Annotated in this window: 56 protein-coding genes (1 of these 56 running past the window's edge); 19 read left to right on the top strand and 37 right to left on the bottom strand. The window is 39.0% G+C overall.

All coding sequences use genetic code 11. From position 1 onward, the window contains the following. From ileS to porZ, 3 genes are all read right to left on the bottom strand, one after another. Window positions 1-1323 carry the 5' end (the start) of an isoleucine--tRNA ligase gene (gene ileS / locus FEDK69T_RS05100; protein ID WP_023573086.1) on the bottom strand. The gene continues 2136 nt to the left of window position 1, outside the view, so 1323 of the gene's 3459 nt are visible here — the first part of the coding sequence; its start codon is at window positions 1321-1323; its stop codon lies beyond the left edge, outside the window. A gap of 125 nt (window positions 1324-1448) precedes the next feature. Beyond that, window positions 1449-2162: a DNA repair protein RecO gene (recO, locus tag FEDK69T_RS05095; RefSeq protein WP_023573085.1), complete on the bottom strand. Its 714-nt coding sequence runs from the start codon at window positions 2160-2162 to the stop codon at window positions 1449-1451. Window positions 2163-2229: 67 nt separating this feature from the next. After that, the gene (porZ, locus tag FEDK69T_RS05090; protein ID WP_023573084.1) at window positions 2230-4530 is read right to left on the bottom strand and encodes a type IX secretion system anionic LPS delivery protein PorZ; all 2301 of its coding nucleotides are present in this window, start codon (window positions 4528-4530) and stop codon (window positions 2230-2232) included. Window positions 4531-4742: 212 nt separating this feature from the next. Here porZ and FEDK69T_RS05085 point away from each other — a divergent pair, with 212 nt between their 5' ends. Then, a complete protein-coding gene (locus FEDK69T_RS05085; protein ID WP_023573083.1) occupies window positions 4743-5525 on the top strand; it encodes a THC0290_0291 family protein in 783 nt (260 codons plus the stop codon). 47 nt (window positions 5526-5572) lie between these two features. On the opposite strand, the gene FEDK69T_RS05080 is transcribed toward FEDK69T_RS05085, so the two are convergent. Further along, the gene (locus FEDK69T_RS05080; RefSeq protein ID WP_023573082.1) at window positions 5573-6718 is read right to left on the bottom strand and encodes a cystathionine gamma-synthase; all 1146 of its coding nucleotides are present in this window, start codon (window positions 6716-6718) and stop codon (window positions 5573-5575) included. A gap of 85 nt (window positions 6719-6803) precedes the next feature. Between FEDK69T_RS05080 and FEDK69T_RS05075 the strand changes: the two genes are divergently transcribed. Next, on the top strand, window positions 6804-7541 hold the full coding sequence (locus tag FEDK69T_RS05075) for a DUF3298 and DUF4163 domain-containing protein (protein WP_023573081.1): 738 nt from the start codon (window positions 6804-6806) through the stop codon (window positions 7539-7541). On the opposite strand, the gene FEDK69T_RS05070 is transcribed toward FEDK69T_RS05075, so the two are convergent. Then, window positions 7534-7989, bottom strand: coding sequence for a DinB family protein (locus FEDK69T_RS05070; RefSeq protein ID WP_023573080.1), 456 nt, complete (start codon window positions 7987-7989; stop codon window positions 7534-7536). The two genes, FEDK69T_RS05075 and FEDK69T_RS05070, sit on opposite strands and share 8 nt — an antisense overlap. 11 nt (window positions 7990-8000) lie before the next feature. Then, complete coding sequence (locus FEDK69T_RS05065; protein ID WP_023573079.1) at window positions 8001-8438, bottom strand: acyl-CoA thioesterase; 438 nt, start codon at window positions 8436-8438, stop codon at window positions 8001-8003. Window positions 8439-8548: 110 nt separating this feature from the next. On the opposite strand from FEDK69T_RS05065, the gene FEDK69T_RS05060 reads away from it, so the two are divergent. From FEDK69T_RS05060 to FEDK69T_RS05030, 7 genes are all read left to right on the top strand, one after another. Further along, the gene (locus tag FEDK69T_RS05060) at window positions 8549-8899 is read left to right on the top strand and encodes an arsenate reductase family protein (RefSeq protein ID WP_023573078.1); all 351 of its coding nucleotides are present in this window, start codon (window positions 8549-8551) and stop codon (window positions 8897-8899) included. Then, window positions 8900-9826 carry a DMT family transporter gene (locus FEDK69T_RS05055; RefSeq protein WP_023573077.1) on the top strand — a complete coding sequence of 309 codons (927 nt, stop codon included), beginning with the start codon at window positions 8900-8902 and terminating at the stop codon, window positions 9824-9826. Window positions 9827-9877: 51 nt separating this feature from the next. Further along, window positions 9878-10738, top strand: coding sequence for a YicC/YloC family endoribonuclease (locus FEDK69T_RS05050; RefSeq protein WP_023573076.1), 861 nt, complete (start codon window positions 9878-9880; stop codon window positions 10736-10738). A 70-nt stretch (window positions 10739-10808) separates the two neighbouring features. Further along, a complete protein-coding gene (gene gmk, locus FEDK69T_RS05045; RefSeq protein ID WP_023573075.1) occupies window positions 10809-11381 on the top strand; it encodes a guanylate kinase in 573 nt (190 codons plus the stop codon). A gap of 32 nt (window positions 11382-11413) precedes the next feature. After that, window positions 11414-11995 (top strand): nicotinate (nicotinamide) nucleotide adenylyltransferase, encoded by a 582-nt coding sequence (gene nadD, locus FEDK69T_RS05040; RefSeq protein ID WP_023573074.1) that lies wholly within the window; start codon window positions 11414-11416, stop codon window positions 11993-11995. 21 nt (window positions 11996-12016) lie between these two features. Further along, window positions 12017-12514, top strand: coding sequence for a DUF1648 domain-containing protein (locus FEDK69T_RS05035; protein ID WP_023573073.1), 498 nt, complete (start codon window positions 12017-12019; stop codon window positions 12512-12514). Window positions 12515-12589: 75 nt separating this feature from the next. Continuing rightward, window positions 12590-13756 carry an iron-containing alcohol dehydrogenase gene (locus tag FEDK69T_RS05030; RefSeq protein ID WP_023573072.1) on the top strand — a complete coding sequence of 389 codons (1167 nt, stop codon included), beginning with the start codon at window positions 12590-12592 and terminating at the stop codon, window positions 13754-13756. 31 nt (window positions 13757-13787) lie between these two features. Here the strand turns inward: FEDK69T_RS05030 and FEDK69T_RS05025 are convergent, their stop codons facing one another. Then, window positions 13788-15335 carry a putative Ig domain-containing protein gene (locus FEDK69T_RS05025; protein ID WP_023573071.1) on the bottom strand — a complete coding sequence of 516 codons (1548 nt, stop codon included), beginning with the start codon at window positions 15333-15335 and terminating at the stop codon, window positions 13788-13790. Window positions 15336-15691: 356 nt separating this feature from the next. On the opposite strand from FEDK69T_RS05025, the gene FEDK69T_RS05020 reads away from it, so the two are divergent. Together FEDK69T_RS05020 and FEDK69T_RS05015 are read left to right on the top strand one after the other, a co-directional pair. Further along, window positions 15692-16687: an NAD(P)H-dependent glycerol-3-phosphate dehydrogenase gene (locus FEDK69T_RS05020; RefSeq protein ID WP_023573069.1), complete on the top strand. Its 996-nt coding sequence runs from the start codon at window positions 15692-15694 to the stop codon at window positions 16685-16687. Window positions 16688-16813: 126 nt separating this feature from the next. After that, the gene (locus FEDK69T_RS05015; RefSeq protein ID WP_035630366.1) at window positions 16814-17788 is read left to right on the top strand and encodes a TerC/Alx family metal homeostasis membrane protein; all 975 of its coding nucleotides are present in this window, start codon (window positions 16814-16816) and stop codon (window positions 17786-17788) included. Between the two features lie 61 nt (window positions 17789-17849). Here FEDK69T_RS05015 and FEDK69T_RS05010 read toward each other — a convergent pair whose 3' ends face one another. Both FEDK69T_RS05010 and FEDK69T_RS05005 read right to left on the bottom strand, forming a co-directional pair. Then, on the bottom strand, window positions 17850-20645 hold the full coding sequence (locus tag FEDK69T_RS05010; protein WP_023573067.1) for a GH92 family glycosyl hydrolase: 2796 nt from the start codon (window positions 20643-20645) through the stop codon (window positions 17850-17852). Window positions 20646-20810: 165 nt separating this feature from the next. Continuing rightward, window positions 20811-21218 carry a hypothetical protein gene (locus tag FEDK69T_RS05005; protein WP_023573066.1) on the bottom strand — a complete coding sequence of 136 codons (408 nt, stop codon included), beginning with the start codon at window positions 21216-21218 and terminating at the stop codon, window positions 20811-20813. A 93-nt stretch (window positions 21219-21311) separates the two neighbouring features. On the opposite strand from FEDK69T_RS05005, the gene FEDK69T_RS05000 reads away from it, so the two are divergent. Next, window positions 21312-21767, top strand: coding sequence for a copper resistance protein NlpE (locus tag FEDK69T_RS05000; RefSeq protein ID WP_023573065.1), 456 nt, complete (start codon window positions 21312-21314; stop codon window positions 21765-21767). Window positions 21768-21850: 83 nt separating this feature from the next. Here FEDK69T_RS05000 and FEDK69T_RS04995 read toward each other — a convergent pair whose 3' ends face one another. The 3 genes from FEDK69T_RS04995 to FEDK69T_RS04985 all read right to left on the bottom strand — a co-directional run bounded on the left by FEDK69T_RS04995 (window position 21851) and on the right by FEDK69T_RS04985 (window position 24279). Beyond that, complete coding sequence (locus tag FEDK69T_RS04995) at window positions 21851-22588, bottom strand: LamG domain-containing protein (protein WP_023573064.1); 738 nt, start codon at window positions 22586-22588, stop codon at window positions 21851-21853. Between the two features lie 214 nt (window positions 22589-22802). Beyond that, on the bottom strand, window positions 22803-23822 hold the full coding sequence (pheS, locus tag FEDK69T_RS04990; protein WP_023573063.1) for a phenylalanine--tRNA ligase subunit alpha: 1020 nt from the start codon (window positions 23820-23822) through the stop codon (window positions 22803-22805). A 100-nt stretch (window positions 23823-23922) separates the two neighbouring features. Further along, the gene (locus FEDK69T_RS04985; RefSeq protein WP_023573062.1) at window positions 23923-24279 is read right to left on the bottom strand and encodes a hypothetical protein; all 357 of its coding nucleotides are present in this window, start codon (window positions 24277-24279) and stop codon (window positions 23923-23925) included. A gap of 11 nt (window positions 24280-24290) precedes the next feature. Here FEDK69T_RS04985 and FEDK69T_RS04980 point away from each other — a divergent pair, with 11 nt between their 5' ends. Further along, complete coding sequence (locus FEDK69T_RS04980; protein WP_316949014.1) at window positions 24291-24983, top strand: CvpA family protein; 693 nt, start codon at window positions 24291-24293, stop codon at window positions 24981-24983. Between the two features lie 21 nt (window positions 24984-25004). Here FEDK69T_RS04980 and FEDK69T_RS04975 read toward each other — a convergent pair whose 3' ends face one another. From FEDK69T_RS04975 to FEDK69T_RS04935, 9 genes are all read right to left on the bottom strand, one after another. After that, a complete protein-coding gene (locus FEDK69T_RS04975) occupies window positions 25005-25760 on the bottom strand; it encodes an SH3 domain-containing protein (protein WP_035630310.1) in 756 nt (251 codons plus the stop codon). 11 nt (window positions 25761-25771) lie between these two features. Beyond that, window positions 25772-27598, bottom strand: coding sequence for a BatD family protein (locus FEDK69T_RS04970; protein WP_035630369.1), 1827 nt, complete (start codon window positions 27596-27598; stop codon window positions 25772-25774). 47 nt (window positions 27599-27645) lie between these two features. After that, a complete protein-coding gene (locus tag FEDK69T_RS04965; RefSeq protein ID WP_023573059.1) occupies window positions 27646-28401 on the bottom strand; it encodes a tetratricopeptide repeat protein in 756 nt (251 codons plus the stop codon). 7 nt (window positions 28402-28408) lie between these two features. Next, window positions 28409-29452 carry a VWA domain-containing protein gene (locus FEDK69T_RS04960; protein WP_023573058.1) on the bottom strand — a complete coding sequence of 348 codons (1044 nt, stop codon included), beginning with the start codon at window positions 29450-29452 and terminating at the stop codon, window positions 28409-28411. 6 nt (window positions 29453-29458) lie between these two features. Beyond that, window positions 29459-30460 carry a vWA domain-containing protein gene (locus FEDK69T_RS04955; protein ID WP_023573057.1) on the bottom strand — a complete coding sequence of 334 codons (1002 nt, stop codon included), beginning with the start codon at window positions 30458-30460 and terminating at the stop codon, window positions 29459-29461. Further along, window positions 30460-32082, bottom strand: a complete 1623-nt coding sequence (locus FEDK69T_RS04950; protein ID WP_035630312.1) for a hypothetical protein — start codon at window positions 32080-32082, stop codon at window positions 30460-30462. Before FEDK69T_RS04950 ends, FEDK69T_RS04955 begins: the two co-directional genes overlap by 1 nt. Window positions 32083-32121: 39 nt before the next feature. Continuing rightward, entirely contained in the window at window positions 32122-32985 is an 864-nt protein-coding gene (locus FEDK69T_RS04945; protein WP_023573056.1) for a DUF58 domain-containing protein, read from the bottom strand. A gap of 85 nt (window positions 32986-33070) precedes the next feature. Continuing rightward, window positions 33071-34075 (bottom strand): AAA family ATPase, encoded by a 1005-nt coding sequence (locus FEDK69T_RS04940; protein ID WP_023573055.1) that lies wholly within the window; start codon window positions 34073-34075, stop codon window positions 33071-33073. A gap of 153 nt (window positions 34076-34228) precedes the next feature. Further along, window positions 34229-35023 carry a DUF4382 domain-containing protein gene (locus FEDK69T_RS04935; protein ID WP_023573054.1) on the bottom strand — a complete coding sequence of 265 codons (795 nt, stop codon included), beginning with the start codon at window positions 35021-35023 and terminating at the stop codon, window positions 34229-34231. A 132-nt stretch (window positions 35024-35155) separates the two neighbouring features. Here FEDK69T_RS04935 and FEDK69T_RS04930 point away from each other — a divergent pair, with 132 nt between their 5' ends. After that, window positions 35156-36313 carry an ATP-binding protein gene (locus FEDK69T_RS04930; RefSeq protein ID WP_035630314.1) on the top strand — a complete coding sequence of 386 codons (1158 nt, stop codon included), beginning with the start codon at window positions 35156-35158 and terminating at the stop codon, window positions 36311-36313. Window positions 36314-36378: 65 nt separating this feature from the next. On the opposite strand, the gene FEDK69T_RS04925 is transcribed toward FEDK69T_RS04930, so the two are convergent. The 9 genes from FEDK69T_RS04925 to FEDK69T_RS04885 form a co-directional block, all read right to left on the bottom strand. Then, the gene (locus FEDK69T_RS04925; RefSeq protein WP_023573052.1) at window positions 36379-37524 is read right to left on the bottom strand and encodes a hypothetical protein; all 1146 of its coding nucleotides are present in this window, start codon (window positions 37522-37524) and stop codon (window positions 36379-36381) included. A 17-nt stretch (window positions 37525-37541) separates the two neighbouring features. Continuing rightward, complete coding sequence (locus tag FEDK69T_RS04920) at window positions 37542-37985, bottom strand: hypothetical protein (protein ID WP_035630316.1); 444 nt, start codon at window positions 37983-37985, stop codon at window positions 37542-37544. Window positions 37986-37992: 7 nt separating this feature from the next. Then, a complete protein-coding gene (locus FEDK69T_RS04915; protein WP_023573049.1) occupies window positions 37993-38601 on the bottom strand; it encodes a hypothetical protein in 609 nt (202 codons plus the stop codon). A 54-nt stretch (window positions 38602-38655) separates the two neighbouring features. Then, window positions 38656-39828 (bottom strand): carboxypeptidase-like regulatory domain-containing protein, encoded by a 1173-nt coding sequence (locus FEDK69T_RS04910; RefSeq protein WP_023573048.1) that lies wholly within the window; start codon window positions 39826-39828, stop codon window positions 38656-38658. Window positions 39829-39979: 151 nt separating this feature from the next. Continuing rightward, a complete protein-coding gene (locus FEDK69T_RS04905) occupies window positions 39980-40702 on the bottom strand; it encodes a hypothetical protein (protein WP_035630322.1) in 723 nt (240 codons plus the stop codon). A 126-nt stretch (window positions 40703-40828) separates the two neighbouring features. Continuing rightward, the gene (locus FEDK69T_RS04900; protein ID WP_023573046.1) at window positions 40829-41287 is read right to left on the bottom strand and encodes a hypothetical protein; all 459 of its coding nucleotides are present in this window, start codon (window positions 41285-41287) and stop codon (window positions 40829-40831) included. A 141-nt stretch (window positions 41288-41428) separates the two neighbouring features. Further along, window positions 41429-42091 carry a response regulator gene (locus FEDK69T_RS04895; protein WP_023573045.1) on the bottom strand — a complete coding sequence of 221 codons (663 nt, stop codon included), beginning with the start codon at window positions 42089-42091 and terminating at the stop codon, window positions 41429-41431. A gap of 31 nt (window positions 42092-42122) precedes the next feature. Next, complete coding sequence (locus FEDK69T_RS04890; protein ID WP_023573044.1) at window positions 42123-44063, bottom strand: tetratricopeptide repeat-containing sensor histidine kinase; 1941 nt, start codon at window positions 44061-44063, stop codon at window positions 42123-42125. Window positions 44064-44200: 137 nt separating this feature from the next. Further along, entirely contained in the window at window positions 44201-44407 is a 207-nt protein-coding gene (locus FEDK69T_RS04885; protein ID WP_023573043.1) for a hypothetical protein, read from the bottom strand. Between the two features lie 165 nt (window positions 44408-44572). Between FEDK69T_RS04885 and FEDK69T_RS04880 the strand changes: the two genes are divergently transcribed. Together FEDK69T_RS04880 and FEDK69T_RS04875 are read left to right on the top strand one after the other, a co-directional pair. Continuing rightward, on the top strand, window positions 44573-45301 hold the full coding sequence (locus FEDK69T_RS04880) for a metallophosphoesterase (RefSeq protein ID WP_023573042.1): 729 nt from the start codon (window positions 44573-44575) through the stop codon (window positions 45299-45301). 53 nt (window positions 45302-45354) lie between these two features. Beyond that, window positions 45355-45927: a PhnA domain-containing protein gene (locus tag FEDK69T_RS04875; RefSeq protein WP_023573041.1), complete on the top strand. Its 573-nt coding sequence runs from the start codon at window positions 45355-45357 to the stop codon at window positions 45925-45927. A gap of 66 nt (window positions 45928-45993) precedes the next feature. On the opposite strand, the gene FEDK69T_RS15385 is transcribed toward FEDK69T_RS04875, so the two are convergent. The 7 genes from FEDK69T_RS15385 to FEDK69T_RS04840 form a co-directional block, all read right to left on the bottom strand. Further along, a complete protein-coding gene (locus FEDK69T_RS15385) occupies window positions 45994-46563 on the bottom strand; it encodes a hypothetical protein (RefSeq protein WP_023573040.1) in 570 nt (189 codons plus the stop codon). A gap of 4 nt (window positions 46564-46567) precedes the next feature. Beyond that, the gene (locus tag FEDK69T_RS04865) at window positions 46568-47134 is read right to left on the bottom strand and encodes a hypothetical protein (protein WP_023573039.1); all 567 of its coding nucleotides are present in this window, start codon (window positions 47132-47134) and stop codon (window positions 46568-46570) included. A 374-nt stretch (window positions 47135-47508) separates the two neighbouring features. Further along, on the bottom strand, window positions 47509-48399 hold the full coding sequence (locus tag FEDK69T_RS04860) for a CPBP family intramembrane glutamic endopeptidase (protein ID WP_023573038.1): 891 nt from the start codon (window positions 48397-48399) through the stop codon (window positions 47509-47511). A gap of 86 nt (window positions 48400-48485) precedes the next feature. Beyond that, window positions 48486-48860: a hypothetical protein gene (locus FEDK69T_RS04855; protein WP_035630325.1), complete on the bottom strand. Its 375-nt coding sequence runs from the start codon at window positions 48858-48860 to the stop codon at window positions 48486-48488. An 84-nt stretch (window positions 48861-48944) separates the two neighbouring features. Next, window positions 48945-50492: an L-piperidine-6-carboxylate dehydrogenase gene (gene amaB, locus FEDK69T_RS04850; protein WP_035630372.1), complete on the bottom strand. Its 1548-nt coding sequence runs from the start codon at window positions 50490-50492 to the stop codon at window positions 48945-48947. A 118-nt stretch (window positions 50493-50610) separates the two neighbouring features. Beyond that, window positions 50611-51147, bottom strand: coding sequence for a 3-hydroxyanthranilate 3,4-dioxygenase (locus FEDK69T_RS04845; RefSeq protein WP_023573035.1), 537 nt, complete (start codon window positions 51145-51147; stop codon window positions 50611-50613). A 66-nt stretch (window positions 51148-51213) separates the two neighbouring features. Next, window positions 51214-52314: an endonuclease/exonuclease/phosphatase family protein gene (locus FEDK69T_RS04840; RefSeq protein WP_023573034.1), complete on the bottom strand. Its 1101-nt coding sequence runs from the start codon at window positions 52312-52314 to the stop codon at window positions 51214-51216. 413 nt (window positions 52315-52727) lie between these two features. Here FEDK69T_RS04840 and FEDK69T_RS04835 point away from each other — a divergent pair, with 413 nt between their 5' ends. From FEDK69T_RS04835 to FEDK69T_RS04825, 3 genes are read left to right on the top strand one after another with little or no spacing between them, the layout of a single operon-like run. Beyond that, a complete protein-coding gene (locus FEDK69T_RS04835; RefSeq protein ID WP_035630326.1) occupies window positions 52728-55598 on the top strand; it encodes a TonB-dependent receptor in 2871 nt (956 codons plus the stop codon). Window positions 55599-55608: 10 nt separating this feature from the next. Further along, window positions 55609-56964, top strand: coding sequence for a DUF5689 domain-containing protein (locus FEDK69T_RS04830; protein ID WP_023573032.1), 1356 nt, complete (start codon window positions 55609-55611; stop codon window positions 56962-56964). 5 nt (window positions 56965-56969) lie between these two features. After that, complete coding sequence (locus FEDK69T_RS04825; RefSeq protein ID WP_023573031.1) at window positions 56970-57434, top strand: hypothetical protein; 465 nt, start codon at window positions 56970-56972, stop codon at window positions 57432-57434. The last annotated feature ends 237 nt before the right edge of the window (window positions 57435-57671 follow it).

Genomic DNA, 57671 nt, shown 5'->3' with positions numbered 1-57671 from the left:
ACCTTCGTTATAATATTCATTTTTAACAAATTTACCGGCAAGATCACCCATCTGACGAACAAATCGCCCTTGAAGATCTACCAATGGCACAGGATTTCCGTTTTCATCCAATACTAACATCGGAGGCACTTCCGGAGACGCTTCTTTAGCCACTTTCGCGTCATCCGCACCAAATGTAGGTGCCGTGTGCACAATACCGGTACCGTCTTCCGTAGTAACGAAATCACCCGAAATTACGCGGAATGCATTTTCCGGGTTTTGATACGGTAACGTATAAGGCAACAATTGTTCGTACTGTATTCCTACTAAGTCAGCACCTTTACATTCTGCCAATATTTCGAATGGGATTTTTTTATCACCTTCTTTGAAATTATCAAAATCAGCTGCTTCACTTGTCTCGAAATAATTTTTAGACAGTTGTTTACCAACAAGATTTTTAGCCAAGATGATATTGATTGGAAGGAACGTATATTGGTTGAAAGTTTTCACCAACACATAATCGATCTTCGGCCCAACAGTCAACGCTGTATTACTTGGCAATGTCCATGGGGTTGTCGTCCAAGCCAGGAAATGAATTTCATCCAACTCCAGCCTTTCAAACTTATACTGCTTTAAATTATTATGAGTGATGTAATCGTAAAATTTAGCGAAGGTCAGTTTTCTTTGGTTATCCAAAACCCTGAACTGCGCCACGATTGTTGTATCGGTCACATCACGGTATGAACCAGGCTGATTTACTTCATGCGAAGACAAACCGGTTCCCGCTTTAGGCGAGTATGGTTGTATTGTGTAGCCTTTGTATAATAAATCTTTGCTGTAAATCTGTTTCAGCAACCACCAAACCGTTTCCATGTATTTGGACTTGTAGGTCACATATGGATCTTCCATATCTACCCAATACCCCATTTTTTCAGTTAAGTCATTCCATACGTCAGTATAACGCATTACGGTTTTTTTACACGCTTCGTTGTATTCGGCAATGGAAATGGTTTTTCCGATATCTTCTTTTGTGATACCCAATTCTTTTTCCGTACCCAATTCAACCGGCAAACCGTGCGTATCCCAGCCCGCTTTACGTTTTACCTGGAATCCTTTTTGAGTTTTATAGCGACAGAAAATATCCTTGATCGCACGCGCCATCACGTGGTGAATACCCGGCAATCCATTAGCTGAAGGCGGCCCTTCAAAAAACACATACGGGCTTGCTCCTTCACGGGAAGTGACACTTTGTTCAAAGATGTTTTGCTTTTTCCAGAAATCAAGCACTTCAGATGCCACGGTTGGCAAATCAAGTCCTTTGTATTCAGTGAATTTCGTACTCATTTTGTCGTTTTCTAAAATCAATGTGCGAAAGTAAGGAATTTTAAAGAAAATAGAGAAACGAAGCAAGAAAAAAGACGATTAAATGCTACAGTTTTAATAGTTTGCCAAAACAATTACCTAATGTGCTATGAAAAAACCTCTTTAAGCACCTCCAGGGATTTCGGTTTTTTAAATCCGTCAAGATGAACGGCATAGTAATCCAGTAAGATTTTGAGTAGCAATTGGCGTTCTGTTCCCGCAAATATTTTCTGGTCGGAATCCAGTTTTAAGCCAATCAGTTTTTTGAACAGAAACGTTTCATGATCGGAAAGACAACTGATGCCGTGATAAGAAGAAAACATTCCTTCGTTAAGGTCAAAAAAGGGTAAATCGATTTCGGAAGTATCGGGATAAAACCCAAGATACTTGGTCACTTCCAACAACAGAATGAGGTGAAAATTAGCCATTTCCTCGTGAGTATCCAGCCAAATCAATGCCGTTTCCAGAAAAGAAAACAAGTTTTCATTTTTCTCTTCTTCGCGAATACTGTGATGCATCATTTCGGATAAAAAGATCACGATCGTGCTTTTAAAAATATCGGTATTTATGGAATAATAAGGCACCGCCAATCGGATTTCCTTAAAATGTTCTAACGTACCTTTATTTTTGTGATTGGCTTCTATTTCGAGTATAGTCAACGGTTGAAAATAGGCTATTTTCTGATTCGATTTTTTACCCGAAAAAGCACTGGGTACAAAATAGGATTTTAATCCGTCGGATTCTGTAAAACATTTCACAATCAGGCTTTTCTCCTGATACTTTATAGCACTTAAAACGATGGCCTTGGTCTTAACCAGCATATATTCAATTACGAATTTAAGATTACGAATTACAAAAAACCAAATCCGCAAATAACCAAAACGCCATTTACCTGATAATCATTACTTTTTTGACTTTCGTTTCCGTTCCGTCTTCTGAGGCAATTAAAATCATATACACCCCGGAAGCTACTTTATGCTTACCAAAAGCCTTGGTATCCCATTCTATTGTCCCGCCTTCGGATGTAGTTTCATACACCAGATTCCCTCCGATGTCGGTTATTTTCACATTAGCATTATCAATCAAACCGCTTATCTTAACCGTACCGTTGAACTCCGGACGCACGGGATTTGGATAAACGTAAACCTGACTCAAATCTTCGGCCGGTTTGGTGGCTATACCCTTAAAGGAAACAAGTCCTTTATCGGTGGCAAAAAACACTTCGCCCGTAGCGCCGTCGATTTCAATATCCAGGACATTATTACTAGGAAGCGGTGAATTTTCTTTTGTAAAATGATGCAGCGTTTCCTGTCCGTTTGATGAAACCAAAAATGCGCCGGCACCATCAATAGACACCCATTTATTGTTAGCTCCATCCACCACGATATCCATAATACTTTGCTGATAAAATAATTCCTGAGCCAAGTTATCATCGAGTATAATAATCGGATTGGTTTCAAGGCTGTCATCATACAAAAAACGATCAACACTTGGCAAAACTCGCAATCCGGAAAAAGTACCAATCCACAATTGGTTCCGGTTATCGATTGCTACACAGCGCACGTCTCTATTAGGGAGATTGCCGCTATCGGCTCCATTTTTTATCAGGATAAATTTATTTCCGTAATTTTCATTAAAAGCAATAACTCCGTTTCGGTAGGAAGGAATCCATTTCGTATTGTTCTTATCGATTACTATACCAGCATAACTGTCTTCTTTTGGGGCTGTAGTTATGTTGTTAAGAGAATAGGACTGCCATTGACCATCTGGTTTCATCACTTTAATAGCTCTATCAACCCGACTATTTGTCATCCAAAGATTTCCTTTTTTATCGAAAACCGGTCCGTTAACCCTGACATCAATACAGGTAGGGCAAGCTGGGTCATGCAATGACTCCAAACCGTTCTGCCCTGTATTGGTTTGATTGAACAATGTTATCTGATTGTCATTTTCTATTTTTAGCAGTCCGGAATAAAACGAACTCACAAAAACCTGGTTTGGGTTGTACGGATTCAGCACAGTTCGGGTAAGCGACTTTGCCCCCTGCAAATCAGCATAAGGAATAAAATCCCAACCCTGTTCATCCGAAAATCTACTGATTTCATAGGAATCCAAAGGATAGGGATCGTATTGTTTCGTATAATCGCCATAAACTGCCCACAAATAATTAGGTGCTTTTTTTACATTAAAAATACTGTTGCGAGCCGGACCGCTTGGGGTACAATCCTCAAACATTGTCGGATTGCCTATTGCCGTCTGATACAATCCTTTATCAAGCGTTCCGACAAATATTTTATCACTGATTGCAGTAGCGCAGGTAAACGAAGTCACTACGTCCGGAATCTGAGTAATGTGAGACAGTTGAATCAACTGGTTATCGTAAATATAAACATGATTGGCCGAAGTAAAAATCAAACGATCTTTATAGGACCTCAAATCAACTATAGGCTGACCTACAGCGATTATTTGCTGAAAACTGCTGCCGTTATGACGATAAACGCTAGTATTTGTATTGGAAGCTATCAGTTGGTTCTGAAATGTAACGATACCGCTCCAGAATCCCGTATCAAATGCGCTCCACTGACTGAAATCCACTAAATTCGGATTCGAATAATCCGCCCTACGAATACCGTTTGATTGAGTTACAGCATAAATAAAACCGTCAAAAACCGTTGTCTGATAAACCTGAATCTCTTCACCCGCAGGACCAATAAAATAGGTGTCTCCAAATTGCAAAGTGGCCAGATCGAAAACACAGATACCAAAATCGCATGACAAATACGCTTTACCATTATATTCGTAAATATGATTTATCTTTTTCTTATTCGGCGGAATGGAAGGCTTGTTGAGGATATCAATTACATTTAAAATACTGCCATCATTTTCATTAACCACCAAAAGCAGCCCGTTTTGATTTCCGATTATTATTCTGTGAAATGACTCACTATAATGAACCGCGGTAATAACATCAGCTTTTAACCCATCAATAGAATTTATGGTCTTTAACTCATTAGTTACGGTATTTTTTGAAAATACGGTGTTTTCCGGAGCAGCATACACTTTATCGACAGCCTGTGAAATATCCTTAATTGCAGAATAGGAAAAAAAACCTCTCCACGATTGGTTTTGTTGTGAAAAGCAATTAATACATATGAAAGCCAGCAGTACGAAACAGTTTAATTTTCTCATTAATGTCGGTTTGTTTTACAAATATAGTCTAAAACGGCCTATTAATGTTTTATTGTATATTTTGTATTAAATATAAATTGCCAATACAAAGCAAAATATATCACACAATCGGAAATAATTTTTACATTTTTTTAAAAGTCTTTTCTTTACTTTTTTTTTGAGGAGAAATATGTTTTTATATATTTGTCAGATATTGACTAAAATAGAGTAAAATGCCCAGAAAAATTTTATTTATCCTACTAGTGGTTTTAGGGAGTAATAACGCTATAAGAGCCCAGTTTGGTTTTTCCCATGAAATTGGAGCAATTGCGGGTCCCGTAATGTTCATGTCGGATTATGGTGAAAGATATGATTGGAAAACAAACACAGGAAATACCGGTTTTGGGATAGGCCTTATACACTACTTAAATTTTTCATACAAAGCAGAATGTAACTGTTACGCTCCTGAAACCTATTTTAACGACCATTTCAAACTAAGAACGGAGCTTTCTTATAACAGATCAGAACTTCAGCATTACGGAGAATGGGTTGCCCCTGAAAAAACCTCTATAACAGCACAACAGTTAAGAGGAATGAGAGGGGTCGCATCCAACACAGACATCGGGATGCAATTGGAATATTTCCCTCTGAGCATCAGGGATTTCACAGCTACTAATGGATCTTTAGGACCTTTTGTGAGCTTGGGAGCTCATTATACTTTTTACAGTCCGGAATCCAGCTCTACCAGAGGGCGTTTGAACCAGCCAGGAGTATTGCCTCCAAAATACATTGGGGCTACTTCTAATGACGACGGAAGCACTTGGTCAGTTGTAGCGAGTGCAGGTTGTCGATACAAATTAACAGAACTTTCAGACTTGATGCTTGATTTACGTTGGCAGTATTACTTCTCCAACTGGGTTGACGGTGTAAATCCAGATCCGAATCTTTACCCTGAAAACAAAGCCAACGAATGGTTGGTTTGGTTAAACTTCGGATACATATACTATCTGGAATAACAAAAAAACGACATAAAAAAACCACGCTTCACGCGTGGTTTTTTGTTTTATCCTAATGCCTGTTTTAAATCTTCAATTAAATCAGCTGCGTCTTCTACACCTACGCTCAGGCGAACCAAATCGTCTGTGATTCCGACTTCTTTTCGCTTATCTTCCGGTATGGAAGCATGTGTCATCAAAGCCGGGTGATTTGCCAGCGATTCCACACCACCTAACGATTCTGCCAGAGTAAACACTTTAAGTTTTTCCAGGAAACTGATAGCATCTTGCTTCGCTCCCGATTTAAAAGTAAACGTCACCATTCCTCCAAAACCACCAATCATCTGTTTTTTGGCGATTTCATGAAACGGATGATTTTCTAGTCCCGGATAATATACACGTTCCACTTTAGGGTGATTCATTAAAAATTCTGCTACTTTCACACCATTTTCACAGTGTCTTTGCACACGTAAATGCAACGTTTTGATACCTCTTAAAACAAGGAAACTATCCATCGGACCCAACGTCCCACCTGTAGCAAATTGTTTGAAGTGTAACTCGTCGCCCAATTCTTTATCTTTAATTACCAAGGCACCGGCAATTACATCACTGTGTCCTCCTAAATATTTAGTCGCTGAATGCATTACGATATCCGCCCCTAAATCCAATGGCTTTTGAAGATACGGTGTAGCAAAAGTATTGTCAACAGCAAATAGAACATTATGCTTTTTAGTGATTTTGGCAATCTCAGCAATATCTGCTAATTTCATTAACGGATTGGTTGGTGTTTCTACCCAAACCAACTTCGTGTTGGAGTTGATTAGCTTCTCGAACCCTTCCAAATCATTCATATCCACGAAATGAAACCTAATGCCGCTGTCTTTGTATAAACGGGTGAACAAACGGTAGGTTCCTCCGTATAAATCGTCCATTGCAATGATTTCATCACCAGCTTTGAACAAACGCAGCAAACAATCGGTTGCTGCTAATCCCGAAGCAAACGCTAATCCGCGGGCACCGTTTTCAATAGAAGCCAAAGCATCTTCCAAAGCTTGGCGTGTCGGATTCGCTGCACGGCTGTATTCGTATTCTCCAACAGGCTGTCCTGGAGAAACCTGAGCAAAAGTAGAAGTCTGAAATACCGGCGGCATTACCGCTCCGGTCACTTTTTCATGATGTTGCCCACCATGTATTACTTTAGTATTGAATTTCATATTGCTATTCTGTTTAAATTTTCAATAAAAGAACAAATTTATCGTTTAATTTTGTGAAATGAGTCATGAACAAACAATTTCTGCCATGAGAAACGTATTAATAGTAACTGTTGCCGCACTAAGCTTATTAAGCTGTAAGAAAGAGGAATTAACCTTTAAAACGAAGAAATTCCACAAAGAAATCGTTCAAAAGAATGACACTACCGAGATTGAAATTGATGTGGCTGTCGCTCAAAACAAATCGGCAGCAGCAGACAGCATTAATGCCTTGTTTTTAAAAGAAATCACCTTCTTATTCTCTTTTGACTCAGCAGCAACAGTCAAAAACTACCCCGCTGTTTGTTCTGATTTCATTAAAGAATATGTTAGTTTTCAGAAAGAGATGCCTGACTACAGTACACCTTGGGAAGCAACTGCTTCCGGAAAAATAGGCCACCAATCAGACAAAGTTATCAATCTGACCTTAGACTATTATTCATTTACTGGAGGCGCGCATGGTAATGGCCGATCTTTATCCTATTTTGCAGATCCCGAAACCGGAAAGCAAATCAAAAAAGAAGATTTATTTACCGATGTAAAAGGTTTTACCAAACTCGCCGAACAAAAATTCAGGGCGCAACAAGAGATACCTTCCAAATCAAACATAAACGAAACTGGGTATTGGTTCGAAAAAGACAGCTTTCATCTGCCGGAAAACATTTTTTACACCGATAAAGGAATCCTCCTTCTGTACAACCAATATGAAATTGCTTCTTATGCCGACGGCCCTATTGAGCTGACAATTCCTTACAGTGAAGCTGATAAGTTTCTGAAAATCAAATAAACTTGCGAATCTGCATCATAAATCCTAAATGCAGCCCTTCGTGATAATTATTGAATTCCATTGCATCTTTAAAACTTCCCAAATGGAAACCGGTCTGCGTTTGGTATTCGTTGAAATGCTGAAATTTCCCTGCTTCATAATCCACCTTTGTCTGCTCTGGCAAGAAAGTTAACAGTGCTCGGATTTCATCCACTTCTTCCTGAGTTGTTTTACCGTCGGGTCTGGAACCGTTTTTATATTTTTCGGTCATCTCCGCGGAAACATTCATTGGCAATCCCGAAAGACGATACACAAGGCCTTGTTGTGCGACCACTATATGCCCTATATTCCAAATCAGGTTGTTGCTGAACCCAGTCGGAATAGTATTAAGCTGCTCCAACGAATAATCATCCAAAAACCTCAAATAGAGGTTGCGGTTGGTTACTAAAATTTTAAAAGTTGCTTCCATAATTTCTATGTTTATAAGGCAATAAAATCGTCGGTTTTCGGGAAGGCGCCCATTACCTTGCTCACGATTGCTGGCGTTGGCACTGCCAGTTTTCGCAATTTGGTATTGATCCATGCACCGTCCAGAGTAATTTTTGCACAAAGTTCATCTTTCTCATTTTTTAATTCATGTACAATAGTCCAACGGGAAGCGTCCGCTTTCATTTTACCCATTTTGGTGCTGATAAAAATCTTGTCGCCCAAATGCATTTCTTTTCGGAATACACATTCTTCCCTGAAAATAATTGGTCCGAAATGCTGCTCCTGCATGATTTTCATGGTCAGTCCTTCGCGTTCAAGAATCTCGATACGGTGTTGGGCTCCATAATCATAATAAGCACTGTGGCGTACGTGAAAATTTGGATCTAAATCCGCCCAGCGAATAGAAATTTCCCTAGTAAAATCATTCATCTTTTGTAAAATTTACTCAAAAATAACAAGAAAAACCCGCTTCTCTGTTTTCGCGGGATTTAAATTAAATCTTTTTTAACGAAAAGCCTATTTTTGCAAAAAAGAATTCCATGGATAAAATATACTACCTCGCTTCGTGCGACACCTGTCGCAAAATCATCAAATCCTTACCCAACACCAACCGTTTGGTATTTCAGGATATTCGTCAGGATCCGATTACTCCAGAGCAATTGGAGGAAATGTACCGACTTTCGGGCAGTTATGAAGCGCTTTTCAGTAGAAAAGCACAGTTATACAAGTCGATGGATCTGAAAAACAAAAACCTGACCGAAGCCGATTTCAAGAAATATATTTTGGAACACTATACCTTTCTCAGCCGTCCGGTTTTCATTATCGCCGGAAAAATATACATCGGCAACAGCCAGAAAAATGTTAACGAAGTAATTGCCGTTTTAAGTTAAATGAAAGCGCGCACCTATGCCCTGATTGCTGCGTGGATGGTAGCCATCATTTACGGAGTAACCTTTACGATTGCCAAAGACGTTATGCCCAAATACATCGATGCGTTCGGGTTTATTTTCCTTCGTGTAGGCGGTTCCACTATTTTGTTTTGGCTTGCCTCATTTTTTGTAAAAACCGAAAAAATTGACAGAAAGGATTTTCCACGCATCTTGGCGGCCGCCTTTTTTGGCGTTGCTTTCAACATGCTGACTTTCTTTAAAGGACTGAGTTATACTTCACCGATTATGGGCGCAGTTCTGATGGTGACTACCCCGATGATTGTATTGGTATTGTCGGCAATCATCATGAAAGAGCGCATGCAAAAAAACAAGGTAATCGGAATTCTTCTGGGACTAACCGGAACCATAACCCTGATTTTATACGGGAAATCGATGGTAAACGCGCCCAATGCCACTTTAGGAAACTTTCTGGTGTTTGTCAATGCCGTTTCATATGGTTTCTATCTGATTCTGGTAAAAAAACTGATGGATAAATACAACGCTTTTTCGTTTGTAAAATGGATCTACCTTTTCGGATTCCTGATGGTAATTCCTTTCGGGTGGAGCGAATTCCAGGCTGTTGACTGGGCTTTGGTTCCTATGAACATCTACTGGAAAATAATATTTGTAGTTATAGTTTCCACTTTTTTGACCTATTTACTGAACCTGCTCTCAATGAGGGAACTGAAACCGACAACGGTAGCCGTATTCATATATCTACAGCCATTTTTCGCTACAGTTTTTGCCATCGGATTAGGGAAAGACGAATTGAGTTGGGTTAAAATTGGTTCGGCGGCCCTGATTTTTACCGGAGTGTATCTGGTAATCAAGAAAAAACCGAAAACCTTTAGTGAAACAATGGCTGTTACTGATCCAAGCCAACACTAAGCACCAAACACTGAATACTTTTATTTATCTTTGAAGTCTATTTAGAAAAATATGATACAATCGATGACCGGATTTGGGAAGTCAACCCTACAGTTGGCTACCAAAAAAATCACAGTGGAAGTAAAATCGTTAAACAGCAAAGGAATGGACCTTAATGTCCGAATGCCTTCTGTGTACCGCGAAATGGAATTGAGTCTGCGCAATCAGATTTCCCAACGCCTGGAACGCGGTAAAGTCGATTTTGCCCTTTATATTGAAGTAACCGGAGAGGAAACTTCCACAAAAGTAAACGCACCGATTGTAAAGGCTTACATGTCGCAAATGCGGGATATTTTAGCCGATGCAGATGAAACGGAACTGATGAAAATGGCCGTTCGCATGCCTGACGCTTTAAAGACCGAACGCGATGAACTTGACGAAAACGAGTGGAAACAAATCCTGACAGTTATTAACGAAGCGCTTGCCAACATTAATAATTTCAGGGCTGACGAAGGCTTATCACTGGAAAAAGAATTCCAATTACGCATAGCCAATATTCGTTTGTACATGGAACAGGCTTTGGAACTGGATCCGGAACGCGTTCAGAACATCAAAAACAAACTGCAGACAGCTATTGACGAGTTAAAAGTGACCGTTGATGAAAACCGCTTCGAACAGGAACTGATTTATTATCTGGAGAAATTGGACATTACCGAAGAAAAGGTACGTTTAACGAACCATTTGGACTATTTCATCGAAACGCTGAACGGAAACGAAGCCAACGGCAGAAAACTAGGCTTTATCACTCAGGAAATGGGACGTGAAATCAACACCATGGGTTCCAAATCTAACCACGCCGGAATGCAGAAACTAGTTGTCCAAATGAAAGACGAACTGGAAAAAATAAAAGAGCAGGTGTTAAACGTCCTATAACTTTAAGATAAAATAACAACACAATCACAAAAGCTCAAGACTAACCTCTGAAAGCTAAAAGTTAACAATAATGAACAAAGGAAAATTGATCGTATTCTCGGCTCCATCCGGATCGGGAAAAACTACCATAGTACGTCATTTATTGGGGTCGGAAGATCTGAACCTGGAATTTTCCATTTCGGCGGCAACACGTGATCCGCGCGGGGAAGAAGTAAATGGGAAAGACTACTACTTCATGTCGACCGAAGAATTCAAACAACATATTAAACACGAGGATTTCGTGGAATGGGAAGAAGTGTACCGCGATAATTTCTACGGGACCCTGAAAAGCGAGGTAGAACGCATTTGGTCTCAAGGCAAAAATGTGATTTTCGATATCGATGTGGCCGGCGGATTACGCATCAAATCCAAATTCCCGGAAGAAACGTTGGCAGTTTTCGTGAAACCACCAAGCGTGGATGAACTTAAACGCCGTTTGAAAGAACGCTCTACAGAAAGCGAAGACAAAATCAACATGCGCATCGCTAAAGCTCACGTAGAATTGGCTACCGCACCGCAATTCGACACCATTATCAAGAATTACGATTTGGATACGGCGAAGCAGGAAGCTTATGATTTGGTAAAGAATTTTGTAACTAAATAAGCGAAAAGCCATCAGCTTACAGCTAGAAAAAAATGAAAATCGGACTCTATTTCGGAACCTTCAACCCTATTCACATCGGACACTTGATTATCGCCAACCATATGGCGGAACATTCCGGTTTGGATCAGATCTGGATGGTGGTGACACCGCACAATCCACACAAACAAAAAACTTCGTTGTTAGATGATTATCACCGTTTACATATGGTGCATCTGACTACGGAAGACTATCCGAAAATCAAGCCGTCCGACATTGAATTCAAACTGCCACAACCTAATTACACCGTAAACACCTTGGCTCATTTGCAGGAAAAATATCCTGGCCATGAATTTTGCCTGATTATGGGTGAAGACAATCTGAACTCGTTGCATAAATGGAAAAACCACGAAGTGATTTTGCAAAATCATGACATTTATGTGTATCCGAGAGCGGCTTCAGGGGTAATTGATCCGACATTCATCAATCATCCTAAAATCCATAACGTTGATGCGCCGATTATTGAATTGTCGTCGACTTTCATCCGCGAAAGCATAAAAAAAGGAAAAGACATCCGGCCAATGCTGCCTAACAAAGTTTGGGCATATATTGATCACAACCTGTTTTATAAAAAGTAATTTATAGTTCTACATTTTAAAATGGAACAAAAACCAAAAATCAGCATAAAACTTCTGTTCACTGACAAAATCATCGAACTGTTGGCCCTGATAGTTTTTTTGTCCATTTGGTTTTTAGCACTTTCCGGATATTCACAATTACCTGAAACAATCCCCACACATTACAACGGTTTTGGAAAAGCAGATGCTTTTGGGAATAAAGCAAATATCCTTGTGCTTCCGATAGTAGCTTCAGTTTTAGCTATCGCGCTTACAGCAATTAATTTTTACCCGCATCTTTTAAACTATACCGTTGCGATAACTCAAGAAAATGCAGAAAAACAATACCGCTTAGCCACTCGCATGTTGCGCTGCCTTAAACTCATCGTTTTGATCATCTTTACTTTTATCGTATATATGACCCAACAAACTTCAAAGGGAATCGCAGATGGCTTGGGCGAATGGATTTTACCAACTATTTTAGGGCTAATCTTTATTCCGATTTTCTATTTTCTGACACAAATGTCCAAAAACAGTTAACACTATTTTATATTTTTACAACTCGACAATTAGTACCTTTAAGCTTTCAAATTTTGAACCTTAAAAGTGTTACTTATGTTAAACTTCGAATTATACAATCCAACTAATTATGTGTTTGGAAAAGAACAGATAACCAAACTCACTGATTTAGTACCCAAAAACACCAAAATCTTATTGGCTTACGGAGGCGGAAGCATTTTTAAAAACGGAATCTACGACCAGGTAAAAACGGCGCTTTCCGGTTTTGAGATAGTCGAATTCGGGGGAATCGAACCCAATCCACGCTATGAAACCCTGATGAACGCGGTGGAAATCATCCGTGCGCAAAACATAGGCTTCATTTTGGCCGTGGGTGGCGGAAGCGTGATTGATGGGGTAAAATTCATTTCGGCAGCCGTAAAATTTGAGGGCAATCCAATGGAAATCCTTAAAAAAAGAATGTCGATAAAAGACATATCGCAGGTTATTCCGTTCGGAACGGTTTTGACTTTACCGGCCACCGGAAGCGAAATGAATTCGGGTTCCGTAATCACCATCAACGAAACGCAGGAGAAACTGGCTTTTGGCGGAAGTGCCTTGTTTCCGAAATTCTCCATTTGTGATCCTACGGTAATTGAATCGTTGCCAAAAAGACAAATCCAAAACGGAGTCGTGGATGCTTTTACCCATGTGATGGAACAATATTTAACCTATACACATGATGCTTTATTACAAGACAGAATCGCCGAAAGCATTTTGCAAACATTGGTGGAAATCGGGCCAAGTGTGGTAGAAAACCCAACCGATTACAAATTGGCATCGAATTATATGTGGTGTGCAACGATGGCTTTAAACGGATTACTGAATAAAGGTGTTCCAACAGATTGGGCGACACACATGATAGGCCACGAACTGACGGCTTTATATGAAATCGATCACGCCAGATCGTTGGCCATCATAGGTCCGAATTTATACCGCGTGATGTTCGATACCAAAAAAGACAAACTCGCTCAGTACGGTGAACGCGTTTTTGGAATTCAAGGAAATTCCGTAGAAGAGAAAGCCGAAAAAGCAATTGAAAAAACAGTTGATTTTTTACATAAAATGGGAATGCTCACAAAACTTTCCGAAAACACGGCCAATTATGAAAACACGGCCGATTTTATTGTTGCCCGATTTGAAGAACGCGGTTGGAAAGGCTTAGGAGAACAACAAAACGTTACTCCTGAAAAAGTCAGGGAAATAGTGGAAATGAGTTATTAACATCTGAAAAACGCTCCATGTGGAGCGTTTTTTATTGTTTAACGATTCGAACTTCCTTTGCCCCGAAAACAGTTTTTATCTTCAACAGATAAGCTCCCTTTATAAAGGAATTAAAATCCAACGGTAAAGCAATTTTGTCATAACCAAATGTTTTAATTTTCTGCCCCAGTAAATCAAAAACGGCGATAGAAATGATGAATTCGTTGTTAGAAACGTATAACATATCGGTTACAGGATTCGGATAGAGCTTTATCGTATCCAGTCCAAAATCTTCTTTACTTAGGCTTCCAACTTCTATACTTACCACAAAGGAACTACTTCCGAATGCATTAGTGGCAGTAATAGTGTAATTAGTCATCGGGGAACTTATGGTTGGACTTCCGCTAATTACTCCGGTAACCGGATTTAGGACTAAACCATAAGGCAATTCAGGAACAACGGTATAACCATAAGTGCATATTTTTCTGATTTTATGATTGGAATAATCGGCTACATAAACTGTTCCCAAATTAGCTATGCAAACACCTGTAGGACCCTTAAAAGTTGCTGAACTTGCAGCAGCATCGCTATTTCCGGCAACTCCTGTTCCCGCAAACGTAATAACGTTCCCAAGAGAACTTATCTTTCGGATTTTATTATTGCCTGAATCGGTTACAAAGAGATTGTTTTGATCATCTGTTGCAACAATTGCCGGATGATTAAAACTGGCAGAGGCACCTAAACCATCATCAGCACCCGCAACTCCTGTACCAGCCACAGTCGTAACTTCACCCGAAACCGAAATTTTCCTTATTTTATGATTCCCGTAATCGGCAACAAAAACATTTCCGGAAGCATCTACACCTACACCAGTAGGACCGTTGAATTTTGCAACACTCACGTTTCCGTCATTTGAACCTGCGGTTGCTAATCCCGCATAGGTCGTAACCACACCTCCAGGGGTAATTTTTCGAATTCGGTGGTTGCTGTAATCAGCCACATATAAATTATCATTTGAATCGATTGCCATCCCGGCAGGGTAATAAAATTTGGCAGCAATCCCTGTGTCATCCAAAAAACCAGCAGTCCCTGAGCCCGCAAAAGTAGATATCTGGCCATCTGTGCCGATCTTTCTTATTTTATGGTTGCTTTGGTCTGAAATAAAGATGTTTCCCTGAGAATCCACTACGGCACCATCCGGGTATTTAAAAGTGGCCGAAGCAGCTGGACCGTCCACTGATCCAATTGCACCTGTTCCAGCGATTGTGGTAACGGTTCCGTCTATAGCAATTTTTCGTATTTTATGACTGCTTCGATCTACAACGATGATATTACCCATGCGATCCGGTGTAACTACGGTTGGGAGATTAAAACGTGCGGCCGTTCCCATTGCATCGGTAGCTCCGGCAATTCCGCTGCCTGCAAAAGTAGTCACCACCGGCTCAACCGGAATAGTTCCGCCCGAACTATTTGGAATTAACGGGGTTATCAGTTCATTGTTTGCAAAAACATTCGGAGTAGCATACGAAATAACGGGAGCTTGTCCGAAAACTGAAAAAACCACACCTAAACAAAAATAAATTTTAAATAAAACTTTCACCTCTTACCAATTTGTCAGGTAAAAATATAACAAAAAACGAAAGGCGCCCTGAAATTAATTCCAAGAGCGCCTTCCTCACCAAAAACAAAAAATATTAACTATTTCTAACTTTCGACAATGTATCACTACATTATCATTCTTAACCGGAGATAATAACGGGAGTCAAGTCAATTCATTGCTATCGGAAATCATAATCTAATGTTAAATTTTTAGATTGACATTCATTAGGTTAACAGCATCACAATAACACTGCAGTAAAAGCTGGTTACGGCAAAAAGCGCTAAAATTGCAAAAATCAAAGTTTTTCACTTTCATCAAATTTGAGTACTTTTGGAGATTCAAATCATGAAAAGAAAATGACTGACAACCCGAAATTTGCGGTAATTGGCGGCGGAAGCTGGGCGACAGCGATTGCAAAGATGCTATGCGTTAATCTTCCTGAAATCGCCTGGTACATGCGAAACACTTACGCTATCGAACATATTAAAATGAACAAACACAATCCGAATTATTTGAGTTCGGTGGAGTTTGACACCAATAAACTTAAGCTTACCAACGACATCAATGAGGCGGTAGCCTATGCGGATTATGTCATTTTTGCGATCCCTTCTGCTTTCTTAAAAGGAGAATTGGAAAAACTGACCGTGAGTTTGAAAGACAAAGTGATCTTTTCAGCCATCAAAGGTATTGTTCCGGAAACAAGTTTAATCGTTGGCGAACATTTTCATAAAATTTATGATATCCCGTATGACAATATCGGAGTTATTACCGGTCCGTGTCACGCCGAAGAGGTTGCCCTGGAACGCCTTTCCTACCTTACCATTGCCTGCGGTGATGATGAAAAAGCGAAGGTGATGGCAACAAATCTTAACAGTCATTACATCAAAACCAAAACTTCTGACGACATCATCGGTACGGAATATGCCGCCATGCTGAAAAACATCTATTCCATTGCTGCAGGTATTGCCCATGGATTGGGATATGGGGATAATTTCCAGGCTTTGCTAATGAGTAACGCCATCCGTGAGATGAAAAAATACATTAAGAAAGTCCACAAAATGAAACGAAACATCAATGATTCGGCATATTTAGGGGACTTACTTGTAACCGGTTATTCTATTTTTTCGCGTAATCGTATGTTCGGAAATATGATTGGAAAAGGCTATACCGTTAAATCGGCGCAAATGGAAATGAGCATGGTTGCCGAAGGATATTACGCCACTAAAAGCGCTTACAAACTTAATGAAGAGTACAAAGCCAAAACGCCTATTATTAATGCCGTTTACGACATCTTGTATGAAGGAAAAGAGCCTAAAAAGGTTTTCAAGAAATTAACCGAGAAACTGGATTAATTTTCAGATTTCTGTTTTATAAAAGTTTCAGGAAACACCGGCCCAACATTTTGATAAAAGCTTAGAAAAACATTTCTGTTTACGCAGAACCTTATTTTACTCCCGATGGAAAACAATGCCCATAAAATAGACAATTTAATTGATCATCCGGTAATTCTCACCGTATTCGCCGTGGTAATTCTAGCTATGTTATTGTTGGATTTGGGCGTTTTCAAAAAAGACCCGCATACCATCAGCAATCGGGAGGCGCTTATAGCATCGATAGTTTGGATTTCACTTGCCATGGGCTTCAGTGCAGTGATTTATCATTATATGGGAGTGGAAAAGTTTGCGCAGTTCCAATCGGCCTATTGGATTGAAAAAGCACTTTCGGTAGACAACCTTTTCGTTTTCATCATGGTTTTCGGGTTCTTCAACGTACAACGGGAACTCCACCACAAAGTACTTTTTTGGGGGATTCTCGGCGCCTTAGTCTTTCGTGCTATTTTTATTTTTACAGGCGTCGAACTTATTAACATGACCTATCTGCCGGAAATGCACATTTTCGGATATTTGGTAAAAATCAACGTTATTCTCTCCATTTTTGGGTTCTTTCTTATTTATGCCGGAATAAAATCCTGGTTTTCAGAACATGATGAGGGTGACAAGGATTTTACCAAAAGCCCGGGAGCACGTTTGGTTCACCGTTTTTTCCCTGTGAGCGAAAACTACGACGGCGGAAAATTCTTTACTGTAGAAAATGGCGTAAAAATGGCTACGCCCTTATTGGTTGTGGTGGCGGTAATCGAGTTTACCGATTTAATTTTTGCCGTCGACAGTATCCCAGCCATTTTTGCGATTGCCCCGAACGATCCTTTCATCCTTTATACTTCAAACATTTTCGCAATTTTAGGGCTTAGAGCACTTTATTTCCTATTAGCCAACTTCATGCATATGTTCAGCCGTTTGAAGTACGGATTAGCCCTTATTTTGGCTTTTATCGGAGTAAAAATGATTATTGCACCTTTCTACCATATTTCATCACCGGTTTCCCTACTGATCGTGGGTACGGTTTTGGCACTTTCGGTTCTTACTTCGCTGTTTTTCCCTGTTAAAGACTAAAATTATAAACCATAAAAGAAATTATAAAGGCGTTAGAAATTCTAACGCCTTTATAATTTAACTATCTCACGGTTATCTCATCCACAAAAATATAAGCATCTCCGCCTGCTCCTTGATGCCATTCCGGTAACTTCCCGAAGTTATATGCCTTCACTTTTACATAACGGGCCTTGGTTGCTTTGATTTTTCCGTCGAAAGCCATGACTTTTGCCTCATAGTCTTTCGCATCCAATGTATTGTTTACCGTTGCCACCAATTCGAACTTTTTGTTGTCTTTCGAAACATAATATTCCACCTTGGTCGGCATCAGAATCCAGGCACGCGTATCCTGAAGAAAACGTGCAGTAACCTCGGAAACCTCCGTTGTTTTCTTCAAATCAATCGTTGCTTCAAAATTCTGCGCCTGATAACCTTGCCAATCACCTTTGCGCCAGTTTTCGGTACCCATAACACCATCAACTAATCCCTGTGGGCCTCCTGCGTGATACTGTGCTGAATACTTCGACTTGATATCGATAGTATAATCGTTTGGTTTTTTAAAGAAAGTGGCATTTACGGTACTGCTTTTCTCTCCTCTATAATCAAGACAATACGCAAAAATGGATGTTGTTTTATCAATTTCGAAGGGCTGTGTATATTCTTTGAAATCACCATTATCAGTAAACGAATAATAAATCTTATTCCCCAAATTTGATTCCATATTTATTTTCAGCTTGTCTTTGAATGCTTTGCTTTCCGATTGAATAGTGGGAACAGTTGTAAAAGGAAAGCCATCAGGATAGTGATTTATACCACGAAAACGTTCTCTTAAATCAAACGACACATAATTTCCCTCCCCAATTTTATTATTGACAGAAACAGTTGTGAAATCATCTGTTTTAATCATAGCGTTTTTAAAAAGTGGTTCAACCGCTGTAAAAGCCTCCAGCCCCGGTGTAACAGAGTAAATCCCAAGCGAACTCAGCACATACCAGGCACTCATCTGGCCGCAATCTTCATTACCTATTAATCCGTCAGGCGTATTTTTATAGAATTCGTTTAAAATGTAATGTACTTTTTCTTTCGTTTTTTCGGGTTTATCAACATAATTATACAAATACGCCATATGATGACTCGGTTCATTACCGTGTGCATACTGCCCGATTAAACCGGTAATGTCTGCCTGTTGACGTCCGGTGGTGGCTGTCGGAGCCGAAAACAGCTCGTCCAGTTTTGCTTCAAATTTTTCCTTTCCTCCGTGAGCTGCAATCAGACCAGGGATATCCTGCGGTACAAAAAACGAATACTGCCACGAATTTCCTTCCGTAAAATTATTATTTACTTCACGGGCTTCAAACGGTTTATCCCATCCTCCATTCTTCTTGGGGCGCATAAAACCGGTTTCTTTGTCGTAAAGGTTTTTCCAGTTTTGTGAACGTTGCATGAAATACTCGAAGTCTTCATTCTTTTTCAACAGCTGCGCCATTTGGGCTATACACCAGTCGTCATAAGCATACTCCAATGTTTTGGAAACACTTTCATGTTCATCATCAATGGAAATAAACCCGTTTTTCTTATAGGCATCCAATCCCAAATGATCCAGCATGGCAGAATGTTTAGCCGCTTCAAAAGCTTTCTCATAATCAAACCCTTTGATACCTTTAACCATGGCATCGGCAATTACGGAAACAGAATGATACCCAATCATGCAATCGGTTTCGTTGGAAGCCAATTCCCATACCGGAAGCCTACCCCCTTGCTCGTATTGTTTAATAAACGTATTGATGTAATCGGAAGTACGTTTTTTATCAATCAAAGTATACAACGGATGTGCTCCACGGAAGGTATCCCAAAGCGAGAAAACCGTATAATAATCGAAGTTATCCGCGACATGAATTTTGTTGTCACGCCCACGATATTTTCCGTCTAAATCTTCGGCAATGTTAGGCTGCATCATGGTGTGATACAAAGCCGTGTAGAAAATGGCCAGCTTGTCTTTATTATCGGATGTTACTTCAATTTTAGAAAGTTCTTTATTCCAAAGTGACTCAGCATTTTTCCTTGCTTTTTCAAAATCCCAGTGCTTGATTTCGGTCATGTTCAGTTTGGCGCCTTCATAACCTGTTGGCGACAACGCCACTTTCACCAAAATAATTTCGCCTTTTTTTACGGGTTTGGAAAAACTTAATGCCAAATATTTAACAGCCTCATTATCCGAAATAAGTTTACTGTTTTTTGAATTGGTAACCTTCATCGGAACATTGAACTCGATCCGGGCAAAAACGTACTGGTCACGAGCCCAGGCTTCGCTTCTACGCAAAATTTCGATAGTTCTGTTGTCGATGATCTTTACTTCGCCCTGAAGTAATTTATCGCGGTGATTTAAATCGAGAATGATATTGGCCTGGCCATCCTTATTAAAAGTATACTTATGAAAACCAACCCTTGTCGAAGCGGTCAGGTCCACATCAATATTATGCTTGTCCAGTTTTACGGAATAGAATCCCGCAGCAGCTTTTTCGTTTTGGTGTGAGAAAGAAGAAGAATAGGCTTTAGCGTTCAAAGACGGTTTTCCCATGGTAGGCATCAGCATAATATCCCCATAATCGGAAACCCCCACGCCATTAAGATGCGTATGGGAAAAACCATAAATCACATCGTCAGAATAATGATAACCGCCGCAACCGTCCCAGCTACCGTCAATCCGGGTATCGGGTGATAATTGCACCATCCCAAAAGGCAAAGTAGCGCCGGGAAACGTGTGTCCGTGACCACCCGTACCGACAAACGGATTTACGTATTCTGCATAATTTTTATTTTGCGAAAAAGCGCTTACAGACAGTAAGGCTGTAATAAATAGAAAAGCTGTTTTTCTCATTTGGGTATTTGCTGAAAAATTTCCCTAAAGTAGGAAATATTCCAACATCCTTTCAATCCTGTTTTCAAATTTATATCCCTGAATTCAATTGTTTCAGATTCTTAAAAAACAGACTAAAATACTCTGAGAAGCTTATATTTTCTTAATGAATTGATTTGCCAGACGCTATTTTACCAACACGCCGCGTTTGTTCATAACCGGAATATCGGTCATGGCACGATCGTTAATGGTATTAGCTCTGAAAACATAACTTTTGTCGTAAAGCTTGTCGCCAATAAAGAACGTTACTAAAAACTCGTTGTTCAATTGAAGAACGTTGTTTTCCAGCAATTCGATTTTTACTGCCGAATTAGGTTCCACTTCTTTAAAAGCGTGACGGAAAGTCCCTGTTTTGCGTTCTTCCCCATTAAGCTGACCGTAAGCTCTTGTAACCACAATGGCCATTTCCAGTTTTTCATCGCCATCATTAACGAGATACGCATACCAGGAGTTTTCCATAAAATCATCATTCCATTCCTGAATGGCGGCCACATACACATTTTCCACTTTTGGTATAATAATATCTTTTTGCATAGCGTTGAAAATTAAAAGTTCGCAAATTTACTATAATATTCCGTAATTTTATTCTACAACTTTTATCGCAATCCAATTGCAAATAAAAAAGATATGAAACTACTTATTGTAACGCTGTTTTTCCTCAACATAACTGTTTTTGGCTGTGAATTCGGCAAGAAAGACGAATCGGAAGCAACTGAAAGAGAACCGGACACCACAACTGCAGTTCCGGATATGCATACTTCGGAAATTTCGTTGGATTGGGACGGAACCTATAAAGGTGTTATTCCCTGTGCGGATTGCCCGGGAATTGAAACCGAATTGACATTACACAAAGACAAAACCTATAAATTATCGGTTCTATATCAAGACAGGGAACAAAAACCGACGGTTACAAAAGGAACTTTTACCTGGGATGACACCGGAAGTATTATCAGACTGGACAAAGCCAGAACGGAAACACAGTACAAGGTCGGGGAAGGCCGATTGCTGATGCTGGATCGCAACGGAAAAGAAATTGAAAGCGCTTTAAAATCCAATTACATATTACATAAGGTCGTGAAATAAAACTGTCCCATTCTGAAAAGGAAGCCTAAGAAAGACTCAATTTCAAAATGGGACAGTTGCTTTTTTTTATGAGCGTTTCAAAATTAATAGCTCAAATACTGTACCGAATCAAACAAGGCATAATTTTGGCTTAACGGAATGTGATCCCCTATGAACGTAAGGTTTTCCATACTGCAGAAGACATTAAATTTGACTTTAGTACCATAATTCAATTGTTTTGAAGCTACGGTAGTTCCGTCAATTTTCCACTTAGCAAAATACCTGTTATTTGAAGTCAGACTCAATTCAATCGTCAAAGTATACCATTGGTTTCTTTTGATTGTTGTTTGTACAAATTGTGAAGGATTAGCCTGCGAACTCATGTATGCAATTAAATCATCGGCTTGGGCATTTAAACTTTGCCTGGTACTTTCACTACCATAGCCGATTTCGAAATCCAACTCATGCGTATCATCTTTGTAAAGGAATGCCCCAATGCTGGACATATCTCCAACTCCCATTTCCGGAACATAGACTCTCCAGGTATAAGTACCAGCACCAAAAGTCGATGTCGTTTTGACTTTAGTGCGTTCCCAGGTGTTAGGATTTGTAAACATTTTTAAATTGCCGTTCTCCAAATAATAGTTTGCCGAGCTATTCTGAGAAGCATCCTGCCACTCGTTCAGATCGTTAAATTCCCAGTTTTTAGTTATAGGGTTATTCCCTGACGGTCTCTCAAAATTTGAATTTTCATTATTCTCATTAGTATATTGTTCTTCCGTAGAACAGGAGAAGAGCGTTAACCCCATAAATAAGACGGCTATTTTTGTAAATTTTTTCATTCTTAAGATTTGATTATTAGTTTTTTGGTCTCCAAATATAAAAATTGCCAACAAATAACAAATCTTTTAAATAGGGTAACCGATTAAAATCACCCTTTATACGGCAAAAACCTGATTTTCAAAACAAATAAATAAAAAATCCGTTCTTTTCAAACTTTTGAGCATTACTAAAAATAAAAAACAAAAAAAGGCTGTCTTCTGACAGCCTTAAATTTTATATACTTGATTTGAATTGTTCCAAAAAGCGAACATCGTTTTCGTAGAACATTCGGATATCTCCAATTTGGTACAACAACATCGCAATACGCTCGATTCCCATACCAAAAGCGAAACCGTTATATTTGTTAGCATCAATACCACAATTATTCAAAACGTTAGGATCTACCATTCCGCAACCCATGATTTCCAACCAACCTGTTCCTTTAGTGATTCGGTAATCGGTTTCAGTTTTCAATCCCCAGTAAATATCCACTTCGGCACTTGGCTCGGTGAACGGGAAGTAACTCGGACGTAAACGAATTTTCGATTTTCCGAACATCTCTTTTGTGAAATACAACAAGGTTTGCTTTAAATCGGCAAACGAAACATTCTGGTCGATATACAAACCTTCAACCTGATGAAAAATACAGTGTGAACGAGATGAAACCGCTTCATTACGGAAAACACGTCCCGGTGAAATCGTACGGATCGGCGGTTTGTTTTCTTCCATATAACGTACCTGAACTGATGAAGTGTGCGTGCGCAACAATACATCCGGATTACTCTGAATGAAGAACGTATCCTGCATGTCTCTTGCCGGATGGTATTCCGGAAGGTTCAAAGCGGTAAAATTATGCCAGTCGTCTTCAATTTCCGGACCTTCAGAAACATTGAATCCGATGTTGGAAAAAATATCGACAATTTGATTTTTTACGATGGAAATAGGATGACGTGAACCGACAACCAAAGGCTCGCCAGGACGCGTCAAATCACCGTAAACACCACCGGCAACTTCCTTGCTTTCCAAGGCTTCCTGAATGGTTTTTACTTTATCCTCGGCAGTTACCTTCAGCAAATTGATTACCTGACCAAATTCTTTTTTCTGGTCGTTCGGTACGTTTTTAAACTCGGCGAAAAGGTCTTTCAACAAGCCCTTACTTCCCAAAAACTTGATTCGGAAAGCCTCTAAGGTTTCTTTATTATCAGTAGTAAAAGACTGTGCTTCACCAATGTATTCTTTAATCTTGTCTGTCATCGTCATTCTGTAATTGGATGCAAATTTAGGAAAAAGTTAGAAGTTAAAAGTCAGAAATCAGAAGTTTTAGGTCTGAAATCTGTGTTCTTTCATCTGATTACTATTCAATAAGCTGTTTTTCCAGAAAATAATTCACTATCGCTTCTTTCATCAGCACCGATTGTTCTCCGGCTTTCAACGGTGGAAGCTGCTCCTTAACCTTGTAATGCGGCCAGCCGTCGTTGTCGAAAAATTCAAATTCGTAGTAACCGTAAGGCTCCAACAATCGGCAAATGGCGATATGCATCAGGTTTACCTTTTCATCCTTTTTGAAAGTCTTGTTGAATTGCCCTAATTCCTGAACGCCTATCAGATAAATTATAGCATCCAAATCCAATATTTCGCCATCGGCAAATTGATTGGAAAGTATTGTGACCACTGTTTCCCAGCGTGATTTTAATTGTTCGTCTCTTGACATTTTTTGAAATTATGAGTTATGATATATGGGTTATTAATCCATACACCATAAAATTGCGTTGCAAAGATAGTGAGTTGTACGACGAGAATTATACTTTTAACTTATCCCTTATCCCTTTTTACTTTTCACTCACACCTCTTTTACGCCTGTTCTTCTATCTTTGCGCTTTATTATATTCTCTTGTTATGGGTTTTATTGATATTGTGTTGGCCGCTTTTCTGGTATTTGGATTGATTAAAGGTATTCGCAACGGACTTTTCGTTGAAATAGCTTCACTGATTTCACTTTTCATCGGAATCTACCTTGCCATTAAATTTTCGTATGTGGCCCGCTCTGCAGTTGGCAGCGTGGTATCTTGGTCACCAAAAACCATTCAGGTTACCGCTTTTATTTTGACATTGATAGCCGTTGTGGTTGCCATTCATTTGTTAGCCAAAGTATTATCCGGCGTAGCAAATATGACCTTTATGGGATGGCTCAACACCATAGGCGGCGGACTCTTTGCAACGATAAAAACGATTTTACTTTTAGGTGTTGTTTTGTGCCTGTTCCAGAAAGTGAACATCAACAATATGATGGTTTCCAAAGAAACCCAGGATGAGTCACTGCTTTTTAATCCGATACTGAAAACTTCTGAATTTTTATTGCCTGTCTTAACCGATTGGTTCAACAATTTAAAAGAAGGCGCTATAAAAAGTTCATAGAGACTGTCTACTGAAAACTGATTACTGTTCGCTGGATTTCAACTCACGAATCGCATCTTTTTCAATCCAGCCTTCGGTTTCATCGGTTAGCTGGATTTTTCGCCATTTTTCGCGATCCTCTAAAACAAAAACTTTAGTCCCTTCATGTAATACGAATGCTTCTGGACCTGAAGCCATAGGCTCGCTTTTTACTGAAATTACTTCTGCAAACACGATAGCAGGGCGTTCCTTATTGTAATTGTTTCGTTCAGTTATAGCCGAAGCGACACTTATCAGTATAACCACCAAGGAAAAAATCATCGCAACAAAAAACGAACGTTTCACCAAAGAAGTAGCACCAAAATAATAGCCGATGAAAAACAACAGAAACAAAGCCGAGAAACCTGTGGCAATTCCAGCCCAGGTATCATAATGGAATACATCCAAAAGGTCGCTCAACATTTTCGAAAAGCCTACCTCAGGAACCACTTTTATTTCGTCTATCGCCATTTTTTGGGCGAATTTCAGATTGGTCTGGATTTCTGTATCGTCGGGATTCAGCAACAGCGCTTTTTCGTAATTGTAAATTGACGGCGCCACCTTATGTAGTTTGTAGTAGGTATTTCCCAGATTGAAATACAATTCAGCCGACTGTTCTCCCGATTTCAGGATTCCCTCATACAAAACCACGGCTTCTTCGTATTTCTCTTTTCGATACAATTCGTTTCCTTTCTCAAAAGCGGATTGGGCAAAAATGGCCTGAGAAACCAATAAAACTATAAAGAACAACTTTTTCATCGCTTTCAAAATTAAATCTGCTTACTCAAATCGGAAATAACACTTACCGCCTTATCATAATCCTGTTGCATTGCCACACTGGTTGACGGTGCATAACGGGCAAATTCGCAGTTATCCATCAACTTCATGAAATCACTTACCGTATCTGTTTGTGCATTTTTAGAAACCAGCAATTCCTGAATGTTATCCTTGCTCATTTCGGATGTTTCAATAGACAATTTAGCTTTCAGGAAGTTATGCATTGCACGCTCCATAGCATCGTAGAACGGCTCCTTATTACCCAATTGTTTGCTGGCTTCGGAAAGGAACTTTTTAGCCATCTTGTTTGACTGACGGATTTTGTTTCCGGCCACATCGCTATCAATGGCTTCTTTTTTCTTTTTCGCCAATACAATCACCGGAATGATCAGGAAAGGACCAAATAAGAGAGTATAGAACAAACTGGAACCAAGAAAATCATCACTGTAGATTGGAGACAATTCTGTTTTGGCTTTCACAAAAGCAAACTGATCGCTTTTGACAACCTCTTGTTTACCTGCCGAAGCCACCTGATCACCTGAAGTCGGCATTTGCCCATCCAACACATTTATTTTTATCTCTTCAGAAGTTATTGTTTTATACGATTTCGAATCCAAATCAAAGTATGAAAACACTAATGGTTTAACTGCATAAACACCTTTGTATTGAGGCACTATCGTATAAGTGTCGGAAATTGTCCCATGCATGCCCGACAAAGGCGTGGTTACATTTTCCTTATGTTCCGGATCATACATTTCCAACGCGCTTGGAACTACAGGCTTAGGCAACGTAAACAACTTCATGTTCCCTTTACCGGAAGCACTTACGGTTAACTCCAGCGATTCGCCTGATTTTAAAGTCGTTTTTGAAGTTTTCACTTTAAAGTCGAAAGAACCGACCGCACCATCAAATCCCTCTGGTTTCCCAGCTTCCGGTAAGGCTTTCACGTTAATCATTTTGGCACCTGCTGACACTTTTTTGGTTCCGTTGGTAATCTCCATTCGACCAAAAACATCACGACGACCGGTTGGTGCTTGCATAGTAATATCCAATGTCAATGGCTCAATCCTTAATTTCCCAGTTTTTTGCGGATACAAAACGGTTTTTCTCAGGACCACATAACGATAATCTTCCCCGTTGTATTTGCCCATCTGAACGGACAGGTTTTTAAGATCAATGGCCTGACTCCAGAAATTGTTATATTTCGGACTGGCCGTTTCACGAAAATCACTAACGCTAACATACGGACTCACATACAGCTTATAAACAGCCGTTATCGGTTCGTTCAGATACGGATTCGAATTGGATATTTCTGCCACTAAATGAATACCGTCGCCATCTTTCAGTGACGATGGCAATTGTTGTTGCTGCTGCTGTTGCTGTTGTCTTCTTCGTTGACTCCCAAAGATGACTGCAAACGGATCTTCTTCCTCTTCCGGTTCGGGCTCCGCTACTGCATTTCCTACCGTAATCTTTACCGGATTGGTTTTATAAATTTTTCCCGCGATTTCTATCGAAGCAGGCTTGATGACAAATGTTCCTTTTTTGATAGGCATCAAAAAGAAAGAGTAGGATTTGCTGAACGATTTTCTACCGTTCACCCACGAATAGCTAACCGACTGATTGGGTCCGCCAAAAATTTTAAATCCTTCAAACGATGGTGCTTCGAAATTATCACCATCATCATTCATAGTAAAATCGATTCGCAAACGCTCATTAATTCCAATGTTGTTTTTACTCACTGTGGCTTTGAACTCCACTTGAGCAAAAACCGACTGAACGGCTAAAAACAACAACAGAATGAAACCTTTACTTCTCATCAATTTAATTTCTTTTATAAAATCAACACACATTATTCTCAAATCGATTACCAATCTTTTTCATTTTGAGTCGGTCTTCCTTTGACTTCCCTTCCCTTAACTTTATCCTGAATTTTCTTTTCCTCATTGTTCAGCGCATCCAACAGATTTTCCATTCGTTGTTTCGAAGCGCCGCTTGGTTGTGGTTTTTGAGGTTGTTTGTCCTCATCGCCTTTACCTTCTTTTTTGTCCGGATTTTTAGGATCGTCTTTCTTGTCTTGGTTTTTGTCCTGATTCTTATCCTGCTGATCCTTGTTCTGGTCTTTATTGTCTTTCGGCTGCTGATCTTTGTTTTGATCTTTGTCCTTATCCTTGTTTTTATCGTCTTTTTTAGGCGGATTCTCTTTTAATTTTTGCTTCGCCAATGCATAATTATAGCGGGTTTCCTCATCGTTAGGATTGTTACGAAGTGCATTTTTATAAGCTTCCACAGCGCCCTGATAGTTTTTTTCCGTCATCAGCACATTCCCTAAATTGTGATAGGCTTTGTGCTTCTGTTTCTTTCCTTTGGCATTTTCGATGGCTTCCAAATACGAATGCTTGGCCTCGCTTGGTTGTTTCTGACGGTAAATTGCGTTCCCTAAATTATAGGATGATGTTGCTCTTTGTGGGTTTTGGAATTGCGAAATACGGTAATCCGCTTCCGCTTCGGCGAATTGTTTATCGTTGAACTCTTCATTTCCTTTCGGAAGGTTTTTATCCTTCTTTTGGGCAAAAAGTCCCACAGAAAACAATAAAAAGATATATAAAATTAAATGCTTCATCCGACTTTTATTTTTTCTCCTCATTAAATAAATTCAGTTTTCTGACCCATTTTGTTCTTCTTTCCAAAAAGAAAACATCCAAAAACAGCAAGAAAAAGGCGATGCCCAAAAACCATTGGAACTGCGATTCAAAATCGGCAATCTGCTGACTTTCGAAATCGGTTTTCTCTAAATTGTCCAATCCGTTTTTCACGTAATCAAGGACATTTTTGGTATTCCCTCCGAAAACATACCCTCCACTGGCATTTTTGGCGATTGTTTTCAATGTTTCAGGATATAACTTCGTAATAACTGTTTCACCTTCACGGTCTTTTTTGAAGCCTTCGATTACTCCATTATGGCGCAATGGAATCGGACCTCCTTTTTCTGTTCCGATACCAACTGTAATTACTTTTATTTTCTTGTCTTTAATTTCCTCCAATGCTTCCTCAAAACCTTCACCGTGATCTTCTCCATCGGAAAGCATAATGATCAATTTACTAGTTTGCGGATCATCAAAATACGAACCGGCCAGCTTCAACGCTTCTCCCAATGCTGTTCCCTGTGACGAAACCATGTCGGTATTCATACTTTGCAGGTACATTTTCGCTACACTGTAATCAGTGGTTATTGGCAAAACTGGGTAGGCACTTCCGGCATAACCGACAATTCCGATGCGGTCACTGCCCAATTGATTGATAATTTGCGAAACCACCTGTTTACTTTTTTCAAGACGGTTCGGCGCAATATCTTCCGCAAGCATACTTTTGGAAATATCCACCGCAAAAACGATGTCTACACCTTGGCGCTTCACCGTTTCCATTTTGGTCCCGATTTTCGGATTTACCAAAGCAAGAACCAATGCCGCCAAACCCAATAAGACTACGACCAATTTCAGAACCGGCTTAAACGTAGATTTCTCAGGGCTTAACTGTTTCAACAATTCCAAATCACCAAATTCCCGTTGCTTTTTTTTCTGCCAATACAAATTGATCAGGAAAAGCACTAGCAGAATCGGTAAGATGAGTGCTAAATAAAAATATTTCGGTTCGTCAAATTCAAAATTCTCCATGATCACTTATATAAAACCTCTAAACAAGGTCTTTCTTAACACTAATTCCAAACTCAGCAAACCAAGAGCTAAAAATCCGAACAGCCTGTATTTTTCATCGTAATTATAAAAACGCTGTTCCTGAACCTCTGTGGTTTCCAATTTATTGATTTCGTTATAAATGCTTTCCAAACTTTTGTTGCTGGTGGCCCTGAAATACTTTCCGTCGGTCATCAGTGCGATTTCCTTCATCAGTTTTTCATCGATTTCTACTTTCATCATACGGAATAAAAACTGTCCGTTTGGCGCGATCGCATAGGGGAACTCCGCCATTCCGTTGGTTCCGATTCCGATAGTGTAAACCTTTATGCCATATTCTTTTGCGATTTCAGAAGCCATTCTCGGGTCGATAAATCCCGAATTGTTTACCCCGTCGGTTAAAAGGATGATGATTTTACTTTTGGCTTTACTATCCTTTAAACGGTTTACCGCCGTGGCCAATCCGACTCCGATTCCGGTTCCGTCCTGTAATACATTATCATATTTAACACTGTTCAACGCATCTAAAACTACAGCTTTATCGCTGGTTACCGGCGTTTTGGTATAACTTTCGGCCGCATACACCACCAATCCGATACGGTCATTGGGACGTTCTTCCACGAATTCGGAAGCCACTCTTTTCAAAGCTTCCATACGGTTAGGTTTTAAATCCTTGGCCAGCATACTTCCCGAAACGTCAATTGCCATTACAATATCGATTCCGCGTGTTGTTCTCGATTTATTAGTAACATCGGTTGATTGCGGTCGGGCGATTGCCATGATCAAGGCACTTAGAGCCAATAGCCGCAGGATGAACAACATTGGCTTTAGCTTTGGTAACGCCGAATTCGACACTTTGAACCCTTTAACCGAGCTGACTTTTAACGTCGCTGAATGTTCCTTTCGCTTCCAAAAATACCAGCCAATAACTATCGGAAGAACCAAAAACAGCCAGAAGAATTCCGGATTAGCAAACGTGATATTTTTCATTATTGTGCTGCTTTTCTAAGTTCGACTGATTCTAAAATTCTGGACGTGATTTTGCTTCCAAATTCATCGCCCTCTTTGTGAGCCAAAAGTATTTGCTGCAAACCGCCTTCCTGACCGAAGGCAATGTATTCGTAATATACTTTCTCCGATTTACGTTTGATCGGGTCGAGCATGTTCATTGTCCCGTAGGCTTTTCTTCCCGAAAGTCCGTTACCGGTATTGAAGTCCTCCGTTTTTATTATTATATCCTGAGCCCCTCTCAATTCCAGTGTTTTCAGTCCGCCTTCCAATGCTTTATCCAGCATCGGTGCAGTTTCACTGTCTTTCATTGGCTGCTTGAATTTTGAAGTACTCACCGTGATATAGTAATCATCAAAATAACCTCCATATTCAAACATCTGCATTTCCTTCAACAACGCCATTGTCCCTTTTGGCAGTTCTTTATCTGCATCCTTACGAAGCAAAACATTTGGGGTAGCTATAATTACGCCGGGATTTCCGTATTCGCTGGTAATCCAGTCTTGATCATACAATTCCTTAGTTGAACTTCCAAAAAGACTCGTTCCGTTTAAGAATACGAATCCAATTACAAGTAAAGCAATACAACCGGACGCTATTCCAACAATGGTATTGCGTTTTTTAATCTTTTTGCGTTTCAGTTCTTCCTGTTGCCTTTCGTAATCAGAATCAACCTCGTCCTCTTCAATTTCTTTCGGTAAGGCTTTATCAATGGTAAAAATGATTTTTTCGATATTTTTACGATCTTCGGTAATCTCAAAATCCATAGGCTTGGACTTGGCAAACTTTACCAGATCGGCATTTTTAAGGATCTTTTCAAAAGTTTCCATGGTCTCCTGACGAATACCCATTTTCTTCTTCATCGTCGCCTGTTTCATCGACACCAAAAGTTCTTCAGTTGTACTCTCCATAGCAGGAATGTGAACGGTTTCCTCGATATAAGTACGCGTGATGTCTGTCATTTCGGAATAGTACGATTTAACGTCACCGTGTTCCAAAAGTGATTTTTTCTCTAAACTCTGTAATAAACTGGTTGCTTTTTCAATGGGTGAAGCATAAATGATCTCTTCTTCCTTTGGACGGTTTTTATACTTTTTGTAAAGCCAATAACCTAAGAATCCCAGTCCGCCAAGCAACACTATTGCCAATAAATACCACCAGAAATCGGACGATGAGTCCTTAACCTCAACAATCGGCTTGATATCGTACATTTTCTGTTTGAGCGTATCGACTACTACGTTGTTGACTACAATTACAGCCGAATCAGATAAGAATTGTTTGTTTCCGATTAACACCGGAATTCTCGGCACCACATAACGGCCCGAGTCGAATTGCGTTAAGCCGTATTTTTTTATGAATTCATAACTAGCGTCTTTCTTAATCGTATCTATTGGGTACGATTCCAGCACTTCCAGTTTTCCGAAGTTTTTGCTTTCAGGAAAAGCTACTCGGGTTTCTTTTGTTCCTTTTACTTTTAAAGTCAGATTGAACTGAGAACCGATTTTGATTTTGGTTGAATCAACACTGGTCTGCACCGGCTGCTGTGCAAAACCTAAGGTTGCAATCAGTAAAAAAAGGAATATGTATTGTTTTCTGTTTGTCATTTTTTTGTCACTGCTTATGCTTATTCGGCACCGACGCTGTTATCGCGATTTAAAATAGCCCAGTAATTTGGTCACATAACTCTCGTCTACCCTTGTGCTCACCGCTCCGGATCCGCAACGGGAAAACGTTTCGTTAAAATATCTTACGTTATCCAGGTAGTTTTTCTCATACTCCATGCGTACCTTTTTCGAGTTGGTATTTACCAGCATGATTTCACCTGTTTCGGCATCTTCCATGGTTACCATTCCGATGTTTGGCATCGATTCTTCACGATGGTCATACACTCGAACGCCTGTTACATCATGTTTCTTTCCGGCAATTTTAAGCGTATGCTCGTAATCACTTGTCATGAAATCGGAAATTACGAATACGATGGCTTTCTTTTTCTGAATACCCGAAAGGAATTTCAGTGCCTGGGACAAATCGGTTTTTCTGCTTTTAGGCTGAAATTCGATCAGTTCACGAATGATACGAAGTACGTGGGATTTTCCCTTTTTAGGAGGGATGAACAATTCGATCTGATCGGAAAATAAAATCAATCCGATCTTATCATTGTTTTGGGTCGCCGAAAAAGCCATAGTCGCGGCAATTTCGGTGATGATTTCGCTTTTCAGCTGGTTTTTGGTTCCGAAACTCTCCGATCCGCTGCAGTCTACCATCAGCATCATGGTCAGTTCGCGTTCTTCCTCGAACACTTTTATGTACGGTTCGTTATAACGCGCCGTTACATTCCAGTCGATGGCACGAACGTCGTCCCCAAACTGATATTGGCGCACTTCGGAAAAAGTCATTCCCCGCCCTTTAAACGACGTATGATATTCGCCCGAAAAGACATGATCGCTCAGTCTTCGGGTTTTGATTTCAATTTTCCGTACTTTTTTCAGTAATTCTTTGGTATCCATATTTTTCAGGATGCAGAATGCAGAATGAAGATTTCAGGCCTAAGTTCAAAACTGGCTACTGAAATCTGCTTACTGCAGTCTGAAATTAAGGCACTTCAACCTCGTTAACGATTTTGTTGATGATGTCTACTGAAGTAACGTTTTCAGCCTCAGCCTCATACGTAATTCCGATACGGTGACGTAACACATCGTGTACTACGGCGCGAACATCCTCCGGAATTACATACCCACGTCGTCTGATAAACGCATAACATTTTGCCGCCAATGCCAGGTTGATACTTCCACGAGGCGAAGCTCCGAAACTGATTAATGGTTTCAGATCGGCTAATTTATATTTTTCAGGGTAACGCGTTGCGAAAATTATATCTAAGATGTATTTCTCTATTTTTTCGTCCATGTACACCTCACGAACAGCTTGCTGCGCACGTAAGATCTGCTCTAAGGAAACCACTTGGCTCACTTTTTCAAATCCGCCGTTCAGGTTTTGACGGATAACAGAGCGCTCGTCTTCCATTTTAGGGTAATCGATAACGACTTTCAGCATGAAACGGTCTACCTGAGCTTCCGGTAACGGATAAGTTCCTTCTTGCTCTACCGGGTTTTGAGTAGCCATTACCAAAAACGGCCTGTCTAATTTGAAGGTTTCGTCTCCGATGGTCACCTGTTTTTCCTGCATGGCTTCCAACAGCGCCGACTGTACTTTGGCCGGAGCGCGGTTAATCTCATCGGCAAGAACGAAGTTGGCGAAAATAGGACCTTTCTTAATGGAAAAGTCATTCACTTTCATATTATAAATCATGGTTCCCACCACATCGGCAGGAAGTAAATCCGGAGTAAACTGGATTCTGCTGAAGGTACCGTGAACTGCTTGAGAAAGAGTATTGATGGCTAGAGTTTTCGCCAATCCGGGAACACCTTCCAAAAGAATATGCCCCTGAGCCAATAGACCGATAAGTAAACGTTCGATCATGGTTTTCTGACCAACGATTACCTTGTTCATTTCCATTGTCAGAAGGTCAATAAAAGCACTTTCTCTCTCTATTTTTTCATTAATTGCCCTAATGTCCATAGTAGCTGTCGTATCTTCCATTTGTGTGTGTTTTTTGAGCCGTGAAATTAATAAGATATTTTGACAGTGCAAATTGAAAATTAATTTGCTGTTAAGTTGTTAATGATTGGTTAAAAAACAAAAGACAACCATGGTTTTGGCTGTCTTTTAATAAAATTTATATTTATTGTTAACTTATGGCAGTGCAATGGTTCCCATGTTGGTAATTTGCCCGTTTACAACAACAACATTATCAACAACCAAAACGGGATGACCAGAAGCAGGATCCGGTGTTAAAGTTACCGCATAAGTTCCGGAAGGGATTCCGTTTAACTGGAACACACCCAAATCGTCAGTATTTGCAGTAACCAAAACGCCGTTAACCATAACCGAAGCTTCTGTTGGCACATCGATTGGCTCTACCGTTCCCTTGATTGCGCCCGATGCTGCTTCTGTTGTTACTCTGATTACAGGGTGCAGGTTATAATTTCCTGAATTTCCAGCTTCAACCACAACAGAATGTTGCACGTCGAAATCCAATAGGAAATTATAAGTAAAATCCGGTTCCAATGTTTGGTTGATCTGCAGTTTCAATCCGGATTGTTGTGCGCTTGGAGTTCGTAAAGGATAACTTACACCGTCTTTCACAACAGTATTGTTCTGACCTAAGATTAGGCGCATCTGGCCCAAATGTCCCGATGGCACAATACTATCGGCCAAGATTACACTAACGCCTCCGGTCAAATCCAATAGGTTGTAAACACCTGGATTATTACCAATACTCATCCACCCACCCTCAGGGGATTTAATCTCCACATCGACTACCTCAACGTTGACTTCGTCGTAGTCACCAGGAGCATCGGTCATGCGAACCGTAATTTTCGAAGTTCCCGAAACCTGGGAATCATCATTGTCATTGCAGCTTACCAGTAAAGCAGATATGCAGGCCATTGTAAAAAATGCCAGCATGCAGTTTTTTAAGATTTTCATAAGTAACTCTTTTAGGTTATTTTTTTGGGTATTAATTTCACAACGTTTCTTTTACTATTATCTTATAAACGTTAACAAAATTTTAACGAACTTTATATAAACTTTGTATTGCAAACCGAAACATTTCTCAGGATGATCAATAAGCGTCTTCTTATAAAAAATTTGCTCGCCCACAGTGACGAAAGCACTTTTTATGACAAAAAAAGACAGCTTAACCTACACACCAAAGAAGGGAAGGCCAAGTTCTTAAAACACATTTGTGCGCTTTCCAATTCCAATCCACTGAACAATTCCTATATTGTTGTTGGGGTTGAAGACCAGGACAATGAGATTCTAGGGGACGATTTCTTTGACGACAGCCGCATTCAGAACCTGGTGAATGCCTACTTGGACAATGCGCCGAAAATCCAATATGAGAATGTGCCATTTCCGAATCTTCCGAAAGACAAGGTTGTCGGATTGGTAACCATCAAACCCAACAATAAAATTTCTTCTTTTAAAAAAGGCATTCATACCATTGTCGCCAAAAGCATTTTCATGAGACGGGGAAGTTCGACTATGCCTGTGGAGACCGTATCGGAAGTTTCGATGTCGATTAAAACGAAGAATTTGAATGCCGAAACGGTTATCAGCATCGAAAACAATTCACACAACAGCATTGCGCATACGTTGGAGGGCGTGATTGACTTCATCAACAACCGTCATCCGGACATGAGCCCGAAATATAAAGTCTTTAAAGAGCTATTTGTAGTGTGTTGGGCAGGGAACAAGAAAAAACTGCGCGATAAAACGTTTTACTCCCGTGTAGACATCGAACTGATCAACGAACAGGTCAAACTTTTTTATTCGGCTCTGGATGAAGTGACGGTGGAATATTCTGAGAATGCTTTTACGATTACCGAGTATGTCCCATTAGGACTTAACGACAAAACGAGTTATTATCCGCTGGAAAAGGTAACGCTTCACTTTTATGAAAACGGGTACTACAAGATGGAAACCAAAATGTTGTTTGAACCTCCGGAGTACAACCGTAAAATGCTGTTCCATATTTACAATTCCAATCTTGCTCTGGTGAGCAAACTCGAAAAAGGGCTGACATTAACTGCCCGGGAAGAGAAGGATCTGGAAAACCTTCCCGCCATACTGATGATTTGCTACCTCAACGGTTTTCAGGATGCCAAACAAAAACTGATTGATGCCAAACTGCTTCTGAAGACCTATAACAATCCCGCGGCCTACGTTTCCTTTAAGGAAGTGATGCGCATTTTACGGAAAATGAAATACAATTAGGAAATCAGATTTTCGGTGATGATCCTAAACATCCAAAGGATCAGCTCGGCTACAATTTTCAGCATTTAATCAAATTCGTTGAGTCCGTATAATATTTCCTTCATTTTGGTGCCGTTGACTTCCACCGGTTTGTAGGCGACATTGAATTTGTTGATCGCCACATCGACATCGGATTTGAGTTTTTTATATTCCAACGGCAGTTTGGTTTCGCATTGTTTTTCGTTCTCGTAGCTATTGAGGATGATTTTGAATTTTTCGTAAAATTTTCCGCCCTGATCGATGAAATTATTATATTGCGCTATGAACTGCAACAACCTGTCGATAGGAAACTCGATATTGACCTGCATTTTGTACTGCGCATTCCCAGTGGCAATTTTCATCTTTGACAGGTAGTCTTCCATTTTTTGGGTGATGGATTCCCAGTCGTCGTTGGTCCTGCAATTGTCTAGCGATGCAATGTACCCGATGGGCTTGGTGTAATCCTTAAAAAGCAATTCGATTTCCTGTTTGATTTTATCGTTACTGGTTTGAAGGAAAGCTGTTTCAAAATAAATGGTATTGAGGTCGTTTTGCATCCGCAGGGTAAAATCCAGAATGCATTCTACATCGGCCATACTTTTTTCTTTTTCGCTTTTTGTCAGGGTGGACGTTAGCATATTCGTGAACGTCTCCACCACGGAAACAATGGGATTAGTACCCAATACAGAAGTTAAATCAAGGCTTGTTTTCTTATCTTTTTTGGCGTTTACTACTTCTTTTAACTTGCTGTATTCCGGGTACTGATTGGGGTTTGCTATTTTATTGATTTCATTGAGTGTTCGTACAGAAGCGAAATGATGGTCCAGGCTCAATACCTTTTCGTATAAGGTTTTAATAATCTGAAGCCCTTTTAAATAGCGTATTTTGGATATTTCATTATTGGTTTCATTCTTCAGAAGAAGAAGTTGTTCCCTGATTTCGTCTTTCTTAATTAAAAGATCCATTTTTCGTTCCAGATTCGTTTCTGACACCATCTTTTTGGTAACGATTGTCAACTGTTCGCTATACTTCCAATATCGGTTTTGATGCTGATCCCTTACATATTGTAATTCGATTGCCATCTCGGTAATTAACTCGTTAGGCTCTTTTAAATTTTCAAACAGATTGTGAGACTCTAGTTGCTGCGTTAACAAACACAGCAGAAGAACGAATTGGTAATGTATTTTTTTCATGGAAACAACTTTTGCTTTTAACCTTCCGATAAGGTAAGCGTAACTTTCACAGAGTCTTTACTTATTTGTACGGGATACTTTCCTTTTCTGAGTATCGGATACCTTGGATCCATCTCCAAATAAAGCAATGCGTTCATGTCAAATTTAAAATCCTCATCCTGGATAAACTCCAGGGTTTCATTTGGTGTTATTTTGGCATACTCTTTCCCGAAAAACAGTTTTTGTTCCTCTGCGGTAAGCTTACTGATTTCTATTTGGATCAGTAGCGAATTGAAAGACTGCTTTGTAACATTAAAATTTTTCATGCTCGTTTTGTTGGTTTCAGACGACATGGCAGAACAGATCCCGAGTCCGCCGACACAACTTCTGCCTCGAATGTCGAGTTCGATTACTTTTGCCTCAGTTTGGGCAAAAGAAAGTACAGGCAACAATACAGTTACCCACAAATAGTTCTTTTTCATTGGATTGTTAATTAAGGCCTAAATCCTCTTTTTGTTCTTTGGTCATATTCCAGTTTTCCTGAAAATCAGAATTTAAAAGATAATAATTCACGCTGACACCTTTTTGTTTGGCTTCCTCCAAAAGCTTTACCCAGTCAAATGCTTTTTCTTTGTTTAAAGTACCTACATATCGTGCCCATGTGATAAAAACAGTTACATCTGCTGGTTCTTCATTTAGCGCTTTATTATTGGAGCTAGCCAAAAGCTTCTTTAACTCAAAAAGGGTTTTGGTCGAATCTTTTTTGGCTTCCTTAAAGGCACTTAGTTCCTCTATGAATCCTTCTACTTTTGCGTTACAATCTGACGGATTTTTTCGATAGTCAACAAAATTCCCATCTTTATCAAAGAACATAGCATTTGGAATACTTAAATACCTCTTCTTTGCTGCATATACATAAGAATTTAAATTTTTATAGTAAACCACCCTTGATGTATCGATATTGTTTTTTATCAAATATCTTTTAGTGGTAGTATAGGTTTCCAGTTTTGGGCCTTTCACCCCTTTTATTGTTAACAAAACAGTTTTACAACTGACGAGTGACAGTAAAAAGACAGTCGCACTTAGGGCATTTTTCATTTATCTAAACTTTTCGATAGTACTATCGCATCAAACATTAAAAAAACAAGAAGATCAGTTGAGTTTACTTAGAATCTTTTCTTCTTCTTCATTTAGCAGTATACTGTTTTTGGTTTTCCAGAATTCCTCAGTAAAATGATTTCCGGCACTGAACAGACTTCTCTCCTTATGTCTTTTGCTTCGGTCAAAGTCGAATTCACCTTCCTTGTAATCCGAAACCACCATGTCGCTCATAAACTCGAAAGTGTCATCGAAATCCCCTTTAAAATTGATGTATGCATTTAACTTATTCTGATTATAAACAAGTAAATACTTATCACCATCAATTCTGTAACTGGCCTTTCTATCCTCTTCATATATTTTAAAACGAAGAAAAACAATATCGACATCTAGGGCATAAATCTTATGTTTGGGTGATTTTCTGATATCCATTTCCAAAATCAGCTTGGTCTTAGTATCGAACACCACCGTTCCTGTATACAAATGTATTTCCACATCTTCTTTGGGAAGGATGGTTACTATTTCAATCGAATTGCCTTTATCATCTGCTTTGGTTTCAATCTCAAAGTCATAACTTTTGCTTTTTAAAATACGGTTTATATTCTTAAAATTATAGGCTTCTGCAACCGCATCCCTAACATCGTAAAGATAGAATGACTCACGTTTCTTTTCCTTTTCGTCCGTAGGTGCATCCGTCAGTTTTACGGCCCGACACTGATTCACATATAAGTCAGATGCGCCGCTTTTTCTTTTTATGTTGTAATCCAGCAATCCGTCAGAAAAACTGGTATACTCCTCATTGACTTTCACAAATTCCCTGTAATAAGCATTGAGCACAATTGATTTTTCCAATTTTTCTTTCGAACTTTTAACAGCATCTGACAACAGTTCTTTCACCGGTTTGGAACGGACTACAATTTCGGAAAGCTGAAAGGTTCTTGGCTCCAAAAAGACCTCAAATTCGATTTCGCCGGATTTCAATACATGAGTATAGATCTGATAATTGAGATGACTGAATTTTATAGTATTAAAATCACCCGAAGATACCAGCCTGAATTTTCCCTCTGAATTGGAAATGGTTCCCAGATTGGAATTTTCAACACTCACAGATACGCTCTCGATTGGTAACAATGTCGTGGCGTCTTTTATCACACCGGTTACAATCCGCTCTGTGGCAAAGGACAGCACGGATACAAATAATAGACAAAAAGTTAGTGTTTTTTTCATAAGAACATTTTTAACGTTACTACAGTGTAGCCATTATTTTGTCTCTGTTGTTCATATTGCCGTTTTTTGGTTAATTACAGTTAAGATTAACTCCTTTTCACCTCAGAAAAACCTGTATATAATTATAAATTTATCTAAAAAGGATATTAAACTAATATTGACTTAAAATTTCTCTTTTTTGAGTCGAATCGATTTTTGACCAAATTTGTTCATTCTGATTGTTTACATACATAACATAAGTACTTTTGCCTTTATGCTTATTTTCATATTCTTTTAAAGTTTTAATAAGCTTTCTTGATGGTCTTTTAAAAAATGAATTCCAAAAAACAATGACATAATAATCGGCTTTAGGTAATGTTTCCAAAGTACTTTTCTTTCCATCTATGGTATAGATATGATCTAAAAAGAAATCCAACTTTTTATGATCATTGTTTAAATCTTCAATATTAATTTTGGGAGGAAAAGCATCAAAGCAATTATTAACATTCCAATTCATTGTTATGGGATCATCAACGTAACAATTTACCACTTTGAATATCTGATTGTAATTGGAATCGAAATACCTAACCTGGACCGGTTGGGAATCGTCTTTTACTATTTTTTTTAGTTTCGACTTATATACAGAATCATTTGCATCAGATAAATCCATTGTTTTTAATTCTTGCGAATAGTATTTAATCAATGATTTTCGATAAGAAACAGTATCCAAAACAAAACGATTCTCAATTGGTATTTTTTTCTTATCAAATTCTTTTACAAGTTCTTCACCCATTAACCATTCCGGTGATGTATCAATTCCAAGTATTGACCTTTTTGCCAGATTGCAGCTATTGCATGATACTGCAATTAAAATAAATAGCATTAATTTTTTCATGACTAAAACAAAGAGGCTGCCGGAAAAGTAAATAAATCTATAATTCTAAACTGACTCTATAACATTAATCATATTTTCAATTTATCAGACTATGATCGACTTATCTGGCAGTCTCATCTATTATAATTATATCACCTCAATTTTCAATATTGAATAGCCATAAGATGTCATTTTTTTTCCGTTAACATCAATCTCTTTACGTTCTTTAACGTATTTATACTCACCTTTCTTTATAACGATCTTCTGATTATTATAACTTCTTGTTAGATCTTCATCGATATACATAATATCTTCAGCGTGCTTAATATCTTCAACCACATGAAATACTAAATCATGACTTCCTACGGTTAAATTTGATTGTCTTTCAACTGTAACGACAATGTTCAAGTCGCATAATCCAAAACAGGCAATACACGAACAATCAGTTCCATCCTTTCTTGGATTTTGTTTATGTAATTTTCCTGAAATCACAATCTTCGGATTTACCTTAGAATAGGTAAGAATTTCTCCCACCGCATTGGTTTGAGCATTTCCTGACAAAGCAAACATTACTGTAACAACAAACCCAAATACTAATTTTTTCATGATTTTTTAATTTTCTTAATTTTTAAAGATTAACTAATTTTTACTTTTTTTACTTCAAATTTTTCTGCAGCAATTTGATGTGGTAAAAGTAGTATCGAGAAAAAAGTGAGTATTGTGGTTTTTCCGCAATTAATGTTAAAATCAGATAAAACCCAGCTTTTTGGCTTCCCGGATAATGTCTTCGTCATTGCCTTTACCGATACAGAAATAGTCTTTTATTTTAGCTTTGCGTTTTTCTACGGCGCTTTCCGTAAGGTTAATTTCGCCGGCTATGGTTTTAGTTTTGAAGCCTTGGGAGATCAGCATGATGATCTGTCGGTTGATACTGTCCAAATACTCCTCCCTTGAAAGGAGCTCTTTAATGGCTTTTCGAACCGTCTCACTGTGATAAGTTTCACCATTTACGATTGCATCGAAAGCTAACAACAATTCCTCTCCGCTGAAATCAGATTTAATAAGCAGTCCGGCCGGACCAACTTTTTTGACTATATCATAAATAATGAAGGACTCGGCATGTGAAGTGAGAATAACAATTTTGGTTTCAGGAAGATTCTTTTTTACCAATTCAGCCAAATCTTCTCCGGAATAAATCCCTTGCTCTTCATAAGCGGGCATACTCCTGTCTAGAAAAACCATATCAAAATCATGATAATTAATCTTATTAGTCACTATCGAAAAGGCGTCTTTGAAATTATAGCATTCAGTCGCTTCGATGCAATAGCCGCGATTGTTGTAGTCCAGAATTGTTTTGTAACCCAGAATCTGCAGAGGATGATCGTCTACAAACAATATTTTGACAGTCATTTTGTGTTATATTTCGCACAAAAATATAAAACTATGTTATAATTTTCAAATTAATCTGAGTTCCTTTTCCGAGTTCGGACCAAATAGCGAGTTCGCCGTTGATCTCCACAGCTCGTTCCCGCATATTCTTATGCCCGATTCCAGGTTTAATTGTTTTGGAGTCAAATCCGACACCATCATCAGCAATGGAGATCTGCAGAAGTCCTTCTTCCCGTGTAATTCGGATGCAGACGCTCTTGGCTTCGGCATATTTCTGAATATTATGCAACGCTTCCTGTAAAATGCGATATACCTGCATTTTCACGACACTGTGTACATTATTCCAGTCAATTTTCTCATCTGCAACCAGTTTGAACTGCAACTGGGAATGTCCTTTGGCAGCTTCCATCAGATTGGTAACCATCAATGTAAAATCGGAAACATCGGCAAAAAGATTCTGACTCAAATCATGGGAGATTTTGCGGACTTCCTTCTCAACATTCTGAATTTCATCGATGTGTTCCAGGCAGCGGGCAATGGTTTCCGGATCGGTATTTTTACCCAGCACAAAAAGGTTCAAGCGGATGGCAGTTAATTTCCCCATAATACCGTCGTGTAACTCTTTTGAAATTCTTCTTTGTTCTATTTGTTTCCCTTCTTCGATTTTTTGTTGTTGCTCGAGCATCAGTTGATAGATTTCGGCGTTGGCCAACTGCTGTTGCTGAAGGTAGCGCAATTCCCTGTTTTTGGCACGCTGCAAACGGGAAACATAAAACAAAATGATTATCACAATGAAAAATAAACTGGACCCGAGTATCATCCAGCGCTGTGTAGAAATTTTTTCTTTTTCGGCTTCAGCGGTATTTTTCTCGTTCGTAATTTCATCAGTTTCAAACTCGATCCGAGCGAATTTATTGCGGGTGGCACGTTCCACGTTTTGAAGACTGTCGTTGAGAGTGATGTACCTTTTGTTGTAGGCAGAATTATTTCGAGGGTCAATTTTAGAGAGAAGTTCCAAAGCCTTAAGTTCGTCTTCAAAAACTTTGTTGCTATGAGCCAAAATCCGTACCTCATCCGCATGGCGTTTGGCTGCTATGGAATCCTTTTTTGATAAAAAATATTCGGAAAGATACAGTTTGGAAGTAAGCTGCACTGGAATATTCTGAAGGCTGTCGCCAATTTTTAGGGTTTCATTAAATAAATCCAGGCAATGGTTATCTCCTAATTTGAATTTGGAATAGGCCTTATTGTTCGTAAGATAACAAAAAATTACCGGTTCAATCTTTCTATAATTTTCAAAACTCAGCGCTGAATCGGCATACTTTAAGGCATCTTTATAGTTTCCATTCTTCTGAGAAATTTTTCCGATATAATTGTACGGCTGTGCCTTTAAACTGAAATATTGTGGATCTTTTTTTAGATCTTCTGTTTTGGCTATAGCTTTTTTATAATATTCTACTGCTTTTTCTAAATCATTTATTCCACCAAGTGAATTTCCAATGGTGATGTAACTGTCGTAAATAATTCTATGATTTGAGTTTTTTAAAGCAAACCTTAATGCATTTACAGCTGCTATTTCTGAACCAGAATAGTCTTTGTTTATAAACAATAAATTTGCTTTATTTTCGGATATTTCCTCATAATAGAACTTTTCTTTACTTCTTTTAGAAATCTTTTCAGCCTTAGAAAAATGAAAAAAGGCGCTATCATTCGAAAAATTAATTAAATTATAAACTCCAAGCCCATAATTTGCTTTTACACCTGCATAATCATTTTTTGTTTCAACAGAAAACTTAAGCAGTTTATTATTAATCGTAACGTACTTGTCATAATCTTCCAAATAATAATAAATGTTTGCTAAACGAAGATGATCTTTAACATTGAGAAAAGTATTTGGTTGTCTAAGAATATAATCATAAATAATATTTGAGGAAGCAATTCTTTGACCTTTCCTTAACCCCTTGTTCTCTGCAATAAGGAATAAGGAATCCATTTTACTAGTATTTTTTTCAGTAAAAAAATTATCACTATCTTTTTTACACGATATAAAAAGAGTTAAAATGAAACACAAGCGTAGTGATTTTCTCAAAATAATTTTTCCCAAATATAATATTTTAAAAATACTATTTATCAATTTTCAAAAAGACTAGGCTTTGGTCTAACAGGCGGATCAATCTCATTTCCTTCCCTTGAAATCGAATCCCGCTGCATCATCGCATCCGCATAATCAAAAGCTGTTGGTAAGGGGTTAGGTTGTGCTTCCATTTCTTCCAAGGAACAGGATTGCAATAAAAGTAAAGCGATAAAAACGGCGAATACAAGTGCTACTCTTTTCATTTTTTAAGGTTTTAAAGTTGTTTGTTTGATAGCCGCAAAACTATCTTCACACCATACGGCCCTATTGCGGCTTTCCGTCAAAAAATGTTAATTTTGTAGCTTTTTTCTTTAGTGTTTGATTATCCCGATTGTTTTTAGGACATTTGAATAAAATTCAGACAAGCAATGAGCAGAACTCTGGTAATCGGCGACATACATGGCGGACTCAAAGCCCTAGAACAGGTTTTGGAACGGGCCCACGTGACCACCAACGACAAACTTATCTTCCTGGGGGATTTTGTGGACGGCTGGAACGATACGCCTTTTGTAATTGATTTCCTGATTGACCTGGACAAAACCCACAATTGCGTTTTCATTCAGGGAAACCACGAAGAAATGCTCCTGCGCTGGCTCTCCGAAGGTCATGACAACGAAGAATGGCGTCTGCACGGTGGACAATCCACCGTGGATGTTTACGGAAAAATTGATGCTGACAGGGTTTCGGCGCACATCAACTTCCTAATTAAACTGAACGACTATCATCTGGACGATCAAAACCGACTGTTTGTGCACGCCGGGTTTACCAATCAGAAAGGTGTGGAATACGAGTATTTCAAAGGGATGTTCTGTTGGGACCGTACCTTGTGGGAAGCCGCCCTATCCATGGATGCCACCTTGGGAAGAAAAGATTTATTTTACCCGCAACGTTTGGCTTTGTACGAAGAGATATTTATCGGTCACACGCCCGTAACGCGAATTGGGTATTCGGTTCCGGTGAACCGTGCCAATGTCTGGAACGTGGATACTGGTGCGGCTTTCAAAGGAAGACTGACCATCATGGATGTGGACACCAAAGAATTCTGGCAAAGTAGACCTTTACCGGAACTGTATCCCGACGAAAAAGGAAGGAACTAAATTTGTATATTTGCACCTCATTTAAGCCATGACAAACTCTTAAAACGACAACAATGAGTGTAATTGAAAAAAAACTAAAAGACCGCAGTGATTCGAAATGTGAATTGTGCGGCAATCCACATGATTTGCAGGTATATAACCTTCCTCCTGAGAACAAAGAAAGTTTAGAAACCAGCATTTTGGCTTGCAAAACCTGCGTGGGACAGATCGAAAACCCGGAAACCACTGATGCCAACCACTGGCATTGCCTTTCGGACAGCATGTGGAGCGAGCATCTGCCGGTACAGATCGTTTCCTGGAGAATGCTTACCCGTTTGAAAAAGAACGACCTGTTAGAGATGATGTATCTGGACGAAGAAGCTTTGGAATGGGCAAAAGCTACCGGGGAAGGCGACGACGACGAAGGTAAAATCGTCCACAAGGATTCTAACGGCAATATTTTGTTCGACGGGGATTCTGTAGTACTGATTAAAGATTTGGACGTGAAAGGCGCTAATTTCACGGCAAAACGCGGGGCAGCCGTTCACAACATCAAACTGGTTTGGGACAACGCCGAACAGATTGAAGGAAGAGTCGAAGGACAGCATATCGTTATCCTTACGCAGTATGTTAAGAAGACGAAGTAATTTCAAGCTATAAAACAAAAACCCGATTCGTCTGAATCGGGTTTTTTTTATGCATGTAATTAGAAGTTATTTTTCCAGATGGATTTGAAATCCAATACCCGCGTTAAAAATTTTTGTTGAGCTTTCAGTATGAGAAGAATAAGCGGTTTTTTCTAGACCATAAGCAAGTGAAAGTTCTAAAGCCACACTGCTGTTAAAATAAATAGCTGAACCTGCTTTAAAAATGGTTTTGTTTCCTTTAGTATAATTACCAAATTTGCCTATCCAATGTTCATAACTGTAACTGACTTGCGAAAAGATATTAATTCTACTTTCGGTTTTTAAAAAGTAGTACCTCACAAACGGTCCGATACCATAAGCAGTAGAACTATTATTCCTTCCATATGGATTTACAACCAAAAAAGATGGTGTTAAACCTACAGCAAATTTATCGGCAACAAAATAACCAACAGTTGGAAACAACTCTAAATATGAGATATTTGATGAACCTTTCCCACCAGTATCAAATGTTATTTCTGAATCCTCACTAGTGAACATTCCGCTTCCCCCGACCATCCAATTCCTTTTGGTGATTTGGGCATTAGAGATAAAAAATGACACTAAAGTGATAGCTAGTAAAAGTTGCTTTTTATTCATCTGTTTATTCTTTTTCTAAATGAACTTGTAAGCCGAAGCCTAAATAAATGTTATTATTAATATAATTTTCGCTATTGTTTTTTGAATATTTTAAAACAGTTTCAAAAGCTACTGAGCTATTTAAGAAAAAAGCCAAACCCGTTTTCAAACCAAAACCATTACTATTTCCTAAATTCTCACTAATAAAATGGTTATAAGAAGGTTCTAAAAAAACATTATAATTCTTGTCATAATCCAAAAAATAATACCTGACAAAAGGGCTGATTCCTAAATTCATACCATCAAATCTCAATTTGTTCTCTTCGATAAAACTATTTACATAGTTAATACTCGAGCCAACTGCTAATTTATTTTTTATGAAATAAGCAACATTAGGTTCTAATAAAATTGTATAACCTCCAATACCACTATAGGTTATTTCTGTTCCGTTAGAATTGTTGTTTTTACTTTCTGTTTTTGAGTAACTAAAACTGGCATTACCACCCACCATCCAATTGCCTTTGGTAATTTGGGCATTAACGGTAAAAAAGGAGAATAGTGTAATGAATAATAGAAATTTAATCGTTTTCACGTTTTGAATAATTTTATTTTAAAATATGAGGATACTGATGATTTTTAATTGCTTGGAAAATCAAAATACAAGCAGAAAGCCAATCTTTTCCTTCCACTTACAAAATTCAAGTAAGGCCTTTCTTAAAATTTCGAGCAAATCTAAATAAAAGATTTTAAAACAATTGTGTGTGTTTTTGTTATTTTTTAAAAAATAATCGTATTGAAAACCACTTAAAACTTTGCAATTTATTTCCTTACGAAGGAAAGACAGATTGAAGGCCCTGTGGAAGAACAATATATAGTTATCCTTTCGCAGTATGTAAAGAAGACAAAGTAGTTCCGAAACTATAAAAAACAAGAAACCCGACTCAACTGAATCGGGTTTCTTGTTTTTTAATTTCTGATAATCATTTCTTCCTTAGAAAGTAATTCAAAAACCGGTTTGAAATTTCGTTTACCATCTTTGAATTCGATTGTAAAATCATAACGAGCCATAGGAACGACTGACGAGTACTTACCTTTCAAATTAGAATCTAACAAACCCAAATCCAAAAGTCTGTTAATAGTGATGTTCTTCCCGATGACTTTATTGCTTTCATCCGTGATGGTTGTAGTATTGAAATCTAAAACCGGCACCTGCTGATAGGTAATTTTTACATTATCTTTTTCAATAACCAGAATCTCTTCAGAAACAAATTGAAGACTTAATAGTGTACTAGTTAACACTATCAAATTCCAGGCACCATGGAACAGCATCGCTACTACTAGCCTGGCATTTATTGTTATCCAAGTAAAAAACAGTCCTAGCGCAATTTGTGACAATACAAACGGGTTCCATTGATTGGTAAAATCTTCAGCACTGTAATGAATCAAACCGAAAACAACCGCATTACTGACAATAAAAAGAGCAAAAATCAAATTATTTTTAAACTTATTATAAAGCGTTATCAGCACAAAAAAAACAATCACGTTAAGCACCACAAATGCAGTTGAGTACTTCGAATAAAACGCCAAACTAGTATAGGATAAAAATCCAATTAAAGCGATTACTCTCAGTTTGTTACTGCTCGAAAAAAAACCTCTAAAAGATAATTCTTCCAAAACGGGGGCGACAAAAGAACCATAAACCATTAAAAGAAGTATTGGCATTCCGTCCAACTCATTGACTCTACTAGCCGGCAGATTAACATCCAAAAACAAAACCATCAGACTAAATACAGCAAATAAACCAATCGCCAAAACGGGTATCCAGTTGTGACGGAAATTTGTAATCTTTTTTAACATCATGTATCCTTTAAAAATAAAAATCCGACCCATTTGAGCCGGATTACAATATTACGCATAATCTTACAAAAACCAAATCCTATCATTTATTCCGGAATTAACTGCACCGTAATAATTTGCGGTATTACATGGCAAACATCGGCACTAACCGTAATGGTTTCAGAGGTATATGTATGATAACCCGATTTCATCACAGTCAGCAGATAATTGCCTTTCCTTTCCCAGGCTCCGGTAAAAACATCCGAACCCGGGAAGAGTTTCAGTGTTTCGTAATAGGGCCCATCCGTGACAAATATCGCAACGTCCTCGGTCAAAACCGCATTGGTGACGGCGTCCTGAACCGTTACATTGAGTCCGGCTCGGGCTTCCTGAGTGCAATTAATCTGGTTATCATCGTCGTCATTGCACTGATTAGCCATCAGCAATGGCATCAAACACAGGAGAAGAAGTAGTTTTTTCATCGCATACTGATTAAATTACCACATAAAATTGCATAAAAAAACCGACTTATAAAAGTCGGTTTCCTGTTTATTTAAAGCAATCGATTAAAAATCAAATTTGATTCCCTGTGCCAACGGAAGCGCTGTTCCGTAGTTAATCGTATTGGTTTGTCTTCTCATGTAAGCTTTCCAAGCATCTGATCCTGACTCACGGCCACCACCTGTTTCTTTCTCTCCACCGAAAGCCCCACCGATTTCCGCTCCGGAAGTTCCGATGTTTACATTCGCAATACCGCAATCCGATCCGGCTGCAGAAAGGAATAATTCCATTTCTCTCATGTTGTTGGTGAAGATAGACGATGATAACCCTTGAGGAACGCCGTTTTGAATCGCAATTGCTTCTTCAATCGTGCTGTATTTCATCACATACAATACCGGTGCAAAAGTTTCGTGCTGTACGATTTCGAATTCGTTTTTCGCTTCGATGATGCACGGTTTTACGTAGCATCCGCTTTCGTATCCTTCTCCTTCTAAAACGCCGCCTTCAACGATAACTCTTCCGCCTTCCGCTTTCGCTTTTTCGATAGCGCTCAGGTAATCCTGAACTGCACCTTTATCGATTAGCGGTCCAACGTGGTTTGTTTCGTCCAAAGGATTTCCGATTTTCAGCTGACCATAAGCGTTTTTCAATACGTCTAATGTTTTGTCATAGACACTATCGTGAACGATTAAACGACGGGTTGATGTACAACGCTGTCCTGCAGTTCCCACCGCTCCGAACACCGCTCCTACCAATACCATTGATAAATCGGCATTTTCCGAAACGATAATTGCGTTGTTTCCTCCTAATTCCAAAATTGTGTTTCCGAAACGGGAAGCCACCACTTGCGATACGTGACGACCGATTCTTGTAGAACCTGTAAAGGACACCAATGGAATACGTTTATCGTTGTTTATCAAGTCTCCGGATTCGTTACCTACTACCAGGCAGCTTAATCCTTCCGGCAAGTTGTTTCTTTTTAATACGGTTTGGATGATGTTCTGACAAGCTACGGCGCACAAAGGTGTTTTAGAGCTTGGTTTCCAGATACAAACGTCACCGCAAATCCAGGCAATCATTGAGTTCCATGACCATACGGCTACCGGGAAGTTGAACGCAGAAATGATTCCCACGATTCCAAACGGATGCCATTGCTCGTACATTCTGTGCATCGGACGCTCAGAGTGCATAGTCAAACCGTGTAACTGACGGGAAAGACCAACTGCAAAATCACAGATATCGATCATTTCCTGAACTTCCCCTAAACCTTCCTGGTAGGATTTCCCCATTTCGTAAGAAACCAGTTTACCCAGCGCTTCTTTATTTTTTCTAAGCTCCTCTCCCATTTGGCGAACGATTTCACCACGCTTCGGAGCCGGAACTAAACGCCATGTTTTGAACGCTTCTTCAGCAGCTTTCATAGCGGTTTCATAATCTTCTTTTGTAGCAGATTTTACTTTTCCGATCAATTCGCCGGTTGCCGGAGAATACGATTCGATGATTTTCCCGTTAGAAAACCAGTTGGAACCGGTTGAAGCTCCTTCATTTATCTCTTTTAAGCCTAATTGATCCAAGGCTTCCTGAATACCAAATTGGTCTACTGCTGTTGTTATCATTATTGTTGATTAATAGTGTTTTTTTATATTTTTTGCAAAGTTACGTTTTTTTGTTAAATAAATAATATTGCTAGCGTTAAAACTAACCCAAAGGAAATCAAAGGTTTAAAATGATCTATTTTGCCACAAATCGCGGATCTGCTTCCATTACGGTGCCGCACTCGGAACAGGTTCGCAGTAATTCCGAATTATAAAAATGCTGAAAATGAGGCAGAAAATCTTTTTCGATATCTTTTAATTCGAAAAAAACTTCGTACAGCTTGTGATTGCAGTTATCGCAATGCCACAGTAATCCGTCTGTGAATCCTTTCCCGGCACGTTTTCTTTCAATTACCAATCCGATGGAACCCTCGCTGCGCACCGGCGAATGTGGTACACGCGCAGGATGAAGGTACATGTCTCCCGCTTTCAGTTCCATTTCCTTGCGCTGACCATCTTCCTGAATTATCACTTTTATGTTGCCTTCGAGCTGATAAAATAATTCTTCGGTTTCGTTATAATGATAATCTTTTCGGGCATTGGGACCTGCAACAATCATCACGATATAATCTTCGGAATCCACATAAACATTTTTATTGCCCACCGGTGGTTTTAGCAAATGTCGGTTGTCTTCAATCCACTGATTAAGATTGAATGGTTTTAAAATCGCCATAATTTCAGTTTTTAGCCTTGCTAATTTACAAAATAAAAAAGGCCGACTTCAGCCGGCCTCATTATTTTATTTCCCTTCGCGTATCAAATAAATGTAAACTGGGAAGTGGTCACTGAAACCTACTTCGGTTAACGTATGTCGCAGCGGATATCCTTTGTACTGACCAGAAGTTGTAATCAGGAACGGTTTATTGTAAATACCAGCCTTCCAATATCTCCAAGAACTGTAATCATTTTTAATCAGCGGCTCGGTTATCATGATGATATCGAAAATATCCCAGGCATCACGGTAACCAATAGTTCCCATCCCTTGGTTGGCCATGCTTTCAAAAGGATTGTAAACACCTAAAGATTTCACATCGGTCTTCTTTCCTTTGGCACCAATCACTTCTTTAACGCTCTTGTTGAAACTGCCGTCGTTCAAATCCCCAAGGATGATCACTTTGGCTTCTGGTTTGATTCGTTGGAGTGAATCGGTGATTTTTTTGGTCAATGCTGCTGCGGCTTCACGGTAAGGAGCACTTTTCTTTTCTCCTCCCGAACGCGATGGCCAGTGGCACACGATCACATTGATCTCTTCTCCGTCCAATAAACCGGTAACCAGCAGCTGGTCACGGGTGTAGATTCTTTTTGATTTGGCATCTACCTGTGAATTATCATCAGTTTTTTCTTCTGCATCTTTTTTATTCTTCTTATCACCGTTATTTTCATAAATCATCAACGGGATGTTTTTATAACTAAGCGGTTGGAAATCTTTTTTCTTATAAAGCAAAGCCACGTCGATTCCTCGTTTGTCGGGAGAATCAAAATGCACAATACCATAATCTTTGTCGATCAATTTGGGTTGTTTTACCAAATCCTCCAAAACGCCACGGTTTTCAATCTCACTGCCCCCGATTAAAACCGGAGATTCTGTTTGAGATTCGCCTGTACCCAATTCAGACAATACCCGGCTTAAGTTTTCCAGCTTCTTTTTATACTTTTCCCCAGTCCAGTTCTGCACCCCGTTTGGCAGCCACTCTTCGTCAATATTTGGTCCGTTTATGGTATCAAACAAGTTTTCAAAATTGTAAAATGCCACTGTCTGAACATTATATTTCTTCTGCTGCGCCATAGCGGACTGAATCGAAATAAACAAAAGAAACAAAAAAACAACTCTATTTTTCATACATCTCATAGCTGATTATCCTTTACTAAAACACTTTTCAAATCGACGGAAAATTATCTGATTGCAGTACAAATGCCAGGCAAAAAGAAGCAGATCTCATTTCAATTTTCATTATTGGGCGACAAATGTAACACAATATTATTAAAATGCATGTTTTTATAACATTAATAGATTTATATAAAAACACAATAACCAAAATAGAGGCAATCTATTCACAATTATCTGATTGGCAAATAATTATAATTCAATCAATTATTATTTAAAATTTTTTAAATATATTTTATGATTAAGTTAAGATTAAGTTTTTGGAAAATTTATAACATCCACATTGCAAGTTGTTATAAAACATGTAAATTTGCGCCCCTTTGTTTGTTTTTTAACTAAAACACAAGGAATTAACTCTAATCTTATTTATGAAAAAACTTGTACTCTTTACTTTACTTGTGATGCAAGTCGTTTTTGCCTGGGCGCAACAAACCCCTGCCGTAAAAGGTAAGGTTATCGACTCAAAAACACAGAAAGCACAACAAAATGTTTTGGCGACTATTCAAAGCACGAACCAGTCGACAGTTACCAATGCCCAAGGAGAATTCATCTTCCCAATTGCGGCAGAGGGAAATCAGATCTTGCTGATTCGCAGCACCGGTTATTTACCTCAATCGTTTCCTATCGAAATCAAAAAAGGGCAATCCCTCGACTTGGGCGTAATAGTTTTGGAAGAAGACGTTACTACAGAGCAACGTTTAGCCTTGGTTGTAATTACCGACAATGATTTGGGGGATGACAATAGCGGTTCTGAAAGCACTTCGGGACTTTTACAGGCTTCCCGTGATGCATACCAACAGGCGGCAGCATTCAACTGGGGTCAGGCCCGTTTCCAAATTCGTGGTTTAGATAACCAGTACGGAAACACCATGATCAATGGAGTTGTCATGAACAAACTGTATGATGGTCGCCCACAATGGAGCAACTGGGGTGGTTTAAATGATGCGATGCGAAATCAGGAATTCACCATGGGTTCTGCTCCTTCCGATTATACTTTCGGAGGCATATTAGGTTCGCAGCAAATCAGCACGAGAGCTTCTTATTACAGACCCGGAGCACGAGTTTCGTTCTCAAGTACAAATACAAACTATAGCTGGAGAAGTATGGGAACTTATGCTTCAGGGATGAACAGCAAAGGATGGGCCTTTGTGGTATCGGGTTCAAGAAGATGGGCCGAAGAAGGTTTCTTTGAAGGATCCGATTATGGAGCAGTTTCACTTTTTGCCAGCGTTGAAAAAAGATTTAACGACAGCCACAGCTTAAACTTCACATCCATTTATGCGCAGAACAGCAGAGGGAAAAATTCTCCGAACACGGACGAAGTAACCGATATGGCAGGAATAAAATACAATTCCTACTGGGGCTGGCAAGACGGTAAAAAAAGAAATTCCAGAGATAAAGACGTACAGGAGCCCATCATGATGTTAAGTCATTATTGGAGAATGAACGAAAAAACAAGTTTAAACACCAACGTTGCTTATCAGACAGGGACCGTTGGCAACAGCAGAATCGATTTCCAGGGCGTTAACAACCCGGATCCTACTTATTACAGAAATCTGCCAAGTTACTATCTTTCCTTATACAACAATGATCCCGCTTATGTATTGGCAAATGATCCTTCTGCGTATGCACCCGGCGGTTTAGGAGGTATCCATACACCAGATTTAGTAAGTGCATCTGATCCGAATGTAGCCACTTTTCTGGATCCGAACAAAAGACAGGTTAATTGGGACGGAATGTATAATGCCAATTCAAAAACCGATGCAGGAAACAGCGTTTATGTTTTATACGAAGACCGTACAGACGATACGCAATGGACGGCAAATACCATTTTAAACTCACAGATAGCGGATAACATTACTTTAAATGCAGGAGGGACTTTCAGACATTTAAAATCCCACAACCACAAATATTTATTGGATCTGTTGGGAGGACAATACTACAACGACATCAATACTTTTGGAAATAATGAAAATCAGATAGAATCCGATTTGAATAATCCGGGAAGAACGGTTGGAGAAGGCGATTCATACGGCTACAACTACAACATGTATGCTACTGCCATTGATGCTTTCACGCAATTTAAATTCACCTATCGAAAATTTGACTTCTACCTGTCGCAATCTTACGCCAGAAACGAATACCAAAGAGAAGGTTTATACAGAAACGGATACTATCCAATGAATTCTTTTGGAGACAGTAAAAAAATTGCTTTTGACAACTTTGGTTTTAAAGGAGGTTTGACCTATAAACTTTCCGGTAATCATTTGTTCACCTTTAACGGTGTAAGAATGACTAAAGCACCGACTTTAAGAAACACTTTTCCTAATGCGCGTGTAAACAACAATATCGTTCCGGGATTACGCAATGAAACCGTTTCAAGTGCCGATGCAAGTTACATTTTAAGAACTCCGAAAGTTAAAGCACGTATTACAGCTTTCTATTCGAAAATAGAAAACGCTACAGAAACCTCTTTCTTCTTTGCTGACGGAGTTTCGATAGAAGATGGCAACCCTGACACGGCTGATGAGAGCAGTAACTTTGTAGCCGAAACCGTAACAGGAATTGACAAGAAAAATATTGGTGCCGAATTCGGAATCGAATACCAGGTCACTTCAACGATCAAAGCAACGGCAACCGCTTCTTACGGAGAATACACTTACGACAACAATCCAAATGTAGCCTTATCTGTAGACGCTTTAGCATCAAACTCAAACCTGGCGCCGGTTACCAACTACGGAGAGGCAAAACTTAAAGATTATTACCAGGCAGGTATGCCGCAAAAAGCCGCTTCCTTTGGATTGGAATACCGCGATCCTCATTTCTGGTGGATTGGTGCCAATGTGAATTACCTAGCAGACCGCTACCTGGATATTGCCCCAATTTTAAGAACCGATAACTTTTTCAAAAACCCGGAAAGCATCAGCGGAAATTCATTCCCTGAAGCTACAGAGGAAAGAGCGCGTCAATTGCTAAAACAAGAGAAATTCGACGATTTAACACTGGTCAACCTAAGCGGTGGTAAGTCATGGAAAATAGGAAAACAAATGATCGGTTTCTTCGCCTCATTAAACAACGTGTTCGACATCAAATATAAAACAGGTGGCTACGAACAGGCAAGAAATGCATCCTACAGAGAATTAAATCAGGATGTTTCAAGTGGCACGCCAGCATTCGCGCCTAAATATTTCTACGGTTACGCAAGAACGTACTTCGTTAACCTTTACATTAACTTCTAATCTTAAAAAAATGAAAACGAGAATTATAAAATCAGCTCTTTTATTTGCGTTCTTGGGAACGGCTTTAACCGGATGTGTAAATGGTGACGATTATAACACTCCTGACTTACAATGTATCGAAACTACTTTGGCAAAAACAAAAGAGGTTTCTGAAATTCCAGTGAGCGGTATGGTAGCACAATATACAGAAGACGATGTCATTGAAGCTTATGCAACTTCAAGTGATCAGGCAGGAAATTTCTTCAAATCGATTTCATTCCAAACCTTGGATGGTTCAAAAGCATTCAGTGTTCCAACCGAATACACTTCTTCATTCATCGACTATCAGCCGGGTAAAAAAGTGTTGATCAAACTGAAAGGCCTTTATACGAATATCAAAGACGGAGGAATGGTAATCGGAGGAATTTATCTTGATAACGGAGTGGCTCAGGTGGGTCGTCTTTCCATGTCGCAAACAAAAAACGCATTAAAAGGTTCATGTACCACGGTAAGTGAAGAGCAATTGGTACAACATGTAACCCTTGCTCAATTATCAACTAATACCGACAGCTACCTGAACAAACTTATCGAAGTAGAAAACGTTCAGCTAACTGATGCTGCTATTGGCAAACACTATTATGAAAAAAACAACGAAATAGGCGGAGGTACAAACCATTATATTACCGATAAAACGGGAACTCAAATGGTTTTCAGAACAAGTAAGTATGCACAATTTGCTCATAAACTGGCCGCAATTGGCAGCGGAAAAATAAGAGGTGTACTAACTCGTTATGGAGATACTTACCAATTTATGGTCCGTTATGAGAGAGATATCATGCTAAATAACCCGCGTTTTGGCTTAATCAACCCATTCTATACAGAGGATTTTCAGTCGGCTGCCAATAATACAAACCTTAACATTCCGGGATGGACCAACTATGCACAATTAGGAAATGATTTATGGAAAGAAAAAATCTATTTATCTAATGGCTATGCCGAATTAAGTGCTTTTGGTTCTGGAGACGCACAGAATGTAGCATGGTTAGTAACTCCGGCTATCAATCTAAATACTTTTAACACACATATCCTTAAGTTCGATGCCTGTCAACACCATCTTGATGTTGACTCTCCAAACAACAGTTTAGAAGTATTGATATCAACGGATTTTGACGGAACTAATGTACAGGCGGCTACCTGGACAGCGATACCTTACAATGCTCCTGTAAAAGATACGCCAGATTATGAATTCCTTACCTCTACCATTGATTTATCATCTTACAGTGGCAACATCTATGTGGCATTCAAATTCAAAGGATCGGGAACTGACAACACTTTGGATGGCGCTTTTCAGGTTGATAATCTAAAAGTATTCGGTTTTAACAACTAAGCAACATGAAAAATATATTCAAAATTCCCCTTGTATTGACTCTTCTGATATTAACCGTATCCTGTGAAGAGGACGATGATACAAACTTCGTTCAGCAAAACTATCTGGCAGGGAAATGGATTCCTGTTGAAAAAGGAACTTTAAACGAGGAAAACATCTTGGATTATCTCCCTTATGAAAATGATGCCCAATGCGATTTAGATAATGTTGTCTTTAATGAAGATTTCACTTTTAGCAATACGGATTTCCAATATAATGGAACCACTTGCGAAAGCAATGTTTCAAAAGGAGATTACCGAAAAGAAGGAAGAACATTGATTCTAACAACAAAAGAGGAAATTGACGGTGTACCTACAGAAGTGGAAACAATTCAGAACCTGGTATCTTTAACTTATGATACCATGGAAATTTCATATACAGACGAAAACACAAATGCTGTAACGTTCATAAAGCTTGTTAAAGCAGAATAATAAAATTGAAATCCTAAAAAAAAGCACCTTTCATTAGGTGCTTTTTTATTTTACTGTTACTACTGCGATTGCCTCGAAGAATCAAAGACAGGACCATAAACATCATTAATCTGCCAACAAACTATTTATTGCTTAAATCAAAGGAAAACCACCAAAAGGCAACCAAACATCCTCACACATTAAAGGATTACCATATAACAAAAAAAGCGCCCTCAAGGGGCGCTTTTTCAATCATTT

This window comes from Flavobacterium enshiense DK69 (assembly GCF_000498495.1).
GTDB classification, from domain to species: Bacteria; Bacteroidota; Bacteroidia; order Flavobacteriales; family Flavobacteriaceae; genus Flavobacterium; species Flavobacterium enshiense.
The sequence above is the reverse complement of the archived record's forward strand: the minus strand, read 5'-3'. Positions and strand labels throughout refer to the sequence as shown.

What these genes read in the sequence shown, in the direction of transcription:
- pheS (WP_023573063.1), bottom strand. Translation starts at nt 23,822, where the DNA reads ATGACAGACAAGATTAAAGAATACATTGGTGAAGCACAGTCTTTTACT.
- gmk (WP_023573075.1), top strand. Translation starts at nt 10,809, where the DNA reads ATGAACAAAGGAAAATTGATCGTATTCTCGGCTCCATCCGGATCGGGA.
- FEDK69T_RS04860 (WP_023573038.1), bottom strand. Translation starts at nt 48,399, where the DNA reads ATGTTAAAAAAGATTACAAATTTCCGTCACAACTGGATACCCGTTTTG.
- FEDK69T_RS05085 (WP_023573083.1), top strand. Translation starts at nt 4,743, where the DNA reads ATGCCCAGAAAAATTTTATTTATCCTACTAGTGGTTTTAGGGAGTAAT.
- recO (WP_023573085.1), bottom strand. Translation starts at nt 2,162, where the DNA reads ATGCTGGTTAAGACCAAGGCCATCGTTTTAAGTGCTATAAAGTATCAG.
- FEDK69T_RS05070 (WP_023573080.1), bottom strand. Translation starts at nt 7,989, where the DNA reads ATGGAAGCAACTTTTAAAATTTTAGTAACCAACCGCAACCTCTATTTG.
- FEDK69T_RS04845 (WP_023573035.1), bottom strand. Translation starts at nt 51,147, where the DNA reads ATGGCGATTTTAAAACCATTCAATCTTAATCAGTGGATTGAAGACAAC.
- FEDK69T_RS15385 (WP_023573040.1), bottom strand. Translation starts at nt 46,563, where the DNA reads ATGAATAAAAAGCAACTTTTACTAGCTATCACTTTAGTGTCATTTTTT.
- FEDK69T_RS04895 (WP_023573045.1), bottom strand. Translation starts at nt 42,091, where the DNA reads ATGACTGTCAAAATATTGTTTGTAGACGATCATCCTCTGCAGATTCTG.
- FEDK69T_RS05010 (WP_023573067.1), bottom strand. Translation starts at nt 20,645, where the DNA reads ATGAGAAAAACAGCTTTTCTATTTATTACAGCCTTACTGTCTGTAAGC.
- FEDK69T_RS04940 (WP_023573055.1), bottom strand. Translation starts at nt 34,075, where the DNA reads ATGGAAGATACGACAGCTACTATGGACATTAGGGCAATTAATGAAAAA.
- FEDK69T_RS05065 (WP_023573079.1), bottom strand. Translation starts at nt 8,438, where the DNA reads ATGAATGATTTTACTAGGGAAATTTCTATTCGCTGGGCGGATTTAGAT.
- FEDK69T_RS04945 (WP_023573056.1), bottom strand. Translation starts at nt 32,985, where the DNA reads ATGGATACCAAAGAATTACTGAAAAAAGTACGGAAAATTGAAATCAAA.
- FEDK69T_RS04920 (WP_035630316.1), bottom strand. Translation starts at nt 37,985, where the DNA reads ATGAAAAAGAACTATTTGTGGGTAACTGTATTGTTGCCTGTACTTTCT.
- FEDK69T_RS05035 (WP_023573073.1), top strand. Translation starts at nt 12,017, where the DNA reads ATGGAACAAAAACCAAAAATCAGCATAAAACTTCTGTTCACTGACAAA.
- nadD (WP_023573074.1), top strand. Translation starts at nt 11,414, where the DNA reads ATGAAAATCGGACTCTATTTCGGAACCTTCAACCCTATTCACATCGGA.
- FEDK69T_RS05030 (WP_023573072.1), top strand. Translation starts at nt 12,590, where the DNA reads ATGTTAAACTTCGAATTATACAATCCAACTAATTATGTGTTTGGAAAA.
- FEDK69T_RS04955 (WP_023573057.1), bottom strand. Translation starts at nt 30,460, where the DNA reads ATGAAAAATATCACGTTTGCTAATCCGGAATTCTTCTGGCTGTTTTTG.
- FEDK69T_RS04970 (WP_035630369.1), bottom strand. Translation starts at nt 27,598, where the DNA reads ATGAGAAGTAAAGGTTTCATTCTGTTGTTGTTTTTAGCCGTTCAGTCG.
- FEDK69T_RS05020 (WP_023573069.1), top strand. Translation starts at nt 15,692, where the DNA reads ATGACTGACAACCCGAAATTTGCGGTAATTGGCGGCGGAAGCTGGGCG.
- FEDK69T_RS05000 (WP_023573065.1), top strand. Translation starts at nt 21,312, where the DNA reads ATGAAACTACTTATTGTAACGCTGTTTTTCCTCAACATAACTGTTTTT.
- FEDK69T_RS04915 (WP_023573049.1), bottom strand. Translation starts at nt 38,601, where the DNA reads ATGAAAAATGCCCTAAGTGCGACTGTCTTTTTACTGTCACTCGTCAGT.
- FEDK69T_RS04975 (WP_035630310.1), bottom strand. Translation starts at nt 25,760, where the DNA reads ATGAAAAAGTTGTTCTTTATAGTTTTATTGGTTTCTCAGGCCATTTTT.
- FEDK69T_RS05050 (WP_023573076.1), top strand. Translation starts at nt 9,878, where the DNA reads ATGATACAATCGATGACCGGATTTGGGAAGTCAACCCTACAGTTGGCT.
- FEDK69T_RS04980 (WP_316949014.1), top strand. Translation starts at nt 24,291, where the DNA reads ATGAGTTATGATATATGGGTTATTAATCCATACACCATAAAATTGCGT.
- FEDK69T_RS04880 (WP_023573042.1), top strand. Translation starts at nt 44,573, where the DNA reads ATGAGCAGAACTCTGGTAATCGGCGACATACATGGCGGACTCAAAGCC.
- FEDK69T_RS05005 (WP_023573066.1), bottom strand. Translation starts at nt 21,218, where the DNA reads ATGCAAAAAGATATTATTATACCAAAAGTGGAAAATGTGTATGTGGCC.
- FEDK69T_RS04910 (WP_023573048.1), bottom strand. Translation starts at nt 39,828, where the DNA reads ATGAAAAAAACACTAACTTTTTGTCTATTATTTGTATCCGTGCTGTCC.
- FEDK69T_RS04985 (WP_023573062.1), bottom strand. Translation starts at nt 24,279, where the DNA reads ATGTCAAGAGACGAACAATTAAAATCACGCTGGGAAACAGTGGTCACA.
- FEDK69T_RS05055 (WP_023573077.1), top strand. Translation starts at nt 8,900, where the DNA reads ATGAAAGCGCGCACCTATGCCCTGATTGCTGCGTGGATGGTAGCCATC.
- porZ (WP_023573084.1), bottom strand. Translation starts at nt 4,530, where the DNA reads ATGAGAAAATTAAACTGTTTCGTACTGCTGGCTTTCATATGTATTAAT.
- FEDK69T_RS05060 (WP_023573078.1), top strand. Translation starts at nt 8,549, where the DNA reads ATGGATAAAATATACTACCTCGCTTCGTGCGACACCTGTCGCAAAATC.
- FEDK69T_RS04995 (WP_023573064.1), bottom strand. Translation starts at nt 22,588, where the DNA reads ATGAAAAAATTTACAAAAATAGCCGTCTTATTTATGGGGTTAACGCTC.
- FEDK69T_RS04875 (WP_023573041.1), top strand. Translation starts at nt 45,355, where the DNA reads ATGAGTGTAATTGAAAAAAAACTAAAAGACCGCAGTGATTCGAAATGT.
- FEDK69T_RS04930 (WP_035630314.1), top strand. Translation starts at nt 35,156, where the DNA reads ATGATCAATAAGCGTCTTCTTATAAAAAATTTGCTCGCCCACAGTGAC.
- FEDK69T_RS04950 (WP_035630312.1), bottom strand. Translation starts at nt 32,082, where the DNA reads ATGACAAACAGAAAACAATACATATTCCTTTTTTTACTGATTGCAACC.
- FEDK69T_RS04830 (WP_023573032.1), top strand. Translation starts at nt 55,609, where the DNA reads ATGAAAACGAGAATTATAAAATCAGCTCTTTTATTTGCGTTCTTGGGA.
- FEDK69T_RS04960 (WP_023573058.1), bottom strand. Translation starts at nt 29,452, where the DNA reads ATGGAGAATTTTGAATTTGACGAACCGAAATATTTTTATTTAGCACTC.
- FEDK69T_RS04890 (WP_023573044.1), bottom strand. Translation starts at nt 44,063, where the DNA reads ATGGATTCCTTATTCCTTATTGCAGAGAACAAGGGGTTAAGGAAAGGT.
- FEDK69T_RS04835 (WP_035630326.1), top strand. Translation starts at nt 52,728, where the DNA reads ATGAAAAAACTTGTACTCTTTACTTTACTTGTGATGCAAGTCGTTTTT.
- FEDK69T_RS05080 (WP_023573082.1), bottom strand. Translation starts at nt 6,718, where the DNA reads ATGAAATTCAATACTAAAGTAATACATGGTGGGCAACATCATGAAAAA.
- FEDK69T_RS05075 (WP_023573081.1), top strand. Translation starts at nt 6,804, where the DNA reads ATGAGAAACGTATTAATAGTAACTGTTGCCGCACTAAGCTTATTAAGC.
- FEDK69T_RS04925 (WP_023573052.1), bottom strand. Translation starts at nt 37,524, where the DNA reads ATGAAAAAAATACATTACCAATTCGTTCTTCTGCTGTGTTTGTTAACG.
- FEDK69T_RS04855 (WP_035630325.1), bottom strand. Translation starts at nt 48,860, where the DNA reads ATGAAAAAACTACTTCTTCTCCTGTGTTTGATGCCATTGCTGATGGCT.
- FEDK69T_RS04885 (WP_023573043.1), bottom strand. Translation starts at nt 44,407, where the DNA reads ATGAAAAGAGTAGCACTTGTATTCGCCGTTTTTATCGCTTTACTTTTA.
- FEDK69T_RS04825 (WP_023573031.1), top strand. Translation starts at nt 56,970, where the DNA reads ATGAAAAATATATTCAAAATTCCCCTTGTATTGACTCTTCTGATATTA.
- FEDK69T_RS04840 (WP_023573034.1), bottom strand. Translation starts at nt 52,314, where the DNA reads ATGAAAAATAGAGTTGTTTTTTTGTTTCTTTTGTTTATTTCGATTCAG.
- FEDK69T_RS04900 (WP_023573046.1), bottom strand. Translation starts at nt 41,287, where the DNA reads ATGAAAAAATTAGTATTTGGGTTTGTTGTTACAGTAATGTTTGCTTTG.
- FEDK69T_RS04965 (WP_023573059.1), bottom strand. Translation starts at nt 28,401, where the DNA reads ATGAAGCATTTAATTTTATATATCTTTTTATTGTTTTCTGTGGGACTT.
- FEDK69T_RS04935 (WP_023573054.1), bottom strand. Translation starts at nt 35,023, where the DNA reads ATGAAAATCTTAAAAAACTGCATGCTGGCATTTTTTACAATGGCCTGC.
- FEDK69T_RS04905 (WP_035630322.1), bottom strand. Translation starts at nt 40,702, where the DNA reads ATGAAAAAATTAATGCTATTTATTTTAATTGCAGTATCATGCAATAGC.